Consider the following 57,671-nt stretch of genomic DNA (forward strand, 5'->3'; position numbering starts at 1 on the left):
CGTGGAGCCGGGCCTGCGCGGCGAAGCGGGGCCAGCGGGCGGTCTCCGTGAGCAGGTCGGGGACGGTCACCGGAAGACCCGTGCGGTAGCAGTCCAGGCAGGGGCCTTCATCGTTCTGGAGCTGGAAGAGTTCCAGCAGGCGTACTTGTTCGTCGGAGGCGGCCATCACGCGGAGTTCGCCGTCCCGGTCCGCGAGCAGCACTCCGGCGGCGCTCGCCCCGAGCATCCCCACGCAGCGGTCGGTCAGCAGGCGCAGGAAGTCGATCAGGTCGAAGTCGGCGACCAACGTGTCCGCCAGCTCGACGAAGGTCTTGGCCAGGAGTCGCTCATTCATCGTCAACACCCTTTATAGAAACTAGTCCTGCCGTAACAGGGCGGGAAGTACGGCGCAGTGTGCGTTCATCGGATCGAGCGGGAGAGTCAGACATCCTCGTCGGTCTGGGTTGGCTCTGCGTCGGGGGAGAAGCGGAGCCGGCGGGCCACCACGTCGGCGGCCACAAGGGTGAGCCGGCGCCCGTGGGCGTAGGCGTAGGCGCGCAGACGGACGAAGGCTTCGTCGATACCGACGCCGAGCTGGATGGTGAGTATGCCGGTGGCCTGGGAGATCTCCGCCCGGTACCCGCCCAAGTCCTCCGTGTGCTCTTTAGGCGCCCCGTCATCGGCCGGCCCACCTGTCTCGTCGATCCGTGCGTCGAGCAGGACCAGCGTCGCGAGATCAGCGAAAGCCAGTGCGTCGGCCAGCTCCTCCGCGCCCAATCGAACCGGGACCGGGGCGTACAGGTCCAGAACCCCGGGGCTGATCGCCCCATTCTGCAGGGGGAGCGCGAAGACCGCGCGTGCTCCGGCCTCCAGAGCCGCATCGGCGAACACCGGCCAGCAGTGCTGCAGTTCACCGGTCCGCAGGTCGGGCGTCAGGATGGCCGTGCCGTGCGTGAAGGCGTCCACGCACGGCCCCTCGCCCAGGGCGAGCTGCAGCTCCTCCAGCCGTTCGCTGATGTCGTCGGTACTGCACAGCGGATGGCTCGCCGCAGTCCGGGACATGGCCGAGATCCCGGCCCCGCCGACCGGCAGCGAGGTCACCGCTGCGGTGCACACATCCAGCACGCCGACCCGGGCACCCCGTCGGGCGGCCTGCTCGGCAACCAGTACGCGGATCCGGGACGACCGGCCGTTGGGTGTCACCCGGGCCACCGGGTCCAGGCGTGATGGCCCAGTCCCTCCAGCCGCTCCACGGTTCGCTCTCCGAGGGGAAGCACCAGCACGCGGAACATCGTGGGCAGGCCCGGCCGCCAGATCTCTCCGATGTCCTGCCATCCCCAGGACCGGAAGGCATTCAGGGCCGGGTGATCGGCCGGATCCACCAAGGTGGTGCCGAGCGACGCCTGGTGGTCGGCGAGCAGTCGTTCCTGCAGACGTCGGGCCAGGTCCTGGTCCTGCGGATGCGGGCGGACCAGGACGTTGGTGACCGCGAAAACACCATCGGACTCAGTGAGTTGCTCGATACTGCGCGGCAGCGCACCGTCGAAGCCGTGCCACCAGGAGCCGTCGCCGTGGACCGGGAATCCGAAGGCGCAGCCCACCAAGCCGTCCGTCTCCGCGATCACCATGGCGAACCCCGGCCGGCGGATGTCACCGGTGAGACGGCTCAGGAACTCCTCCCGGCTGCGACTGCGGTGCTCCTCCTCGGGCCCGGTCTCACAGGAAGCCATGTACAGATCCGCCAGATCCTGGCGCATGTCCTCCGCCAGCCAGCGGTTCACCCGCCGCAGCCGCACCCCGGCCATGTCGGACGACTCGTCGCCAACGGGCGCCCGTGACGGCTCCCGCCGGGGCCAGGCCATCACAGCACACCGCCCGAAACAGCGGGGACGGCCGGAGCGAGGCGGTGCAACGTCTCGAAGCCCGCCATGGGAAGCGGGACCGGGACGGTGGTGGGGAGGACGGCAGGGAGGGAAGCCGGCCCGGGAACGGCCGGAAGCCCCATGAGCAGGAAGCCGCAACCGGCGAGCTCGACCATCCAGGCCAGCACAGGAGGCGGGTAATGCAGGCGCAGCGTCCCGCCGGCAGCGGCGGTGCGCAGGAACGCCTGGGTGAAGGCGTTGAGGCCGCTGCAGTCGCAGAAGGTGACAGGGGTGAGGTCGACGTCGATGGTGCGCACGCCATCGTGCAGGCATCGTCCGAGGGTTGTGCGTATGAGCGGCACGGTCTCCAGGTCGATCTCGCCGGCGAGGGTGATCAGAGCCCGGGTCCTTCGGCCGTGCCGGTAGACGTTCAACTGCGGTAGGGACATGACACCTCGTTCCAGAGACCTGCCGGGCAGAGCCATGCGTTGTGGCCGGACTCCCGGCTCCTCTGGGGGTGCTCCCGGCAAGGGCATACATGCGGTGGAGGCAGGCGAACGGACGGTCCGGCACTCTGTCCACCGGGACAAGGAGGCCGTTCCGTTCCTCCAGGGGATGCACCGGGTGATCGGACGAAGAGGGCCCGTTCCCCGCGGTCATCTGTGCTGAGTAACAACAGGTCCGCCGGGGTCCAGGACGTCCGTACCTCAGGGTAGCCCTCATTCCGCCCCAGCAGGCGGCCGGAAGCCGCCCGGTCTCAAGGGCTGGACGGCGGCCAGGTTCAGCGGTACCTGGACTGCATATCCGTTGCGCCACAAGGTACTTGGAGGCTGGTACGACATGCGGCGGCCGATGGTCGTCTGCGTAGGGAAGTCCGTGAACCCCCAGGGAGGTGGCTTCGCGTGACGGAGCCGATCAGCCAGACCCAGCCCAAGTCCCAACCCGGCGAGCCCGACGCTGCCGTCGGTGCGAGGCTGCAGACCGAAGCGAGGGCGCTGGCGGCGACCCGCGGCAAGACGACCATCGCGGACGGAGTGGTGGAGAAGATCGCCGGGATCGCCGCACGTGAGGTGTCCGGAATCTACGCCCTGGGAGGCGGGTTCAGCCGCGCCATGGGTGCGATGCGCGACCGTGTCCCCGGCGCACGCGCCAGCGCGGGACGCGGTGTCAAGGTCGAGGTCGGCGAGAAGCAGACCGCCGTCGACCTGGAAGTGGTTGTGGAGTACGGCGTGAGCATCACCGAGGTCGCCGCGGACGTGCGCGAGAGCGTGATCGTGGCGTTGGAACGGATGACAGGTCTCGAAGTCGTCGAAGTGAACATCGCTGTCAACGACGTGCACCTGCCCGAAGAGGACACAGCAGAGACCAGCGAGGGCCGGGTGCAGTAGCGCCACGCTCAAGCAGGCGCGTGCGGCGGTTCGGATTCAGCGGGCGCTTCGCGCGCGGCATGGCGACAACGGTGTCCGGGTCCTCGGCCACAGGTCTGACAGACCGGTCGGAGCCCGAAGACCTGGCTCAGCGCCGGCGTCCGCGACCTCGAGGGGACCATCCGGCCCCCACGCCGCCAGAGTGCACGGCGAGGAGGGCAAGCCCGACGAGCATGAGACTCGTTGGGCTGAAGACCGCCTCGGTCGACGTCTCGGTTGCGTGGATGACGAAGGCGATGACGAAGAGCACGGCCGCCACGAATGCCAGCATCTGTCTTCTCCTGCCGGTGAACGGCGAGCCACAGGCGACTCCGGTGGCTACGCCGACAGACGAGTTCCCCACTCAACCCTGATCACGCGTGCGCAGCGCCAACTTACGGATGACGCGGGAAGATTACGCGCGGCTCCGGTTTCCCGTGCCGGGACTTCGCCACCAAGAACATCAGGGGTGTCGGAGAAGCGGGCCCGGCCTCGCTGCTGCTGTTCGGCGGAGCCCTTCAGCCAATTCCGATCACCGCCTCTCGGGCGGCGCGTGACCAGATGGCTTGCTGGCGGGCGGTGAACCCCATGCGGTTCCAGTGGCAGGGGATGTGCCGTGCGAGAACCCCGCGTTTTCCGAGGCTGAATTTGCTGCTCTCCGGCGCCTCACCGCCGAATTCCTCAGATTGGGACGGGTCCGCTTCGATGCTGTGTGAGTCCGAAAGCGCGGCACGCGAACAGGGGACGTTGACACAGTGCCCTGCCTACGTGCCCAGGACAGCACGCTTGCCCTCGGTGCCCATCCCGCGTTGCCTCAAACGCTACGCGGCCCGTGAGGTCTTCCACCTGGTCAGACAATTACAGTCAGGACCCCGCTCATAGGGGCTGTGACACGTGATGGTCACTGAGGCTCCTGCCGGGCAAGTGCTCGCAGGGGCTTCGGCGTTCCTCGGCGGGCGAGGTCGGGTCTCCGATCTGGCTGCGGCTCCACGAACGAGTCGAGTGCCCACAACGGGGGGAGCCTGCGCGGGGCCACCCGCAGGGGGTCGGTTCGATCTCCGGCACGTTGGCGCCCTGCCCTCGTGGCGCACGCAGCCGTGAGGTCTCACACCGGTCATGAAGCGACCTGAACGAAGTGCCAGCCAGCGTGCCGCGTATCGATCGGCCGGAGTCACATTCAGGGTGTCCCAGGGGCTGGGACTGAGCATGCTCTGTGTTTCTGGGTGGGGTTGCTGTGGCGGGCGGGAGGATGGATGGGTGCTGTACCGGGCTCGGGGCCTGACTCCTGACATCTCTGATCAATGTGTCCCGTTGTCACAGTGCCGGCCGTGGGCTGGGGATGGTGCGTTGTCGGTGCCGGGCGGGCGGGGCGTGTCCCGACAGGGGCCTGCCGTTCGTTGTGGCGTCCTCACGATTCTGACCGCCCGACGCGGCCCAGTGCCGGCAACGCGACGCGCCGTCGGACCACAGAGGGAATGGGTAATCCAGTTCGACCCTGTCCAGTACGCCCCCTGCTCCGCAGACCCGTCGTCGTCGCCCTGCGGGGGAGGTGGTGCTGGGAGTGGATACGCAATTGGGTCAGGAAGTGGGAAGCCGTGAGGCGGCCCGGGAGGTCTTCCACCTGGTCATACAGTTACAGCCAGGACCCCGCTCGTAGGGGCTGTGATCTGACCCCAGGGTTCATGGTGGGCATGAGTGAGGAGGTTCCGGCGATCCGAGGCCCGGCGTTCGAACGGAAGATCGAGGTCCTGGGCTTGGTAAAGGTCGGCACCCCTCCCAGCAGGAAGAGGTGCCGCCCCTCGGGCTTGCTGCGCAGCAGGTTCAGGTGCCCAGTCCGCCGGTGGTTTCAGTGGTGGGTGTTGTACCAGATTGCCAGGGCGATGAGGCTGCTGCCGAGAGCAGTGGCGGCACCACGAGCGGCAGCGAAGACGATGGTGGTGCCGAGGCGGCGAGTGATACTTCGAGTTCGCGTCATGAGGGCTGGTTCCTCGTCAGATAGGCCCCGGCCGGGTGCCGGTGTTCGAGTCCCATCACAGTTCGCGGCCGCGGCGAATTGAACGGTTTGCGGATCCGGGATGGGTGTGAGCGGTTACGCTCCTGTTCGAACCGGGTTCCGGGATTATCCGGGTCGGATCCGGGAGGGAGACAGTGCGATGGTCGGCACTCCGTTTCGACCGGTGGGTACGCAGTCCAGGGTGCTGGCCGAGCTAGCGCGGTTGTGGGACCAGGCGGCGCATCGGGCCTCGGTGACGAAAGTCAGGGTCACCCAGACTGAGTTGGCCAAGCAGTCCAGGGTGCCGATCCAGACGGTGAACTCCTGGGCGAAGGGCGCGTCCACGCCCCGCGACCTCGACCAGCTCACCGCCGTGGGACGAGTTCTTGCCGGATGGGCTGGGGAATCGGCACCCGTGGCGGCCGCGTGGGACGAGCTGAAACGCGCGGACCAGGCCGCACCCCTGGCTGGCCGTGGAGCGGGGGCGGGTGGCGGCCGTCCGCTGGTCGAGGTGACCGATACCGGTCCCGAGCGAGCCTCGGTCGTTCCAACTGGTCAGTCTTCACCACGAAGTTCGGCCGCACCCACTTTCGGCAAGGCGGGTCAGGAAGTTGCAGCCCAGGTTCCGCTGGTCGAATTTGTCGGGCGCCGCGAGATCTTGGCCACGCTTCTGGCCACCCTGAAAAATCCGCAGATTCCGCTCATCACTATTAAGGGCATGGGGGGTATCGGGAAGACAGCGCTTGCGCAGGAAGCCGTACGCACTCTGGCGGCTGAAAACCTCTTCAGCACCATCTTCTGGCGCAGTACCCAGACCGAGAGGTTCATTGGAGAGGGAGTAGTGCGCACCGAAGTTTCGGACTATTCGTTCGACGCACTCATCGACGATCTGCTTCGGCACTCGCAGTTGGCCTGGAGCGCTGACGAATCCACGGCGACGAAAGAGCAGATTGTCAGGAATTGGCTGGCCGATATCGATAACCAAGTGCTTATCGTGCTCGACAACCTGGAAACCGTGCCAGATCGTGACGCGTTGGTCGCCTCGCTGATCGAAATTCTTGGGCGAGGCAAGATTCTTATCACGAGTCGCTACTCCATCCTTCGCGAGTGCGCGTTCTCCGTGGATATTGGAGGATTGTCGCGGCAGGACGGAATCGCCTTTCTTACGAGGACTGCTGAGCACCAGAACAACGCGAACTTGATGAGCGCCGCCCCTGACACGCTGGCCCGCATCCGAGACGTGGCCGGCGGGGCGCCATTGGCAATGCAGCTGATCAGTGGACAGATGGACTACCAGCCGGTGGAACAAGTCCTTCGAGTGATCGAGGAAGCCGGATTCAATGATCTGAGTTACGCGTTCTACAGCTTCCTGTTCCGGCGGATTTGGGATGAGCTGGATGGCCCGGCCCGCAAGGTGCTGGTCGCCATGCGACATTTCGAAGGAAACCCGACTGCATCCGCGATTCAGCACACGGCAAACGTGATCGATGACGAGTTCTATCCAGCGACCGCGAGACTGGGGCAGCGATCCATGCTCGTCATGACAAGAGGCCGCGAAGCGCGGTACTCGCTGCACCCACTGACGAGGTACTTCATCAACACCGACATCGTCGCGCGGTGGGAGTGAGTGGTGTCCCGCGCGGTCTTAGATGGACCTGATCGCACGTTCGATAGGGAGTGCCGCATGCGGCGTATGCAGTACCTCATGCGGGAGGTGATAGCCAACGCGGGCGATAACGCCACGCTGGAAGCAGACCGAGTCGACATTATGTCGGCGTTGGCAGTTGCGCGGGAATGCTGTCAAGGCGACGACCTCGAGCAATGCTGGCTCTATGTGCGAGCGGTGGGAGCCCTGGCCAGATTTCTGGGCTTCCGTAATGCGCTGAGCGAGCGCGTCGCTTGGGGGAAGTCCGCACTAGAGGTAGCCGAACTCGTCGGGGGCGACTCGGCGATCGCCGAACTTTGCGCGTCAACGATAGCGTGGCCTCTGCTCCAGCTTGGTGATTACCCTGAGGCGGAGCGTTACTGTCTGGAAGGACTCAAGGCGGCCCAGCGATGCGGCGATTCACGTGTTGCGGCCCGCTGGGCTGGCAATGCCTCACGATCGCTCTCCGGCATCGCCCGGGATGCCAATGATGGTCCCAAAGCACAGCATTGGGCTGAGCAGGCAGCGATATACGGCCGCCGATGTGAGGACGAGTCGCTGACACGAGGGGCAAAGCTGGATTTCGGGTACGCGGCCCTACTGTTGGAGAATTTCGAAGAAGCGGAGTGTCTGTTTGCCGCCTTGTTGGAAGAGGAGGAACGCGGCGGCGACGAGGAGCGGATCGGGAATCGTTCGGGCGATGCTGCACTGGCGATCATGAACCGGGCGTTGAGGTCCGATGTTGCCGCTGAGCGAACCCGACTATGCGATTTGGCCAGCGCGAATGTGGAGCGCAGTCTGCGGCTTGGTGAGGAGATCAAGCATGCTGTCCTTGTCGGCGAATGCGAGATCGCTCTGGCGACTCTGGCGCGGATCCGAGGGGATGAGGGCGAGCACCGGCGATTGATGGTCAATGGCCGACGCCGCTTCGAGGAGCTCGGGATCCGCCGCAAGGGCCGCGCCGAGCAATTCGTCATATTTCCTAGGGGTTAGCAGGGTTGATGGGGTCACGGCTCAATGGATCACCGGCCAGCTACGCGGCGGGTACACGGACTGGGTACAGCCCCCGGACCTGAGCGGCCTGGAAACCAACCGCGACCTGCTGCTGGTGGTCGACTACGCCGAAACCCGGCCGCACCTCATCCGCCACGTCATCGAGCACCTGTACTCCGCCCGGCACTGCACCCGGGGCCTGCTGATCGCCCGTGCTGTCGGCCCCCCCCCGGCGCGAACACAGCCCGGGCGCCGGCTGTCCCACCCGCGACATTCTGACCAACGCCCCCTCATCGAACTCGGCCCTCTCCACCCTGGTTGGACCAGCCATGGATTTTGGGTGCTGGGAACATTTGTGCGCGACGGGAAAGGATTGACTGGAACTAGGCGTGCCGAGACGCTGTTGTCGAGGCTCGGCCGATCGATGCTGCAGAGCCGGGCACTTTGGGGGGTGTGTATGGCCGAGAAGGACTACGACGACATCGTGGCCACTGCGGTGATCGCCGCTGCGGCCACCGGCCCATTAGTCGTCGCGCCCGTTGCCGACCTGACAGTACTCAGTGGCGTATGGACCGCCATGCTGGCAGCGATAAACAAGAGGTCCGGGCATGGACTGGAACGGGATTTCTTCCTAAAGGTCCCCGCCGCCGTCCTCGTGGGAGGCGGTCTCTATCGAGTCGGTTCGAAGCTGCTGCAGCGATTTATCATGGCAGCGATAGCCGCCACAGGCGTCGGGGCAGCCCCCGTTATGAGCGTCAACGGGATACTCAACGCGCTTGCCACATGGCGGGCCAGTCAAGCTTATATCGAGCTGTGCGAGACGGAAGACTTCGATCCGCTCGACTGGGACCGGACCGTCAAGATCCTCAAAGAGGCAGTTAAACCGTGGCCGACTCGAGAGGAAATCCGCTTCATCATCAATTTCCTCCGCTGGAAGCGACTGTAGGTGTGCGGCCCGCCCATCATTGGCCCATTCGATGGTGTTGCGGTCGCTCACTGCCGCCGCCGCGAACGCGCACCAATCATCTGAAGGGCGCCAGTACGGGGCAGTCGGGAGTGGGCTCCGCCCTTGGCGGGCTGGCTGTTGATGGCTGCGGTGTACTGGCGTACCAACCTGACGATGCGGCAGCTTGGCCTGTTGCTCGGGGTGTTGAAGTGACCGCGGGCCGCGTCATCGATGACATCGCGCCGTTCCACGCGCTGGCACCTCGCTGGGGCCGTGCTCATCGCGGACAGCACTCTCGTGCCCACCCATGGCCGTATTGCTTCCGCCTGGGAAGCGCTACCGGTGTTCCATCGGCGCCAGTACTCGCCTCAGGCGCTGGGCTCACACAAGGACACAGCATGACAAGAGGGTGGAAATCGATGATTCCCTCGCCGTGAACGTCGCCAACGACCTTTATGCCGCCCTGTGCAACGAGGACGGCATCCTGGATGTCAGCCGATCCGCCCTTTCCCTAACAGGGCCGTACGAGCCGTGCGTGACGCCCTGCTCCGGACCCCATCGTTGTGGGCCGCCTATCTTCACCTCGGCGCATAAACGAACCGACTCGCAGATTACTGATCAAGAGGTGCTCCGCAGGGTTCCGGAACCGGTCCGGCCGCAGCTGTGCGGCGAACTCCCGTCAGGGCAAGACCCGACGCGAAATCGTTCGTTGCCTCAAACGCTACGCTGCCCGGGAGGTCTTCCATCTGGTCAAACAGCTACAGCCAGACCCCCGCTCATGGGGGCTTTCGTGACTGATGAGACGGTCGGACGGGTGAGCGAGACACCGATGAACACCCTGCAATACCGCTCTGACGGGCCAGAAGACGCCCCGGTCCTGGTCCTGGGTCCCTCACTGGGTACCACATGGCACAGGTAGGCGAAGCAGCTCCAGGCACCGGTCGGCAGTCACGAGGAACTGCCGTACGCCGTTGGGGAGATCGAAGGCAGGGTTGATCCCGTCGACGGCCTGTGGTGCCCGGCGCGGCAGGATCTGGGTCCAGGCGTTGGCCACCACGGCCCATCGGGCCGGTGGACTGGGGGGCTCACAGTGTCAGCGTCGCCGCCACCGGAAGGTGGTCGCTGTCGGTGGCGGGCAGGGTCCAGGACGAGCGCGGATCCACGCCGCGTACCAGGATCTGGTCGATCCTCGCCACCGGGAACGAAGCGGGCCAGGTGAAGCCGAACCCGGCGCCCGCCTCGGCCTGGGCCGAGCGCAGCCGTGAGGTGACGGCGGACAGGGCCATGTCCTCGAAGGTGCCGTTGAAGTCACCCATGAGCACCGTGCGGGGGAGTGTCTCGGCACCCAGGGCGGCGCCGAGGCGACGCGCCGCGGCGTCACGGTCGTCGGTGGTGAAACCGGACGAGGCGGTGAAGCGGACCGACATCAAGTGGGCGACGAAGACTGCGACCGGCCCCTTCGGGGTCCGGACAGTGGTGCGCATGGCGCGTACCCAGGGCGATATGTCGACCGGCCGGGCATCGGCAATCGGGTATTTGCTCCACAGGCCGACGGTGCCTTGCACCGAGTGGTACGGGTAGGCGTGGGCGAGTGTCCTGACGTACTCCGGTATCGCCGTGCCGCCCAGCTCTTCGAGGGCCACCACGTCGGCGCCGGAGGCGGCGAGGGCGCGCGCCGTGCGCGCCGGGCGCGGGTTGTGCTCGTTGACGTTGTGCGTCACGACGGTCAGGTCTCCGCCGCCGGCCCGCTTGTCGACGAGCATCCCGCCGAACAGCGAGCACCAGATGACCGCGGGCAACAGGACGGCCACGGCGGCCGTCGCCGATCGGCGGACCAGCGCGCACAGCAGCAGGAGCGGCACGGCCAGGCCCGTCCAGGGCAGGAAGGTCTCGACGAGGCTGCCGAGGTGGCCGACCCGGTTGGGGAGGTGGGCGTGGGCCGTCATCACCAGTGTGGTGGGCACTGCGAGGGCGGCGACGATCCGGCCGCGTCGCCAGACGCCAGTGCCGGTGCCGGTGCCGGTGTCCGTGCCGGTGTCTGTGCCGGGCTCGGGTACGGATTCGGGCCCGGGTTCGGGTTCGGGCGAGTGCGGCGGCGGTACGGGAGGGTTGTCGAGCGTCGTTGCCACCGCGACCTCACCGCGTCCCGGATTCGGTGGTCTTCAGCCACTGCCGTACACCCTTGATCAGCGCGCTGCTGTGGGCGAAGGCGGCCTGGAGGCCCTGCTGGGGGCTGGTGCCCGCCTGTTGACGGAGCACGACTCCGAGGACCAGACGGTCACGTCCGCCGCCGTCGGGCGCGGTGGCCGCCCACATCAGGTTGCCGCCCGCGGGGGTGCTGGAGCCGGTCTTGACGCCGATCACACCGGCCGTGCCGAGGAGCGCGTTGGAATTGGAGATCCGGCCCGGCCGGTCGGGAGCGGTGGTGCTGGGCATCGCGACGATGGACCGGAACACCTCGTCCCGCATGACCTGCTGTGCCAGCTTCAGCTGGTCGGCGGATGTGCTGGTGGTCGTGCGCTCGAGGCCGCTGGCGCCGGTGTAGGTGGTGTGGCGCATGCCCAGGGCGTGGGCGGCCCGGTTCATCTTCTTGGCGAACGCCTTCTGCGAGCCCGCGTCCCAGCGGGCCAGCAGGCGCGCGATGTTGTTCCCGGAGGGGATCAACAGGAGTTCGAGCAACTGCCGTTCGCTCAGCCGTTGCCCCTCCCTGACGGGCACGCTCGACTCCACACGCGACACGGACTCGTCGGCTGCCTGCTGGTCGACGGTGATGTCGGGGCCGCTCTCGCCCGCCCGCAGGGGGTGGGCGCGGAGGATGACGTACGCCGTCATGACCTTCGTGACACTGGCGATGGGCACCGGTGTCTGCGTGCCCTTCGTGCCCAGCTCACCACGGGCGCCGAGGCCCTCGACCAGGACGCTCGTCTGCCCCTCCCGCGGCCAGGGCAGTGACCGGGCGGACGAGTTCACCGACCCCGCGGCGGTCGATCCGGGGCCGGAGTCGTCGGCGCCGGAAGGGGGCAGGAGGGCGGCGCCGAGAACGGCCACGATGATCAGGACCATGGCGCCGGCGGCGAGGAGGGCTGGATTCACCTGGCGGGGACCACGCAGGCCAGGAACACGGACAAGGCGCATGGGGCGGCACTTCCCAAGTGATTGACGTGCGGCGTTCGCACGTCGACCACCGTGGCCGGGGGAGATCTCCGCAAGCTTGTCGCCGTGGATCCGGTACCGCGCGGCCGGTCATCCGTCATGTATCAGCTCGGTAGCGTGTCCTGGCGCATGTTCCTGTCACGCATTCCGGTCACGCGTACCCGTCACGCGTTCCGCCGCATGTCCGCCGCGTCCCCTCGCGTATGCGTCGCGTCGGTCGAAGGCAGCCGGAGCGTGGCGACGGCTCCGCCCTCGGCGGCGTTGGAGAAGCCCAGTGACGCGCCGATCACATGCGCCTGGCCCGTGGCCACGGTCAGCCCCAGACCGTGGCCACGGCCACGTTCCGCCGTGCCGGTGCGGAAGCGCTGCGGCCCTTCCGTCAGAAGGCTGTCGGGGAAGCCGGGGCCGTGGTCGCGGACGACGATCGTCGTCCCCTCGATGGTGACCTCCACCGGCGCACTGCCGTGCCGGTGGGCATTGATGACCAGGTTGGCGAGGATCCGGTCGAGTCGGCGCGGGTCGGTCTCGGCCACGACGGGCGCGTTGTCGACGGTGAGCCGCGCTTCCAGGCCGGTGCGGGCGAGTGATTCCCGGACCGCCTCGGCGAGGTCGACGGGGCGCAGCTCGGCGTGTTCCACGCCCGCGTCCAGCCTGGAGATCTCCAGCAGGTCCTCGACGAGGGTACGAAGGACTCGCACCCGGTCCCTGACCAGGTCGGTGGCCTCGCTCTCCGGGAGCAGTTCGGCGGAGGTGACCAGACCCATGAGCGGGGTACGCAACTCGTGGGCGACATCGGCGGTGAAACGCTGTTCGCTCAGCACCCGGTCCCGCAGGCTGTCGGCCATGGAGTCGACGGTGCCCGAGATCTCGGCGATCTCGTCGCCGGTCCGGCCGCGCATCCTCGTCCTGGCGTCCAGGTCGCCCGTCTCGATCCGCCGGGCGGTCCGTGCCACCTGCCGCAGCCTCCGGTTGGGCAGTTCGGCGGCGAGGGCCGAGAGGGACACGACGACGGCCAGGACGAGCAGGGAGTACTTCCACATGTGCCGGTCCAGCGCGGCGCGGCTGAGCTGGTCGGGAGTCATGTCGACGGAGACCGCCACCAGTTGGCCGTCGGGCAGCCTCCGCGAGGCCCACATCTCCGGCCGGTACTGGTTGCTCTCGTCGAAGACGTGGGCCTGCCCGTGGGCCCGTGCCTCCCGCACCAGCTCCGGCGGCATCTGCGCGGGGTCGTGGACGAGACCGCTCGCGTCGTCGGGGTCGGTCGAGCCGAGAGCGGTGTCCAGGACGGAGTACGCCTTGGCGGCGCCGTCGTTCACGGACCGTTCGTAGGTGCTGCGGTGCACCAGCAGGCCGACGGTCAGTGCGATGGCGCCGCACGCGACGGCCACGAGGAGGGCGATCTTCCAGCGCAGTGAGCGCCAGTGCAGCAGGGATCGTACGTTGCCCATGTCAGCGCCGCAGTTTGTAGCCGAAGCCGCGGACCGTCTCGATCCGCTCGGCTCCGATCTTCTTCCGCAGCCGCTGCACGCACAGGTCGACGACGCGGGTGTCGCCGTCCCAGCCGTAGTCCCACACGTTGCGCAGCAGGGTCTGCCGGTCCAGGACGATGCCGGGGTTCGCGGCGAACTCAAGGAGCAGCCGCAGCTCGGTGGGAGCCAGCGCGACCGGCACTCCGGACAGGGACACCTCCAGACCGCCGGTGTCGATGGCCAGCTCCCCGAAGACGAGCCGGGCATGCTGATGGGCTTGACCGGACTGACCGGACTGACCGGACTGACCGGACTGACCGGACTGACCGGACTGACCTGATTGGTCGAGGCGGCCCGGGGAGCCCGCCTGGTCCGCTCGGCCGCCCGTGGCCGCGGCGGCCGGCGTGAAAGTGGTCCGCCGCAGCAGTGAACGGATCCGGGCCACGAGCACGGCCGTGTCGACCGGCTTGACCACGTAGTCGTCGGCGCCCGCCTCCAGACCGGAGACGACGTCCAGCGCGTCGCCGCGTGCCGACATCATCAGGATCGGGTCCGTGCCGGTCTCCCGGATCCGGCGGCACAGGCCGATGCCGTCGAGCCCCGGCAGCATCACATCGAGGAGCAGCAGGTCGTGCCGCCCCTCCCGGAACAGTTCCAGTCCGGTCAGACCGTCACCGGCCGCGATGACGTGGTAGCCGTAGCGCTCCAGAGCCATCGCGACCGACCTGCGGATCACCTCGTCGTCCTCGACGAGGAGAATCGTGACGGACGCGGGAGCGGGAGCGGAAGCGCCGGCACCGACGGCTGAGGCTGCGTGGGACATCGTCTCCGGCCTGTTCGAGGGGGTGGCGGGGACTCCATGATGCCGTCACGAGTCCTTCGGGGGCTCCGGCGCCACCCAGTCGGGGTGTCCCGGCATGGGCGGGGTCTTCTCGTCGTACAGCCAGCTGGTGATGTACGAGGTGAAGTCGCGACCGCTGACCTCGTTCGCCACGTCGATGTAGTCCTGGGTGTCGGCGGCCTTGCCCCGGTACCGGTCGAAGAAGGTCCGCTCGATCTTCTTGAAGGTGGCGTCGCCGACCTGGTGGCGCAGCCCGGCGAGCATCAGCACGCCGGCGTTGTTGCCGCCGACCAGCGCGTCGATCGCCTCCTTGGGCCGGTTCGGGGGCCCGGACGCGGCGCGTCCCTCGGGGTCGAACTCGTAGCGCAGCTTCAGCACGGTGTCCCAGTCGCGCCAGCCTTTGTGCACGTTGTAGCGCAGCTGGTAGTACTCGGCGTGCCCCTCGCTGATCCAGTTGGTGTCCCAGTTCGCCACGCTGAGCTCGTCGCCGAAGTACTGGTGCACCATCTCGTGGACCATGGTCGGCTCGCGCAGGTCCGGCTCCCCCTGGAGGCCCTCGACGGCGAAGGTGGACAAGGTCGCCGTCTCCAGGGCCACGCCCAGGTAGCCGTCGGCCACTCCCAGCACACCATAGGTCTCCAGCGGGAACTCCCGGCCGAACTCCTCCTCCATCCATGCCATTTGGCCGGGTATGGCGTTCACCAGGGGCTTGGCGGCTTCGTACGCGTCGGCGGTGATGTAGCTGCGCAGCGGCAGCCCGCGCGGGCCGCGGTCCCGGATCTCCTTGTAGTGGCCGACGCCGGCCTGGACGACATGGGTGGGGACCTCGTCGCGGGTGCTGAAGACGGTGGTGGCGTCGTCGCCCTTCGTGGTGCGTGAGCGCTGCGTACCGATGCCCACGGCCTGCAGGTCCTTGGGTGCGGTGATGCGGAAGGTGAACCGGGCCCTGTCGACGGGGTAGTCGTTGGCGGGGAAGAACATGTGTGACCGGTCCGGCTGGCCGAAGAGCACGAAGCCGTCCTTCTTGTTCACCCACGGAGTCAAGCGCGGTGCCGGGCTCGTCGGGTCGCCCGGGCGGGCCCGGTTGTCGCTCCTGTCGACGCGGTAGGCGATGTCCACGTCGAACGGGCGGCCCTTGTCGAGTGCCTGCTGCGGCGTGATGTCCAGCTTCTCGCCCTTCTCGTCGACGGTGAAGCGGGCGGGCCGGCCCTGGACGGTCACCGTCCTGATCTCGTCCACGGCCGCGTCGAGGCTGAACCGGGACAGGGCCTGGGTGGCGGTGGCCTGGATCCGTACGGAGGAGTCCATCTTCGTGGTCCCGGGCCGGTAGGTGTAGCCGACGTCGTACGAGCGCACGTCGTACCCGCCGTTGCCCAGGTACGGCAACAGCCGGTCCCCGGCGCTCCTGGCACCGGCGGAGGGCTGGTCGTTGCGGGGAGTGATGCCGTGGGGAGTGACGTCGTCGGGAGCGCCGCCGTCCTGCGTGCCGGCCCAGCCGAGAGGGCCGGCCGCCATGTTCGCCATGGCCGCGGTCGAGGCCGCGAGCGCGATGAGCACGGTACGGCGGCGCCGCTTTGGGTGTGCGGGGGCAGGGAGCATCGTGACCACCTTCGGTGGGACCGGCGAGAGACCGGTGAGACAGGCGGGACCGGTGCGCCGCGCCGACGCACCGGGGCCACCTTGCGCGATGCCGGTTTCCGCTTCGGCGAAGTGGGGCGTCCGTAGGCGCTCAGCTGTGTATCAGCCGCGTATCGGCCAGGCCCGGGGCGTGTGCCCTGCCGTTGGAGTGTTCCTTCAGATCCGCAGCGTTTGTCGGCGTGGGTGGGCCCGGAAGCCAGGCTCTGGCTTCCGGGCCGCATGGTGTGGGGCGCTCAGTACCAGTACCAGCGCCTGCTGGGCCTGTTCTTGCTGCTGAAGATACGTCGCATCTTTGCGGTCATGAGCAATCACCTCCTTCCGGTGTTGTGTCCGGTCCTCGACGGCATGGGCGTCCGACACAGAGTGAACGGTCGAGGGACGTTGCCCTCGGCCATGGCCGCGCGGGTATCACCGCCGGTGACGCTCAGGCGGGTGTCGCGGGTGAGGGCGGTCAGCGACTCGGTGAGCAGCGTCTGCGCCACCGCTGCGCCGGCGCAGGTGAAGGGGCCCGCGCCGAACGTGATGAAGCATCCGTGGTCGCCGGGCTCCTGCCAGCGTTCGGGCCGGAACGCGTCGGGGTCGCTCCACTGCTGCTCGTCGTGGTGTGTCAGATACGGGCTGACGGAGAGAAGGTCCCCGGCCTGGAAGGCCACCCCGCCGACCTCGACGGGGCACGGGACGCCACGGGCGAGCATCCACGGCATCGGACGGTGTCGCAGCGCCTCACGTACCACCTGGTCAGCAGGCCAGGGCCACGGCGAGTCCGCCGTGTGGTGCAGGCAGGCCAGCAGCACCGACCAGGCCAGCGAGGCACTGAGAGGCACCACGATCGCCCGGTGCATCATCACATGCAGCTCGGCCACCGCCCGGTCGCTCACCTCCGCGGGCGGGCAGGCGCCGAGCACAGCGTCCAGCACATCGCGCGCCTGGCCCACCGGATGTTCCCGGCGTTGGCGCACCTCCTCGGTCAGGGCGGCTACCAACCTGGCGCGCCAGACCTCTGCCCGGACGCGCTGCCACATCCGCGGCGCGTGGAACACCACGCCTCTACGCGCGGCCTGGTCCGCCAGCCGGCGGGTCGCAGCGGGAGTGGAGACGGGGTGCAGCAGCAGGCCCGCCACACACCGATGCACCAGCCTGTTCCCGCTCTCCGGCCACCGGCTGGTCGAGGACATCTCGGTCACGGCTCGCGCCAACTCGGCCTGGTACTGCGGCACGCCCGCCCGCAGAACGTCCCTCACCGCGTGACCGACTGCGACCTGAGCTTCTCGCGTGGGCAGCAGTTCACCAAAGAAGTCCGACTTCCCGGCATGGAATTCCGGGTCGCGCAGCAGCCTGTGCGCCAGGTCCGCGTCGCTGACGCAGTACTCACCCCAGGGCAGTTGGATGATTCCCGTCGTGCTGCGGCGACGGAGGCCGTCGATGTACTCAAGCGGGTCCCGCCGGAACCGGCGCTTGTCTCCCATTCTCATCGGAGCATCTCCTCGGCGAGCATCTCGATGAAGGTGCCGAACAGCGTGTACGGGGTGGGGCTGCCGTTACGGGCGGAGGCAGCGCAACCGGGCTCGTCCAGGGTGATGCCACCCTGTGCACCGTGTACACCCTGATTAGCTCAAAGGTGTAAGCGCACGCCGGAGGTTACAACGGGTATCGGCCAGAGCATGCGGCATGCACGGCGGCCGCCCTCGCGTCGGCGCACGCCCATCACCCCCGTAGGGGCGGCTGAGGTGCCCCGAGCAGGCCCCAGTTGGTGAAGCCCGAACCAGGGAGGCCCCGCACCATGTGATCAGAGTCGGTGCAGTAGAGCTGCGCCATCGACCCAGTGCCAGTTGACCGGCTGCCACTGCTTTTTGAGGGCGGCGCGCTCCTTGGCGTAGGAACGCAGTGCGTCCTCCTCCACCTGGCCGAGGTCGCCGAGCATGGCAGGGCACGGGATGCGGTAGATCCGCTCGCGCGCGGGGTCCGCGGCGATTTCGAAGCAGAAGCCGGTGAAGGGGCTGTCGCGGTGCAGGTGCATGCCGCCGAGCTGGCCGACGAACTCGCCCTCGTCGCTTACCAGGATGAAGGCGAACCGCTGGCCCCGACTGCCGCCCCGGTAAATGTGGCCGAAGACGGGGACGACGAACAGGTCTTCACGGACCACCGCGGGCCGGCCGAGGCGGGCGTCGTGCCAGTCGTACTGCGTCGCGGTCAGTTCGAGTGCGGTGAGGTGCTCGGTCAGCGAGGGCCGCGGCCGGTGGTCCATGCCGACCGGCCTGCCGTGGAACAGGACGCCTGGCCGCAGGTCGGCCTCGGTGTGCTTGACGGGTTCTGCCTCCATGGATGCCAGGGCCCGCAGCGACGGTTTCGTGGAGGGGGCGAGGGGCTGGTCGGCGAGCGACACGATGTTGCCGATCAGGCTGCCGTAGTTGTAGACCCCGTACTCACCGGTCGTGCACAGCAGGCGGCCGCTCGGAGTCGTGCTGATCCAGGTGGCGAACGGGTCGCTCGGGCCGTCCTCGTGCCGACAGCGAGACGCGCCGTAGTGCGTGGTCACCGCCGTGAGGTCGGCGGTGACCAGATGGGTCTGGTCATTCGGTGCGGTGACGGCGAGTGTCCCGTCGGGCAGAACGCAGAGGCCCTTGGCCCACCACAGCTCCTCGCCCAGCCCCGTCGTGGGCCCGCCCAGAGTCGTGTCCTGGCGCATGTACTCGCTCTGCCCGGAGACCGCGGTGGCGAGCACCGCGCCATCCGGGGCGTACCGGGTCAGTAGCGAGTAGCCGAAGTTCACCGTCTTCGCCGCATCGGCTCCGTTGTCGTCCACGCGATGCGCGCGGTAGACGCCGTGCAGGACGTACATCTCTCCGGAGGGTGCGGTGGCGACGTCGTCGACTCTCACACCCCAGCCGTCACTGTAGTTGCGTTCCAGATCGACCGCGTGGTGATCGACGAGCGCGGACGGCAGTGGCACGGGTATGGCGTAGGTCATCGCCCCATTCTCACCGGCACCACTGACAACACCGGTCCGCTCCTCGCCTGCATCCAATTCGGGCCTGCCAAAGCGCCTGGGTGCCTCGTAGCGGTGCGGATGCTGTGCGGGCCCCACGTGCCTGGTGCGGCGCTTCTGAGGTCTTCGCTTCGGGGTGACGGTAGATCGGTCTGTGGGTGTATGTCGGTGGTGTGCGGTATGCCGATGGGGGTGGCCTGACCCCGAAACAGCGAGCTGTGAGAGAGCAAGTTCGGTTTGAGGCTGCTGAGTTGTTCGCGCAGCACGTCCCGCCGCCGAGGGTGGCCCGTCGGCTGCGGGTGTCACGGAAGTCGGCCTATGCCTGGTATGCGTCATGGCGGGAGGGCGGCGTGGAGTCGTTGCGTTCGAAGGGGCCGTCCGGCCAGCGGTCGCGGATGAAACCGTCGTGGCGGGCATAGCTGGGCGAGGCTCTGGAGCAGGGCCCTGCGGCGCACGGGTGGGTGGAGGACCAGAGGTGGACGACGGCCCGGGTGGCGGTCCTGGTCGCGCGGCGTTTCCATGTCCGCTTCAGCGACGCGCAGATCTGGCGGATCCTGCATCAGATGGGGTTCACGGTGCAGGTTCCGGTGCACCGGGCTGCTGAGCGTGACGAGAACGCAGCGGCGACGTGGGTCAAGGAGGTCTGGCCTCGCGTGGAAAGGCGGTGAGGGGCCAGGGAGCGTGGCTGTGCTTCGAGGACGAGTCGGGGCAGAGTCTTCGCCCGCCGAAAGCGCGGACCTGGTCCCGGCGTGGGCACTCCCCGGTGGTGAGAGTCAGCGGGAAGGGATCCGGGCGGGTCTCGCTCGCCGGGATGGTGTGTGCCAGGCCCGGTGGGCGGACCCGGTTGGTCTTCCGGGTACTCGTTCACCACGGCCGCAAGACCGAGAAGAAGGGGTTCAGGGAGTCGGACTTCGCCGCTCTGCTGGACGCAACCCACCAGCAGCTCGGCTCGAAGATCGTCTTGGTGTGGGACAACTCCACCCAGCACAAGGACGCCCGCGATGCGCGAACTTCTGGCAGCGCGCGAGCAGTGGCTGACCGTCTTCCGCCTCCCCGCGTATGCGCCGGACCTCAACCCCGCGGAAGGAGTCTGGGCCCATCTGAAGAAGACGCTGGCCAACCTGGCCGCAGGCACCACCGACCAGCTCGCCGCACACACCCGGACCCGGCTGAAGAAAATGCAGTACCGCCCCGCCCTCCTCGACGGCTTCATCGCCGAAACCGGACCTATCCTCACCCACCATGACAGGTCACCCCGAAGCAAAGACCTCAGTACCGGGAAGAAGCCGAGCTAGGTACAGGCTCCGTGGCCGCACGGGCGGGTGCACGGGCAGGCCGCGTACGACGGGAAGCGCCCGGCTGAGAAATCTCAGTCGGGCGCTTGTCCAGGTCTCGGACTCCACTGGCTGGCCGTCATCACCCATTAGTCACGGGGCGGCGCGATGTCCCGGGGGTGTCGCTTCCTGTCCTGCCGCGGTGACTCGCTCACCGGAGATGTTCAGCAGGGGAGAGTGGTCTTGCCGGCAGCGCCGGTGGCACCGGTGGTGCCGTCCGCGAGCAGCGTGGCGGCGGTGCCGTTGCCGCCGGGCTTGCCCGGGCACACCGGACTGGCCGCGCCGCCGGCGCCGCCCGTGCCGCCTGTGTGGCCGCCGCCGACGATGGCCGCTCCGCCGTTGCCGCCCTTGCCGCCGGGGATTCCGGCACCGGCATCGCCGACGCCGCCCACGCCGCCCTTACCGCCGGTGCCGCCGAGCATGGCCGCTCCGCCGGAGCCGCCGCTGCCGCCGTTGCCGTTGGCGCCGCCGGCCCCGCCCGTCCCTCCGAGCCCGCCGACGCTCGCGATGCCGGTGGCGTTGCCCCCTGCGCCTCCATTGCCTCCGTTGCCGTTGGCACCCGCAGCGCCACCGGTGCCGCCGAGGCCGCCGATACCGCCGAGGGTCCCGACGCCGTTGGCGCCGTTACTGCCGGGGGCCCCGGCGGCGATGTGAGCCTGGGCGCTACCCGTAGCGGGCTGGGCGGAGGCGAGGGCGGGAGCGACGGTGAAACCGGCTGCAGCAATCGTGGCGATCAGGAAGGTCCTGGCAGTGGCCGTTGTGCGCATGGTGCGCATGGGGTACTTCCTTCGATTTGTGCAGGCGGAGAGATTCTCTGCCTGACAGCTCTCAACGTAGGGAAGTGCGACGCACTGCGCACTCTGAAGGATGATCAAATGTCTTTAAATAGACTGAATCATCAAACTTTGGCTGTAAATTCCCAATTCCGGATCCGTCATCAACGCTGTGACCCGTCTCGGTGGATGGTCTCGACTAGCAACACACACCCGTCACAGCGGGTCGTTGCCCACTGGCTCCTCGACGCGACGTGCGGGCGCGCGACTGGGGCCGGAGGCCCTGAAGGGCGCCTCCGGCCTGAGTAGGGCAACGAGCCCAACGGCCCTCCTCCTCGCAGCCCAGAGGTATTCCACCGCTCGCGATCGCTCTGTCGGCGAACCGTTCCCAGGGACGCCCGAGGTTAGACTGAAGCATGGCGTGGGGCCACGATGGAGGGCTCACGTGACCGCGCCGAACCAAGATCCCACCCTGTGGGAGCTGCTGCGCGCTATGCAGCAGATGCGCGACGACCTGCGCGCAGACTTCGCCGAACTCGGCACGCGGCTTGCAGAGATGGTCACAAAGATCCAGTACGACGCCGACCGTCGTACGGACGAAATCCGGATCAAGAGCCTCGAAGGTGACGTCGCAGACCTGGGCCGCGCCGCGGAGGCGGAGCGGGAAGCAGCCCGCGGGGCCCGCCGCCTGGCGCTCATCGCCCTCGTCGCCCCGGTCGTCGTCGCGATCCTCGTCAGCGTGCTCGAACTGTAGGTCCACCCACCAAGGCGTGGGGAAGAAGCAGGACGCGCCATGCCGGAGCTCTGGCTCCCCGGCGCCGAGCGACACCCGCTCGGCGACACCGCACCCACCGACGCTCAGTACGAATCCCGAGTGATCTGGCACATCACCTGGGACAAGAACGGCACCCCCTCCAAGCCGCTGGAGCGCGTGCCGTTCGACAACCTCGTCCGGTACTTCACCGGCGCGGGCAGCAGCGCCGCCCCGCACCTGCTGTGGGACCCCTTCACCGGACGCACCGCCCAGTTCTATCCCGCCAACAGCCGCTCGAAGTCCGTCGTCGACGCCGCCGGCGGCACCCGCACCAACCGAACCGGGCGCGTCTGTCTCCAGGTTGAGACCCTGTTCTTCCCCTACTGCAAGGTGGGAGGCAAGGCCTACCGGACGGTCAAGGACACCCCAGCGAAGGGCCTCGACAAGATCCTGGCCTGGGCGCGGAGCTGGGGTGTGCCAGACACCTGGCCCATGGGCATCCCCACCTGGAGCGCCAACCGCAGCGAGCGCACCTGGCGCAGCAAAGGCGGCCACTACACCCACGCGCACGTTCCCGAGAACAGCCACACCGACCCCGGCCCGATGCCGAAGTGGCCCAAGCCGAAGCCTGGGGCGCCACCGTTCGAACGCAACGACTCCACGCCGCCCTCCCGCCATGACGCATACCAGGCATAGGTCGACTTCCGTGACACCCGCAGCCGACGGGCCACCCTCGGCGGCGGGACGTGCTGCGCGAACAACTCAGCAGCCTCAAACCGAACTTGCTCTCTCACAGCTCGCTGTTTCGGGGTCAGGCCACCCCCATCGGCATACCGCACACCACCGGCATACACCCACAGACCGATCCACCGTCACCCCGAAGCGAAGACCTCAGTTGCGGCCGGATCAGCAGGTGGAGCTGCGGACCTTGGCGAAGGCGTTGTTGGCGACCTTGACGTAGATGGTCTTCTTGTCCTTGCGGTTGTACTTCTTCGAGAAGTCGCGGCCCGGGGTGAGCTGGAAGTCGACCTTGAAGCAGCGTCCCTTCTTCACCTGGAAGACGTCCCAGTCCTGAGTGCCCTTGGTCCGCTCCCCGGGGCGGAGCCAGTTCCTCTTCTGGTTGTTGCAGGTCGGCTTCTTGGTGGTGTAACTGCCGGTGCTCCCAGTGCTCTTGCACCAGTTCTTCAGGGCGTAGAAGCCCTTCCCGCTGTCGTTCCAGGTCTGAGAGCACAGGGGCGGATGGCACGAACCGCCCGCGCTCGCGGTGGGCGCCGGGCCCGCCAGGGTGGCGGCGGTCGCGATCGCCACCACGGTGGCTGCGGTGCTGACGTGCTTGAGTACGGGTTTTGTGGACACGGTCACGTTCTTCTCCCTTGTACGGTGGCCGGCCCTCATGGACCGGCAGAGCCCCGACGCTAGGGCGGTCGCGGGGGCCGTCACCAGGACTTTCGGGCAGGGCCGAAACTCGGTCGGCCGCCAGGCCGAGCTCCCGGTTCGGCCGCAGACCGCAGTTGCTGTTCTTTCGGGTCTCGCCCCTGTGACCGAAATGACGCCTCTCACATGTCATGTGACGCATTGACCCCTCAGCGCCGTCGCGGTTGCATGCTTGGGGCCCTCCGGTAGGGGACCGGGGGCGAGACCTCTTTCTGACTGGGGGAAAAAATGAGGGGAAGCACAAACCGGAGCACCACCAGACGTGTGCGGAATGCCTTAGGTGCGGCGGTCGTGGTGTGTGCGGTCACCACGCTGCTGCCCGGAGCCGCCGCCTCGGCCGAGCCCGCGGGCGTGACGGGCGTCGCGGGTGACCGCGGAGCCGGTGTCGAGAGGATCAGCGTCGCGGCCGACGGCACTCAGTCCGACGGCGATTCCACCGGTGGTGCGATCACGACCGACGGACGCCGCATCGCCTTCTCGTCGTCGGCGACGAACTTCACGCCCGGCAATGCGGCGGGAAGCGAAAGGGTGTACCTGCGTGACGAGCCGTCGGGGCAGCTCAAGCAGGTGGGCAGCCACCCGATCGCCGCTCCGGTGATCAGCGGTGACGGGGAGTATGCTGCCTATTGGGTGCTGTTGTTCAGGGATACCAAGGTCAAGCTGGCTCAGTGGACCGCGGGCAGCTCGATCGGCGTCAACTGCGATGCTCTCAACTGCAGTCAGCCGTCGCTGAGCGGGGACGGCCGCTATGTCGCCAACGTGGCCACCATCGGTCGGCCGTCGTCCAGCCAGCGCATCGACGTATGGGACTGGCAGGCCAACACCAAGCAGGAACTCGCCTGGTTCGACCACACCGCTCCGTCCCGGCCGTCCATCAGTGGTGACGGCCGCTTTGTCGCTTACCAGGACGGCAAGGCCAAGGACGTCTTCGTGTGGGACCGGGACCACGGCTCCACCTCCGACCCGATCGAGGGCCCGTCCAAGGAGGCGACGATCGTCCAGGTCAGCGAGGACGGCAGCAAGGTCGTCTACCTCTCGGGCTCCGACACCTACGTCTACGACGTGAGCTCGGGCACTGCCCAACGAGTGCCGAACGTCAAGGGCCTGGCCATCGATCCCACCGGCGACCATCTGCTGTACGCCCCGAACGACACGACCGGACCGTCGCTCATCCTGCGCGACCTGCGGACGGGCACCGACGAGGTCGTCTCGAACCAGCCCGCCTCGGCCGGGGTCGACGCGGTCAGCGCTGGTGGGCGCGACGTCGTCTTCCAGTCCAGGGCCGACGACATCGTGCCCGGTGACACCAACGGCAAGTCGGACGTGTTCGTCCGTCGCTTCTCCTGATCGCCCCTGCTGCCGCGCTCTGCGGATGCCGCACCGCTCTCGCACCCATGTGGGAGCGGTGCGGCAGTCTCTTGCGCGAGTGGGCGCCGGACCGGACAGCACCGCCAGGCTGCTGATGAGGGTGAGACCCGGTGCGCAACAAGGGGCCCCCGGCAGGACGATGTGGACGACTGTGCCCGCAAAACGGCTCGCCCCCTAGGCAGAGGCAAGAGAGTCTGGCTCGGCGGCATCGCGCTCTTTGCCCTCGGCGGAACCAGCACCGGCGAGGATGCTGCCGTCGGCATGCCCTCGTCCTCGCCCAAGGTCACCGCGACCGCGAAGGTGACCGAGACCGCGTCTCCCGATCCCGGTCCTACGGTCACCAAGACCGTCAAGGCGCAAGCTCCCGCCCCCACGCCGTCCCGGCGGACCACCGCGCCTGCTGCGCCCGCACCGACTGCGAAGGCCCCGGTCGGGAAGTGCTCGATCGTCTCCAACTCCGGTAGCTGCTACCGGGCCGGACAGTGCTGCCGGAACAGCGACCATGGAGCCGCGACGACGACTGCGAGCGGTCAGCGGATCACGTGCAGGCCCCTGTGGCTCTGAGGGCACCCTCCGCGGCCGCTCCCCAAGATCTGGGTCACATCCCGGAACTCGGCGACAGAACCACAGTGGTGCGGGATGAGCATGGAGGCAGACCCGTGGATGTCGACTTACGTCCGTCCTCGGCGCGGGTGCGTCGTGCGTTCAGGCCGCGGCGCGGAAGACGTACGCCGTCATCGGGGCGGTGACCGGCCCCGGGCCCAGTCGGGACGTCATCTCGTCGATGACGGTGGCCCGGACAGCTGGTCCGTCGCCGCGCTCTTCGACGGCCGCGCGCACCGGTGTCCCGGTGAGGTATCCGGTGGCAAGGTCGGCGGTCGAGGCGGCCCGGCCCTGAAGCGTCAGCTCCTGCTCCTCCTCGACGGCGAACCCGGCGGCCGTCAGATCCGCGGTCACGACAGCGGGGTCGGCGTAGCCGTGCGGAACCGTCGGGAAGAACCGGGGTGGGGCGACCGGAAAGGCCCGCTCCAGCCCTGCCTGCAGCGCGACTTCGAAACCGTGCGTGCTGAGCGGGCCCCAGGTGTTGAACAAGAACCGGCCGCCCGGGGCCAGCACCCGCCGGACCTCGGTGAAGGCCGCGACCCGGTCGGGAAAGAACATCACGCCGAACTGGCAGACCACCAGGTCGAAGCCTCTGTCCGGGAACGGCAGCCGCTGCGCAGCCGCCTTCCGCCACACCGCGCCCGGGACCCGGGACGCCCCGAAAGCGACCATGGCCTCGTTGAGGTCGGTAGCCGTCACTGCGGCCGACGGTGCCGCCGCGAGCAGACGTGATGTCAACACACCCGTACCCGCGGCAAGTTCGAGAATCCGCCGAGGTTGCAGTACCGCTGCCCTCGCGGTCAGGTCCTCGGCGAAGGGCCGGAAGACCACCGGCACAAGGTACTGCTCGTAGGCAGCCGACATGGACTCGGACCACCGCTGGTCGGCATTGGTTTCCGTCACCCTCATGACGGTAGCGCCGCCCCCGGGGACCGCAGCCCCGCCGCGCGCCCTGAAGCTAGGCCGTCGGCCTCGCCGGTCAGCGTCCCGCTGGAGGAGAGCGTCCATGTCAGCGGGGGCAGGTCGTACTTGGCGCCCCACTGCAGGAAGACGGCGAGCTGCCGCTGCGCGTTGTTCTGCCACCGGTAGCGACCTTGACGAGGGCCGCGGTGTACGCCTCGGTGAGGGAGCTCTCTCCGCCGGGACGTTAGAAAAGGAGCCTCACCGTACTACCGTGCATCCGCTGCGCGTTGGGGAGTTACTCTTCCGGCCGGCCCCATCTATGCCTGGTAGACGACGCCGGGATGCCGGGGTGCGCCGTCCACCTCCGGGCGTTCGAGCTCGATCGCGTTCATCGCCATGTGGGAGGGGACACCGTAGAAGTACTCCCGGTGTACCCGCCGTACCCGATTCCCTTTGACCAGAGTGTTCAGCCGTTGAAGGACGCGGACCTCCCACTGCCCGGCCGCCTCGTCTGTAGTGCAGGACTGCGAGGCCCAGGCATCGAAAAGGAAGCACTGGTGGATCTCGGCGGCGTGCTCGTGACGGCGGACCCTGTCGCGCAACGCGGCCAGCTTGCGCCCCTCGACCATGCCGACCTCGATGTAGCGGACGAGTCCCTCGAAGGCCAGCAAGTACAGCCGCCCCCCGGGCCTTTCGGGCTGCTCGTCGCCGAGCTCGTCGCAGCGCAGGAGGCGCCAGGAGCCCGAGCGGGCGTCGGCGATGCCGTCAGGGTGGTACTCGGGCAGTGTGTTTTGGGTGCGGGCGGAGATGCGGGCGCGGTCGAGGCGTATCTGGGCTTGTTCGTGGGCGTCAGCCGCGGCCAGCAGGTGCAGGTCGAGGTGGGCGAAGTCCTCGAAGTCGCCGAATAATACGGTCATCAGGCCAGCACGCCCGTTCCCGGGGCAGGACAGGAGCCGCTCCGCTTCTCGCATCGACTTCGAGAAGTTCGCGTTGGATCCGAGGCACATCGGGGCATGCGCCCGGCGATTCGCAGATTCGCCGGACTACGGCCGTTCCCGACCGTCGGCCTACGGCACGTTTCCGATGATTTCCGGCTGCCCTCCTACGGGAGGGCGCCGGCGCGCGCAGCGAGGGCGCGGAGTTCGGGTGTGGCCCGGCCGGACATCAGCAGTCCGGAGATGAGGGACCTCACCGCAGGGCGTGAGTGCGTCTCCTGCGGTGCCTGGTGTTCGGCGGCCAGCAGCGCAGCCACGCATTCGTCCCGACGCCCACGTTGAGCCAGCGCGGCCGCCACGTCGGCGTAATACCGCGCCCGGCGTTCCACGCTGGGCAGGCTCTGCGGCGGCAGCGCACGGGCCGCGTCCAGGGCGGCGGACGGGTCGCCGGTGGAGAACTCGGCGGAGATGCGGTGGAGCTGGACGGTAGCCAGGCTGAAGCCGCCGTGATCACGCAGCGCGGTGGTACCGCCGAGACCGGCGGCGATGGCGGCCGCCTCGTCCGTCAGCTCCCGCATCCCCTCCCGGTCCCCGCCCCTTGCGGCACTGTAGGCAGCTGACTGGATCAGCAGGCCACGTTCGGCGGCGCCGCTGCGGGACGCGCGAAGGGCTGGGGCGTCGGCGGCGTTGAGCGCGATCGACAGCGCTTGCTCCTCCCAGCCGGCGCGGCGGGCGAGCACGGCCAGGTTCCGGGCGGCCTCCGCCACCGCGAGGGGGTGCCCGCCGGCTTCAGCCACCTGGCGTGCGCGGTCAGCTGCCATCCAGCCGAGCTGCTGCTCGTCGAGCTTGACGAGCATGCGGGTCGCGAGGAGGTAGCTCTGCCCGAGTAGATCGAGGCGATCGCCCTCGGCATCGGAGCCGAGCAAGTGTCCCGCACGGATCAGGCGGGGCAGGCGGACGGCGAGGCTGGCGTAGTTACAGGTGTGGAAGTCGACGTGCACGCGGGCGAGTTCGACAGGCAACTGCTCGTGGGCCCGCAGATCGTGGTCCTGGCCGATTCCGAGCATCGCGTCCCGCAGACGGCCAATGAGGAGCTGTCCCACCGGTACTTCCTGGGCCCCTGCTGCTGCCGTTGCCGGGAGCGAGACACCGGCGGTTGCCGCGGCCGAGAGAGCAAGGAACTTCCGTCGCCGCACTGGGTCGTCGCCCTCCTCCCGCCGATTTCGTCCCAGCCTAGAGGCGGGAAGGCGTGGGTACGCGAGACCAGGGGCGACAAGGTATCCGTGTCGGGTCTGCACAGGGGGCGAAATCGCAGTGAGCCCGAACTCCTTGGGCGGAATATCGAGTACATCCGCGAAGCGTCTGAGGACGTCGACGTCGGACAGCGAAGACAGGCCCCGCTCGTACCGGGAGACCTGGGAGGCAGAGTAACCGGTCCGGACACCGAGATCAGCGAGCGTCCAACCCCGGGCCTGGCGCCTGCTGCGAATCAACTCGCCGTGTGTTCTGGGCCGTTCGGATCGGTCTCGCGCCGTGCTGACTGGCATCCACGCCCCCGTCGATAGCCGAGGTGGCCCCCGCCCACCGTAGACCGGGCCGCCGGGCAGCAACAGCAGTTTTGCACCGGATGCAAACGGCCTTGCAGCCCACGGCAGCGGCCCTGCCGCAGCCGGACCGGGCGCGGTGTTCTGGAGCATGCCAAGGCCCGCAGCAGGCGGGCCGACGCGCTTTCACCGAGGGGCGTGAACGCGAATGAGCGTACGCAAGAAAGCAGTCGTCATCGGGCTCGGCCACCAGGCCCTGGAGGACCACCTGCCGGGGCTGGCCGACTCCCAGTTCACCCAACTCGCCGCGGTCTGCGACACCGACCCCAGCAAAGTCGCCGCCCAGGCCCAGCAGCACAACGTGCCCGGCTTCACCGACATCCACACCCTGCTGGAGGACGTGCACCCGGACTTCGCCATCGTCGCGGTCCCTCATCACGCCGGCCGCGAGGTCATCGCGACCTGCGCGGCGGCCGGGGTGCACGTGATGAAGGAGAAGCCGTTCGCCACCTGCCCGGCCGAGGCCGCCGAACTGGTGGCGCTGTGTGACAAGGCCGGCATCGAGCTGATGGTCACCGTCCAGCGCCGCTTCCACCCCGTGTACACCGCGGCGGTGCAGCTGCTGGAGCAGATCGGCCAGCCCTACCTGGTCGAGGGCCGCTACACCTTCCACTGTCCCGACCCGGCCGCCGGCTGGCGCGGCAGGGCCTCCCTGGCCGGCGGCGGTGCCCTGATGGATATGGGCTACCACCTCATCGACCTGCTCATCTGGTACCTCGGCCTGCCCGACCGCATCCTGGCCGACACCTCCACCGCCGCCCATCCCGACGCGGACTACGACGCCGAGGACACCGCACTGGTCCACCTCGCCTACGACTCCGGTCTTTACGGCTCCCTGCTCATCTCCCGCTCCGCCGGCCCGAAGACCGAACAGCTGACGATGACCGGCCCCCGCGGCGCGGTCGTGATCGAGCGAGGCCGGGTGCGGCGCCTCGCCCCGGACGGGCAGCTGATCGAGTCTCTGACCCGCGAACCGGCCTGGCCCTCCGCCGCGACCCCGCAGATCGACTGCTTCTGCCGCGTACTCGACGGCGAGCGGACCAATCCCTGCGGCCCCAGCACCCACATGGCGCACGCCGCGTTCCTGGCAGCCGCCTACACCTCCCAGAACTCCCGCACGCCCGCCGACCCGAAGGAGTACCTGCTGTGAACGCGACCTCGCCCCTCGCCCTCCTCGGCGGCCCGCCCGTCATCGACATCCCCAGCCCCCGCTTCTCCTGGCCACCGATCGAGGACCGCGACGTATCGGCGGTCACCAGTCAGCTGACTGCCGCGGTGTCCATCGCGGACCGCTCCGGCGTCGTCGCCGATCTGGAGGACGCCTTGGCATCCTTCCTCGGGGTCCGGCACGTCGTCACCTCGTGTACGGGGACGGCCGCCCTGCACTCGATGTACGCCGCGGTCGGTATCGGCCCGGGTGATGAGGTGATCGTGCCGGCGCTGACGTTCCACGCCACGGCCACCCCGCTCTTCCACCTCGGCGCCCGTCCCGTGCTCGCCGACGTCAACGAGCACGGGCAGCTCGACCTCGACGACGCCGCCCGCCGCATCACGGCGCGGACGAAGGCCATCGTCGCCGTCCACCTGTGGGGCCTGCCCGAGAAAATGGACGCTCTCGCCGCCTTCAGCACCCGGCACGACCTGATACTGCTGGAGGACGGCTCCCACGCCCACGGCGCCACTTGGCGCGGTCAGCCGGTCGGCTCCTTTGGCCACGGCGCGGCCTTCAGCATGAACGGACCCAAGCCGCTGTCCGCCGGGGAGGGCGGATTCGTCGCCACCGACGACACCGAGCTGTACTACCGCGTGCTGCTGCACGGCCAGTACAACAAGCGGTGCCGCCGCGAGATCCCCGCCGACCACACCCTCGCCCCGTACGCAGTCACCGGCATGGGACTCAAGCTGCGCATCCACCCCCTGGCCGCCGCACTGGCGCACGCCCAACTTCCGCGCCTGAAGGACTACCTGGCCGGACGAGAAGCTATCGCCGCCCGGATGCGGAGGGCTCTGCGAGGCGTGCCAGGCATCGACGTACCGCACCCGCCGTCCCCTGCGGGTCCAGCCTGGTACGCACTACCCCTGCGCTATCACCCGGACCAGCTCGCCGACCTGCCCATCGAACGCTTCCTCGAAGCCGTCCACGCCGAGGGCGCCGACGAGGTCGACCTTCCCGGCTCGACCCGCGCCCTCGGCGATCACCCGCTGTTCCACACCCCCGGAGCACTCCTGCCCGGCTACCCTGACCACCAGGGCCCCGCCACCGACAGCTTCGCCAACGCCCGACGTGTGCACGGCAGCACGGTCAAACTTCCGGTGTGGCACCGCGACCAGGACCTCCAACTCGCCGACGCATACACCGCGGCCGTCATCAAGGTCGTCGAACACCACAAGGAACTCGTGAAGTGAACGCACCCGTCGACGCCGCCCTTTTGTGCGACCTCTCCCACGCCGCCGACGCCGACGGCATCACCAAGCACGTCGTCGGCGCAGTCATCTCCAACGCGGAAGGCAAGGTATTGCTGCTGCACCGCGCCGCCGACGACTACCTCGGCGGCCTGTGGGAGCTCCCTTCCGGCGGCGTCGACGCCAGCGAGACCCTGACCGAGGCCCTGCACCGGGAAGTCGCCGAGGAGACCGGCCTCACAGTCACCGTGATCGGGGCCTACCTCGGACACTTCGACTACCTCTCCAAGAGCGGCAAGAAGACCCGACAGTTCAACTTCACCGCCCTTGTCACCCACGAGAGCGACACGGTCAAGCTCACAGAACACGATGCACATCTATGGGCCGACCGTACGGAACAAGAGCGGGTCTCCAGCGCCGTACGGTCCGTCCTGGCAACCTGGCGAGAGGAAGCCGCGTGATGGATCCAGCCACCCGACACGGCACCCCTTCCCCCCTTCCCGAAGCGAGGGGACTGCCATCGAATATCTGCTGTCCGTACGGGCCCGCGTCGCCGGTCCGGGCAGCGGCATCGACGCCCTCCCCCTGTGACCCCTACAGCTGCAGCAGGGTGTCTTTCGCCGCGGGGATGTGCAGCGCGGCGGCGAGTCGGGCGCCGGGGCGGCCCGCCAGGGCCACCGCGACGGAGGTGAGTGCCGCCCGTAGGAGTGGGGTGTAGCGGGCATGAGGACTGGTCAGCCCCTTGATCTGCTCGACGAACGTCGCTGCGGGGCACCGGAGGTTGAGGCACTTGAACCGCCGCACCACGAGTTCGATGACGACCCCGTCGCCCCCGACCGGGGTATCGACGAGGCGGCGCGCGTAACGACCATGCACTCGCCATGACGGCATCTCGCAGGACGAACATCTCACGGGCAGCACCTCGCACCGGCCGCGAAGCGTGACTGTTCCTGCCACCCGCTTGACCGACTCGACCACCACACCGGCCAAATGTGGCAGCAAACGCCTCAAATCACCTGAACCGCACACCCGTTAGATGCCCAGCTCAACGGCCCGGCATCACGAGATCTCCGACAGAGCCCGCAATTCCCCACCGACAACGCCCGGCTTCCTCGCCCAAGTGTGGGATTGGGGCGAGCTCACGCGCGTTCATCGATCGGCGGAGGCAGCCTCCACGTCGCCTCGCGGGGCCCGTTCCTCTGCTTCCTCTGCGTCGGCCAGCCAGAAGAAGACCGGCGGCAGGCCGAGCTCGATCACCGCCAGCGCGATCTGGAACCACTGCGGCCAGCCGTGCACGGCGAGCGAGAGCACCCGGCCCACGCCACCCAGCAGGAAAATGCCGGCCAGCAACCGCACCGCCTGAGACGGGATCGGGCGCTGCCGTGCGGCCCAGAGCCAGGCCAGGCCGTAGCCGACGAAGATGGCCCCCATGAACCGGCCCCAGCTGTCGACCGTCGCCCCGGCGGAACCGGCCCCGGGGATCGCCGCGTTGCCGAGTGCCACGTGGAACAGGCCGATCGCCACACAGGCCCAGCCCATCAGCTGTGTGAGTGTGCGCAGAGCCCTGGTCATAGTCCCTCCAAGCCGTTCCTGGCGGAGCTTAGTTGACATGCGTCTACTACACTGACGTGCTAGTAGATGCATGTCAACTAAGCTTCATTCATGCCTCCCCGCCAGCGACTCACCCCTGCCGGCCGCCGCGCCCAACTCCTCGCCGTCGGCTCACGGCTCTTCGCCGCACACCCGTACGCCGACGTGCTGATGGAGGAGGTGGCCGAAGAGGCCGGCGTCTCCCGGGCCCTGCTCTACCGCCACTTCCCCAGCAAGCACGCCCTGTTCGCGGCCGTCTACCAGCAGGCGGCGGACCAGCTGCTCGCCGAGACGCGCTTCGACCCCACCGACTCCCTGGTGGAACAGCTCGTCCAGGGCATGGATGTCCATCTCGACTACTTCGTGGCGAACCGCAACGCCGTCCTCGCCGCGAACCGGGTCCTCGCGGGGGACCCGGTGATCCAGACGATCATGACGAACGAGCTGGACGCGCTCCGTGGGCGGCTGCTGACCGTACTCCCACTCGCGGACGAGAGTGCCCGCGAGGCCGTGTCCGGCGTCCTGAAGAGCTGGCTGGTCTTCGTCCGGGTCCTGTGCGTCGACTGGCTCACCCACGAGACCTGTACCCGCACCCAGTTGCGCGACGTCTGTATCGGCGCAGCTCTCGGCGCCCTGCGGCCGCTCCTTGCCGAGGACCCGGCCCCCGACTGGCTGCGGGAAGGGCCCGGCACAGGCGCCTAAGGCCTGCCTTGCCGACACGTGCAGCGAGCCCGACGCGCTGCCAGCGGGTTGGGCTCGAACGGTCTGGATGCGGAAGAGGACGCTGTCGGCGGGGAATTACGTGACGTTCCACAAGCCAGATCATCGAGGCGCGATGGTAGAGGCCGGAGAGGTAGCTCGCGTGTGTCTTGTCGTTCGGCGCCTACGAGAGCGCTCATGCCTGCGCGTATCCACCGTCGGCGAAGAACTCGGCACCGTTGACGTAGCTCGACGCGTCCGAGGCGAGGAACGTCGTCACGGCGGCGATCTCCTCGGGCTCGGCAAGCCGGCCGAGAGGAACAGCGCCTTCGGCCTGCTTGAGCATCTCGGGTGTGACCAGCTCAAGCAGACCAGAGGTGCGCGTACCGCCCGGGGATACGATGTTGACCCGGAAGCCGTGGGTGCGCGCGCTGAGAGCCCAGCCGCGGGCGAGCGTGCGGACTGCGGCCTTCGACGCTGCGTAGACCTCAAGTCCCAGGTTGGGCCGTGTCGCAGCGGTCGAACCCGTCAGGATTACCGAAGCGTTTGTGCTCAGCAGCGGCAGCGCCTGCTGGAGAGTGAAGATCGTTCCCTTGACGTTGGTGGCGAACACCGAGTCGATCAGCTCTTCCGTCACCTCGCCGAACGGCGCCGCGGTGCCGACGCCGGCATTGGCGACCAACACGTCGATGCGTCCGGCCTGGTCGCGCACGGTGCTGTAGAACGCATCGAGCTCTGAGGGCACCGAAGCATCGCAGACCACGCCGGTCACGCCAGGTCCGAGCTCGGCAACCGCGGCGTCGAGCGCGTCTTTGCGGCGACCGGTGATGAACACCGTGGCGCCCTCGTCGCGGAATGCGCGCGCGGTCGCGAACCCGATGCCGGTGCTGGCCCCGGTGACCACGGCGACCTTGTCTTCCAAGACGGCCATGCCGCCTCCTTCAAGTTATGGACTGTCGCGTCCACAACCTTCCCCGATATGGACCAAGCAGTCAAGAATGCTTCGGTATCGGGGCTACCCGGCTGCCGGGGCGCGATTCGAGTCGCCTGACGACTGGCAGCGCGCAGGAGTCCGGCCTGCGGAGCGCGGCCCTCCGATGGGAGCCGCAGCGCACAGCTTCAGGGCGCGCCCCAGGGTTGGGAGCCGGTTGCAGGCCGTGGCGGTACAGGTCGGCCGGTGCGTTGCTGCTACTACGCCGGAGTGGGCAGCAACCGTGCCAGGGTGGACTGGGCTGTCACGGTGAGTGCTCCGATGTCCATGCCGGTGCGCCCGAGAGCGACGAGGCCGAGTTGCGCGACGAGGGCCGCGCGAGCCGTCCCGGAAGGGTCGATGTCGGGGTCGAGGTCGCCTTCGTCCTGGGCGCGCTCCAGCGCCGCGGTGAGGACGGTGGCGATCGCGTCGTAGCTGCGGCGAGCCTCGGCTGCGACGTCCGGAGTGCTGGCGGCAAGCTCGGCGTTGCTGTTGGCCAGCAGGCAACCCCGACGCGCAACTGCCCCCGTCGGATCGCCGGTCAGGCCGAGTACGAACTCGCGCACCACGTCGATCCCCCGCGCCGCGGAAACCAGACGCTCGCGCAGCATCAGCAGGTTCGCGTCGTCGTAGTCGCGCAGCACCCGCAGGAACAGGCTGTACTTATCCCCGAACGCCCCGTAGAGGCTGCCTTTGCCCAGCCCGCTCACGCGCAGCAGGTCGTCCATCGATGTCGCCGCGTAGCCCTTGTCCCAGAACTCGTCACGGATAGCGAGAAGCACACGATTCTCATCGAACTCACGAGGTCTGGGCATACCCGCACAATACAAGTTCTGGACCGCATGGGCCACAATGGACTCCGGGCCGCAATATGCCCGGCTCAGCTCGGGAAAAGTCCAGCAGGAAACCGGTGCTGGAGTGCCAGGGCGCGCATCACGTCGTGGTCAATCTGCGAGATTTGCCTTCGCGGCGGCAGGCCCCGGACCGGTAGACGTTCCTCGATGACGCGAGTACAACTGACGGATTCGGAACGGGAGTTCATCAAGCAGCACCTGCCGGTCGGTGAGTACGGCCCGTACCCCGAGCGGCTGCGGCAACAGTTCGAGGGTGTGATCTGGCGGTTCAGGACGGGCGGGCAGTGGCGGGAGATGCCGGTGCAGTTCGGCGCCTGGTCGACCGTCCACAACCGCTTCCACGGCTGCTACTCCGTCGGCGACGACCAGATGTGGGGTGTCAACCGGCGCTGCAAGGGCATTGACCACACCTGGGCGGCCATACGGGCGATCCGGGCCGCTCGTCCGGACGGCGCTCCGATCTACGTGATCCTCGACAACCTCTCCGCCCATACGAACTGGCGGATGAAGCGGTGGGCGGCCAAGAACAAGGTCGAGCTCTGCTTCACCCCGACCTACGCGTCCTGGGCCAACCCCATTGAGGCTCACAAGGAGCGGCATGCGCAAGGCCGATCGCCTCGCTCGCTCGATGGCGGATGCAGTCAACGCGTCAGACGGAAGTGAACGATGGTGGCGTCATCGGTCGACTTGATGTCGGGGTAGTGGAACCGCAGCCTGTCTTGCAGCTCGGCGAGATCACGAAACCCGTCGGCGACAGCGTCCGCCTCCGTCAACTCGGCAACGCTCTTGGAAGTGATCTGAGTGACCACACCGGACAGCACTACCTCGTCATCCAACTCGAACACCATGTTCACCGGGCCCGTCTCCACTGGGTCGCGGAACCGTACCGTGGTCGTCTTCCGCCCAGTGCGTACAGCATCGAGATAGCTGCGATGGAAATGCAGGGCCTGCATCGCGGCCGAGCACAGCGCTCCGTCGGACGCTGCGGACTGCTCCCCCCAGACATAAGCATGAGGCAGGAGATCGGTGATCGAGACACTGCGAATGCCGTCGGCTGCCGGCACGAGGACGCGGATACCCGGGTGGTAGTCCAGCAGGACCTGCCGGTCCCGGCCACACGGCGCGAGCACGCCGCGCCCCGTGTCACCGACGGCAACGATCGCTGTTAGGTCACGTGCTCCCGCAGCGCGCGCATGCCCGAGCGCCACCAACTCCGCGCAAGGTCCGCCCGTGAAGTGATAAAGGTTGATACCACCGAACATCCGGCCCTGTGCGTCTCGCACGGCTGCCCCGACGGTGTGCACCTCACCGTCACCGTTGGCCTCAACAACGCGCTGGGCGAACTCGACCAGCTCCATATCTTCTTCCGTCGGCAGATGCATCGTGCTGTCCATCCAACAGACACTACTCATACACGTCCCCAAGCCGTGCAACCCGGTGAACGTTCGCATCACAGCACTTGGTAGAGCCGCAGCCGGTCCTGTCCGAGGAAGAGGAAGCCGAGCAGAAGCGCGCTGATCCAGTCGTCCTGGGCGCGCAGGGGGCCCTCATAGGCGGTCAACCGGTCGGGGCTGGAGGTTCCCTGGGCGCCGGTGACGATGCGGATGGCCTCGGCGGGGGTTGGGGTGGGCAGGACGCCGTGGAGCCAGGGCGGTGCGGCCTGTGCGGACATGGTGGGGCCCACAAGAAGGGCCTGTCGGGGGTCTCCTGACGGGTCCTGGCTGTCAGGAATACCTTGACGGCATGTCCCAGAGCGACGACAAGATCTCCGACGCGGAGCGGCGCCTGCCGCTCACCCCGCTCGACGAGGCCCTCCTGGCCCGCGTGCAGAGCCTCGCCGAGATCGCCGAAGCCGTGCTGCGCAACGTCGGCCGGCCCTACCCGGCCACCGACCACGGCGCCGTGCTGCGCGATGCCCTGTACGTGGCCCGCCTCGCCGAGCAACTGGTGGACAGCGCCGCCCTCGCCTCGCTCGCCGACCCCGAAGCCCGCCGCGCCGCCCAGGACCAGCGCGTCACGGCCGACCGGCTCCGCAGGAAGATCCAGGCTCTGAAGAACGCCAACACCGCGGCGCGCAACGCCTGTTACGAGGCCCTCGGCACCGAGGCGGCCGACGAGAAGCGGGCCGCATGGGCTGGAAACCACCTCACCCAGGCCCGCGCCTACGACCGGCTCGCGGACGCCGAGGCCCCACTCGGCACCGAGCACAAGCGCGCCGCCGCCACCCAGCGCTCCCTCGCCCACGACATCCTCGACAACAAGACCACGCCCGCCCCCACCACCGACACGCAGGAGCACCCGGCATGACCGAGCCCACCCGGACAAGCAGCGCGCTGACCGGGACTCCGCCCGTGCGCGCCCGGCAGGTGCGGCTGCTCGGCGCCTCCGACCTGATCTCCGAGCTCGCCCCGCGGTGGCCGGCCAACCGCCAACAGGGCAGGAGCCGTTGAGGAGGCCGCAGATCCGCGTGCCGTCCTCCAGGGCTTCTGCCTGCGCCCGCCCGCTCAGCTCAACGTGAACCGCGTCTGCCATGAACTGGGGCGGCCCGGCCCGCACACGCCCGGAGGGGCGGACGGACCGGGTTCGGTCCGTCCGCCCCTCCGGGTCGTTCGTTCCCTACGGAAGGCCGTGCACCTTCGGGCCGACGGCGTTCGACCACGCGTGGCCCGCCGTCGCGTCCCAGTTCGTCGACCACGTCATGGCGCCGCGCAGCGACGGGTACGTCTTCGACGGTTTGAAGGAGCCGCAGCCGGTGCCGCGGGTCAGGCAGTCGAGGGCGTTGTTCACGACTGACGGGGCCACGTAACCGCTGCCCGCGCCGCGCGTCGACGCCGGGACGCCGATCCCGACCTGGGACGGGTCGAGGCCGCCCTCCAGCTGGATGCAGGCGAGCGCGGTCAGGAAGTCCACGCTGCCCTGGCTGTAGACCTTGCCGTCACAGCCGAGCATCGAACCGCTGTTGTAGTACTGCATGTTGACGACCGTGAGGATGTCCTTCACGTTCAGCGCCGTCTGGAAGTACCCACCGGACGTGGACTGCATGTCGATGGTCTGCGGTGCCATCGTGAGCACCATCTTCGGGCCCGCCTTCGCCGAGAGCTGGCGCAGCGCCTTCGACATGTAGGTGGGGTTGATGCCGTTCTCCAGGTCGATGTCGACGCCGTTGAACCCGTACTCCTGCATCAGCGCGTAGGCGCTGTTGGCGAATGCCGTCGCGGAGGCGTCGCTGTTGACGGAGATGGTGCCCTTCTCGCCGCCGACCGAGAGGATCACGGACTTGCCCGCGGCCTTCTTCGCGGCGATGTCCGCCTTGAAGTCGGCGGTGGAGGCGTAGCCGACGGCCGGGTCCAGGTTGAAGGTGATCTGCCCCTGAGTGGGGGTGGCGTCGGCGAACGACACGGCGATGATGTCGTACTGCGAGGACACGTCCCGCAGCTTCTGCACGGTCGCGCCGTTGTTGAAGTTCTGCCAGTAGCCGGTCACCGCGTGCCGGGGCACGGTGCCGTCGCCGCCACCGTCGCCCTTGGGGGTCCGTACGGACACCGCCGTCGACTTCGCCGACTCGCCCGCCGCGTTCGAGGCGCTCACCTGGAAGCTGTACGTGGTCTCCGGCGTGAGGCCGGTGACGGTCGTGGAGGCGCCACTGGCCGAGGCGACCTTTGTGCCGTCGCGGTAGACGGTGTACCCCGTCGCCGTGGACGACGGCGTCCAGGACAGGTCCACCGACGTGGGCGTCGCCGTGCCCGCCGCGAGGCCGGCCGGGACGGGCGGTATCTCGACCGGGTCGGGGCCGCCGCCCCCGTCGGGTCCGAAGACGCTCACGTCGTCCACGTAGTACGCGCTCTGCCCGTACCAGCCGTGTGTGTACACGGTGACCGAGGTGGTGTTCGCGCCGGTGGTGAAGCTCGTGGAGAGCTGCTGCCAGGACGAGGTGCCCGGCGTCCAGGTCGACACGTCGGTGGTGCCGGTGCCGCGGGCGCCGAGGTAGGCGTAGCTGCCCTGCACCCAACTGCTCAGCTTGTACGTCGAGTTCGGCTTCACCGCGACGATCTGGGAACACTCGGCGGTGTTCTGGCCGGACGGGGTGGCCTTGAGCGCCTTCGCGCCGCCGTGCACGGGGGACGTGACGGCGGCACCGCTGTTCGCGGCGCAGGTCCAGTTGCTCAGGTCCGCCTCGAACCCGGCGTTCTTGGCGACGTTGACGTCCGCCGCCTTGGTGCTCGCAGCCTTGGTGTCGGCCGCGTTGGTGTCCGCCGACTGCGCGGGCGCGGGCGCGGCGAGCGCGGTGACGGCGAGCGCGGCGGCCGCGCCGACGGCCATTGCCGCGCTGATTCTCCGGCGGACGCCGGGTCTGTCCTGGCGCACACGGTCCACGGGGTGCCTCCTGGAGGGAGAGGTGAAGCACGTAAGCGACGACGGTGGCCACCGCTGTTGCGCGCATAGTTGGTCCAGACCAATCGAGTTGTCAAGACCTCCGGAGAGGAGAACCTGCGGCGGACCACTCGGCCACTCGGCGGACCTGGGCGGCGGTGACCTCGGCGACGTCGTCGGCCGGACCGAGGCACTTTGACTCTCCGCTGTCGAGCACGCGGAGCAGGGGGGCGCGGCGTCCGCCTGTATGTGAGGCATGCCTCCGATGGCGGCCCGGTGGCGTTAAGTGATGGTTTGCCGCAGGTAGGATCCAAGGCAGCGCACGCCGGGGGGACGACGTGCCGAGCGCCCGGCGGGAAGACGGGGCCCGGCCCGCCGTACGGCATGTGCGCCTGAAAGCATCAACGGGGTGGGGCGGGAGATGTTCACCGGGGACACCGGGCTGCGGTTCGCGCTGCTCGGTCGGCTGCGTGCGTGGCGCGGCGGCAGGGAGCTGGAGCTCGGCTCCCCGCAGCAGCAGGCGTTCCTCGCGGTGCTGCTGCTGCGTCAGGAGCAGGCCGCCTCGGTGGCCGACTTCGTGGAGGCGCTGTGGGGCGGGAACCCGCCACCCCGCGCGGTGGGGACCCTGCGGACGTACGCCTCGCGGTTGCGCAAGCTCCTTGAGCCGGAGCGGGGCGCGGGCGAGTCCCCCCGGGTCCTGGTGTCCGTCGCCGACGGCTACGCGCTGCACGTGCCGCGGGAGGCCGTGGACCTCGCCCGGTTCGAGGATCACGTCGCCTCGGCGGGCCGGGCCCGGGCGGCCGGACAGCTCGCGGAGGCCCGCGCCCGGCTGCGCCTCGCGCTGGAGCCCTGGCAGGGCGACCCCCTGCCGGGCATCCCCGGCGCGGCCATGGACGCGCACCGCGCCCGGCTCGCCGACCAGCGCCTGACGGCCCTCGAAGCCCGCCTGGAGCTCGATCTGGAACTGGACGGCCCGCAGTTGGTCCTCGCGGAGCTCACCGGCCTGGCCGCACACCATCCCCTGCGCGAACGGCTGTGCGCCCTCCAGATGCAGGCGCTGCACCGTGACGGCCGGTCCGCCGAAGCGCTCGCCGTCTACGACAACGCCCGCCTGCTGCTGAGCGAGGAGCTCGGGCTCGATCCCGGCCGCGACCTCGCCGAGGCGCGGGATCTGCTCACGGTGCCTGACGCCACAGGCAGCACCGGGCTCCCGGACCTGGCCGCGCCGCCGCTGCCCGCCCAACTCCCGGGCGACCTCGCCGACTTCACCGGCCGTGCCGCGCTCGTGGCGGACCTGTGCACGCTGCTGTCGTCCGAACGCCCCGGGGCCGCCGCCGTGGTGGCGGTGTCCGGAGCCGGCGGGGTGGGCAAGAGCGCCCTCGCCGTGCACGTCGCGCACCGGGTGCGGGAGTTCTTCCCGCACGGACAGCTCTACATGGACCTCCAGGGCGTCGGCGGCCACCCGGCCGACCCGGCCACCGTCCTTGGGTCGTTTCTGCGAGCCCTTGGCGTGGACGACGCCGCGATACCCGAGGGCCTGGCGGAACGCTCCGCGCTGTTCCGCGCCCGGCTGACTGGGCGCCGCGTGCTCATCCTCCTCGACAACGCCCACGGCCCCGAGCAGGTGCGGCCCTTCCTGTCCGGGCCGCCCTCGTGCGCCGTCCTGGTCACCAGCCGTGCCAAGCCGGTGGGTCCTGCGTCCGCGCGCCTGGTCGACCTCGACGTCATGACCCCGGGTGAGGCACTCGAACTCCTGGGCAAGGTCATGGGCCGGGCCCGCGTCGCAGCTGAGGCGGACGACGCCGCCCGCCTTGTGTCGGCCTGCGGCCACCTGCCGCTGGCCGTACGGATCGTGGCGGCCCGCCTTGCCACACGCCCCGCGTGGCCGCTCGGCGCGCTGCACGGCCGGCTCGCCGACGAGCGGCACCGCCTGGCGGAACTGCGCGTCGCCGACCTGACCGTCGAGGCCGCCTTCGCGCTCGGCCACGCCCAGCTCCGGCCGGACCAGCGGCGCGCCTTCCGGCTGCTCGCCCTGCCCGATGGCCCGCACGTCTCGTCCGCCGCCGCGGCCGCCGTCCTCGGCCTGCCGGAGCCGGAGGCCGAGGCGCTGTGCGAGTCGCTTGTCGATCTGAGCCTGCTGGAGTCGGTTGCCCCCGGCCGCTACCGCTACCACGACCTGCTGCGTCTCTACGCGCGTGGACGCGCGAGCGCGGAGGAGTCCCCGGAGGGACGGGCTGCCGCCCTGCGCCGCCTGCTGGAGTTCCTGGTGTCCACGGTGCGGACCTCGTACCCCGGCGCCCTCGACAGGGCCGAACGCCTGGGGATGACCGCGACGGTCCCCGGCCTTTCGTTCGCCACGGCCGAGGAAGCCGGCGCCTGGCTGGCCCAGGAGGCGCCATGCCTGGTCGCGGCGGTGCGCCAGGCAGCCAAGGCCCCCGACGGCGCCCTCGCCCCGGCCGCCGACCTGCTGCTCATGACGGAGGGGCTGCTGGAACGCGGGCGCCCCGGGCCGGAGTTCGAGCAGGCGGCCGAGGAAGTGGTCGCCGCGGCGCTCCGCCTGGGCGACCGGCGCAGCGCGGGCCGTGCCTACCTGGCCCTCGGCCACGGCCACTACTACGCGGCCCGCCTCCGCGAACTGGTCGTGGTCTACCGCCAGGCGGTGGCTGAGAGCCGCGCGGCCGGTGACGCGCTCGTCATGGCCGATGCCCTGGTGCTGCTGGCCCGCTGCTTGTATCACCTGCGCCACCACGACGAGACCCGCGCCCTCCTCACCGAGGCCTTGGCGGTCTTCCGGGCACACGCCGACCGGCTCGGCGAGGCGAACGCCCTCGGCGCGCGCTGCCGGGTGCGCCAGACGGCGGGTGAGACGGCCCCGGCGGTCGCGGACGCAGAGGAGGCCCTGGTGCTCCATCAAGGTCTGGGCAACGGTCGTCGGGTGGGGTTCGCACTGTACGAACTGGGCGTCGTGCTCGGCGCCGCCGGGCGGACCGCCGAGTCCGCCGCACGCCTCACCGAGGCGCTGGCCTTCTTCGGCGCTCGTTGCAACCGGCTGTGGGAAGGGCTCACCCTCTCCCGGCTCGCGGAGAACCGGCTCGCCACCGGCCGCGCCGAGGAGGCCGCCCAGCTGGCCCGGACCGCGGTCGCGACGCTGGAGGAGGTCAGGAACGACCGCGGCCGCGCCCACGCCCTGGCCGTGCTCGGCTCCGCCCTCGTCGGACTCGGGGACCATGACGGTGCCCGGGCGCACCGGCGTACCGCGCACGAGATCTGCGCCCGCCTGGGCATGCCGGAGGCCGACGACCTCCTCGCTCTCCTCGGCGCCGGGCCCGGGCGCCAGGACGGGGCCGAACCGGCACTGGGCCCCTGAACGAGAGCGGCCTGCTCCCCTCGCGTGCCGAACACGTCACGGCGGCACGGGTGTCACGGGTGGTCCTCCCTCCCGTGACCGCTCGTCAAAAGGCTCCCTCGTCAAAATGTCCGCACGCCACCTGGCCCTCACGTCACCCGGCCCTCACGCCACCTGGCCCTCACGTCATTCGGAGACATCCCATGCCCCCCACTGCCTCGCCCGGCCACTCCTCCGGCGGCGATTCCGGGCGAACCGCCGCCCACCGCTTCACCGTTCTCGGTCCCCTTCGCATGCACGACGGGTCGGCCGAGGTGTCCGTCGGCGCGCCTCAGCTGCAGGCGGTGCTCGCAGTCCTGCTGCTACGGGCGCGTACTCACGTGTCCACCCGGGAACTGATCGCCGCGGTCTGGGGCGACGACGCCCCGCTCGGCGTGCTGGGGTCGTTGCGCACCCACGTCTTCACCCTGCGTCGACTCCTTGAGCCCGGCCGGGCACCCCGCGCCGCCGCACGCACACTGCTGACGACGGGCGACGGCTACACCCTGCGCGCCGCCCCGGAGGACGTCGACCTGACGGTCTTCGAGCTCCGTACGGCCGAGGCACGGCGGGCCTGGGCCGACGGCCGGCCCGAACGGGCGCGGTCACTGTTCGTCTCCGCCCTTGACCTGTGGCGCGGCATGCCGCTCGCCGGCGTGCCAGGACCGTACGCCGAGGCCCAGCGCGCCCGCCTTGAGGAGCTGCGCCTGTCGGCGGTCGAGGCCCGCTGGGAGGCCGAGATCGCGCTCGGTGGGCACGATGACGCAATCGGTCCGCTGCGCGTGCTGGCCGCCGAACACCCGTGGCGCGAGCGGGTCCACGAGCTGCTGATGACAGCGCTGCACCATGCCGGACGGCAGGCGGACGCGCTCGACGTCCACGCGCACGTCCGCCGCGCGCTCGCCGAGGAGCTGGGCACCCGCCCGGGTCCCGGCCTGGAACGGCTCCAGCAGAAGATCCTCACCGCCGGACGCGGGCGGCAGGCGGGCGACGCGGCCGGGCTGAGGCCGCCGGACCGGCCCTACGGGTCGGCTCAACTGCCCCAGGACACCGCCGACTTCACGGGCCGCGACGACGAGGCCGACCGGCTGTGCACCGCACTGGAGAAAGACCGGATCGTCGCCATCAGTTCCATCAGCGGGATGGGCGGCATCGGCAAGACCGCCCTGGCCGTCCACGTGGCCCAACGGATGCGCCACCGCTTCCCGGACGGGCAGCTCTACGCGGACCTGAGGGGAACCGACACCCGGCCCGCGGAGCCCATGGAGGTCCTTGGCCGCTTCCTGCGCGTCCTCGGCGTCCGCGCCGGTCACCTCCCGACGCTGCCCGGGGAGCGGGCCGCCCTCTACCGCTCCATGCTCGCCACCCGGCAGGTGCTCATCGTCCTTGACAACGCCCGCGACCCGGCCCAGGTGCGCGACCTGCTGCCCGGCACACCCGGCAGCGCGGTGCTGATCACCAGCCGCTCCCGGCTCGCCGGCCTGACCGGGGCCACCCTGGTGGCCCTGCGGCCCATGGCGCGGACAGAGTCCCTGGAGCTGCTGACCCGGATCGCCGGCGAACAGAGCGTGTCCGCCGAGCCGGAAGCCGCCGCCGAGGTGCTCGACGCCTGCGGCCATCTGCCGCTCGCCATCCGCATCGTGGCCTCCCGGCTGCTCGCCCGTCCGGACCACACGCTCGCGGAGACCGCCGCGCTCCTCGCGGACGAGCGGCGCCGCCTCGACGCGTTCACGACGGAGGACACCGCCGTGGAGACGACCTTCCGGCTCGGCATGGAACTCCTTGACGCCGAACACGTCCGAGCCTTCCGACTCCTCGCCCTGCCCGAGACACCCGAACTGAGCGTGCCCGTCGCCGCGGCGCTGCTCGCCCGACCGGAGCGGGAGGCGGAGGAGCTGTGCGAGTCACTGGTCGACCTGAGCCTGCTGGAGTCGGTCGCCCCCGGCCGTTACCGCTACCACGACCTGCTCCGGCTCTTCGCCCGTCAGACCGCATGCGCCGAAGTGCCGGACCACGAGCGAACCGCCGCACTCACCCGCCTGCTTGAGTTCTGCCTCGCCACCGCCCTCGGCGCCCACCGGGCATCGCTGCCCGACGACGCGTTCCCCGGGCACGTGGCTCCGCTGCGCTCCGAGGGCCTGGACTTCACAGGACCGCAGGAGGCCGCCGCCTGGCTGCTCGACGAGCAGACGTCGCTCCTGGGGCTCATCGAGCAGGCGGCGGGCGACGCCTCTCTGTCGCTGGCCGCCTGCGCGGACCTGCTGCTTGCTGCGGACCCGCTCGGCCGCCTCGGCGCGCAGCCCTACGGCATCGAACGCGCCGCCCGGACCCTGGCCGAGGCCGCGCGCGCCGCCGGCCACCGCACCGCGGAAGCACGCGCCCTGTACATGCTGGGCGGCTCCGTGCAGCAGCGTTTCGCCATGCGGCTCGGCGCCCCTTCCCTGGACCGGGCCATCGAGCTGTGCCGGGAGGCCGGGGACCGGACGCTGCTCGCCCGCGTCCTGATATCACGCGGCGGAGGCGCGCTTGCCGTGCGCGACTTCACCGCAGCGCACGCCATGCTGACCGAGGCACTGGCCCACTGCAGGGCCCTGGCCAGCCGCAGCATGGAGGCGAACGCGCTCGGCTTCCTCGGCCTGGCCCTGCTGGCCACCGGCCGGGCCGATGAGGGCCTTGCGCACTGCCGCGAGGCCGTCGCCGTCACCCGGGCGACCGGGGACGTCGCGGGTCAGGCCAACGCGCTGCACAACCTCGGCCAGGTCTGCCTGCGGACGGGGCGGACGCCCGAGGCCTTCGACAGCCTGCACGAGAGCCTGGGCCTGTGGCGTGAGACGGGCTCCCGCTTCCGCGAGGGCCTCCTGCTCGGCGCGATCGCCGAGGCCCACAACCTCTCGGGACGGCCCGTGGAGGCCGCCGAACACGCCGCGCGGGCACGGGACATCGCCGAGGCGCGCGGCGACGCGGGCATCCTCGCCCGCGCCCTCGCACAGCTCGGCCACGCCCACCGGGCCCAGGGCGACGCCGACCGGGCCCAGGAGCACTACCGCCGCGCGGAGAGCGTCTTCCGCGAGCTCGGCCTGCCCGACGCGGACGACATCGCGCGGCGCGGCAGGGGGATCTCGCCGTAGAGGACGTGCGGCTCTGTGCCGGACCGGGCCCTGCCGGCCGCACCTCAGCTGACGAAGTCCTGTGCCCACCAGTGGGTGCCGTTGGAGTCGACCGTGACGCCGACGCCGGTGTACTTGATGTCGTCGTCCAGGATGTTCTGCTCGTGCAGCGGCTCCTTGATCCACGCGTCGACCACCGAAGGGGCGTCCTTCCAGAAGCCCCGGGCACCGGCGGCGTTCTCGCTGATCTTGCCGATCGGGCGGGGGTAGCCGTACTTCTTCAGCGAGTCCCTCATGTTGGCGAAGGTCCAGTGGCCCTGCTGGCCGCGACGGGCCTGCTCGTCGGCCTCGTCCTGCGCGGTACGCGCGACGGCGTCGTCGTACTGGAGCGGCGCCTTGCCGTGCTGCACACGGTAGTTGTTGACCAGGTCGAACACCTGCCGCTCCAGTCCGGCGGGCGGCTTCTGGCCCTGGTCGGAGCCCCACTTCCAGACCTGGGACGCCGTGAAGTTGCAGGTGAAGAGCTGCACCGGGGTGCCGTCTCCCGGGTTCCCGCCGGTGACGTCCAGGCACTTGCTCGACTGCGGGTTGATGAGGACGTCGCCCTGGTAGCGGACCCACTTCTGGGCAGCCGAGCCATTGCAGTCCCACAGCTGTACGGGGGTACGGTCGGCGGTGCCACTGGACGCGACGTCCAGGCACTTGCCGAACGCGGTCATCGTGGCACCGACCTCACCGGGCTTTTCGTTGTACGTCCATCTCTGGGACTCGGTGTTGTTGCAGGTGTGAATCTGTACGGGGGTGCCGTTGCCGGTGCTGCCGCCGCGGACATCGAGACACTTGCCCCCGAGCCCGACGACCTGCCCCTGCAGCTGAGCCGCCTGCGCCGTGGACGGCATGGCGGTGACGCCTATGACGGCAAGGGTCAACGTGCCCCAAACGTGCGGCTTCCTCAGCGACTTCCTCATGGTGGCCCGTCCTCTGCCTCGCATCGCGACCCCGGTGCTGTCACCCGGGTCTCTGTCTCGAGGAGGCTAGGAACAGGCGATCAAGGGCTGATCAACGCCCCATAAATGCCACTCGTGCCGCTCGTGCGCTCGTCCTCGCCCGCAGGTACCGCGACGCGCCGGACCGTGGCGTCCGCGGAGCAAGCGCGGGCGCCACGGTCCGGCCAGGACCTCAGGGAAGCGTCAGCTCACCCGCCCCAACTTCCGCCAAGGGAACACCTCCTTCCCCTGGCTGTCCCGCTCCGAAGTGCCCGGTTCGACGGTCGTGTACCAGGACGCCGCCCAGTACGACCCCTTCCAGGAGACGTAGGCGCCGGTCGCGGGGTCGGCGGTGTTGCCGCTCCACAGGTGGGTGTTGGGAGTCGTGGCGCCGAAGGCGGCCTCGACGTCCTTGCCGCCGGCCGAGCGGAGAGTGAAGAGCTTGCCGTGGGCGGGGGTGGAGGGGGAGCCCTCCGACCCCGTCGCCGGGTCGATGGGGATGAAGTGCCAGCGCTGGGCTTCCGAGGAGGAGCAGCCGGACACCTTGATGTCCTCGCGGGCTCCGTTCGCGGTCAGGCACTTGCCCGCGTTCTGGATGGTGTACCAGCCGTTCCCGGCGCTGCGGGGGGTCCAGAGCTGGTTGGGGTTGCCGTCCTGCGGCTCCACCAGGTGGGCGCGGTTCTCGCCGGGGTGGTGGTCCATCAGGTTGCCCTGGTACTCGAACTGCCAGCCCTTGTCGCCCTTGTCCCAGGCGGCGAAGGTCCGGCCGACCGTCTTGCCGTGCGGGGTGCCCCGCTGCCACTCCGGTGCCTTGCACTCCCCGGCGCCGCCGGTGTCCGGCTCGACCGTCCGTACGCCCTTGCGGTCGTCCTGGACGGAGCCGTACGTGTGGTCGCCGGTCGACACGGTGATGTTCGCGGGGCCGGTCACCGGCAGGTAGTACTTGAGGCCGATCTCGTGGGACTTGCCGGGCGCGATGGCCTCGCAGAAGCCGAGTTTCAGGGTCACGCGGTGGAAGTCGGCCTTCAGGCCGCCCACGTTGGGGCCGGAACGGCCGGGCTTCACCGCGTCCTTCAGCTCCGTGCCCGCTTCATCCTTCAGCAGGGGCGAGGTGGACGTGGGCAGGTCGAAGGAGATCTCGGTGCCGGTGCCGAGGGTCCGCTCCGTGTTGTTGGTGATGCGCAGCTTCGGCTGGATCGGCCACAGGTCGCCCTCGGCCGTCGGGTAGTCGACGAACTCGGCGGAGACGTCCACGACTTCGTCGGGGAGGGGAGTGTCACCGGCACGTTCCGTCTTGTAGCCCCCGGAGCCGTGCAGCGCCCCGTCGAGGCGGCTGGTGACGTCGTACCCCATGCCGTACTCGCCGTTGGCGCGCTTGGTGTAGTCGCCCGCCAGCTCCCACAGCATGACGCCGCCGATGCCGTTGTCCTTGACGTACTGCGCCTTGGCGTCGATCGAGGCGTCGTTCTCCGTGGAGAGGAACACCTTCTTCTCGGCGTTCCACAGCCACGACGCCTTGAGCGTGTCGTCGTACTTCTCCGTGTACGTGCCCTTGAGTTTGCCGGACTCCTTGTCGGTGTCGACGTAGGAGGGGAGGTAGCCGGGGGTGATGCCGTCCTGGAGGTTCCGCGTGTGCCACAGGGGGTTGGAGCCGGAGGCGACCTCCTCGCCCCGGGTGCCGAGGTCGTGCCAGACGTTGTCGATGCCCTCGGCGCCGTGGCCGCAGTCACCCTTCTCACCGGTGCCGGGCTGGCAGGCGCCCTGGTCGGGAAGGGACGAGGTGCCCCACAGACCGTCCCTGCCGCCGCTCACGTTCTGCCAGCCGCGCGTATAGTAGGGGACGCCGAGGTTGATGCGGCCGGGCGGCAGCGCGCCCCGGTAGTAGCGGTACGACCAGTCGACGTTGAAGTAGCCAGTCTTGTCGAACTCCTTCTCGCCGTAGACGTTCGCGGCAGCAAGCTCGGCGTCCTTGCCGTCGTCGTACAGCGGCGCCTGCGGGCCGACGTACTTGTTCCAGGAGCCGTGCAGGTCGTACGACATGACGTTCACGAAGTCCTGGTACTGGAGGGCCTGGCCCGCGTCGTAGCCGCGTACGAGATAGCCGGAGGCGGAGCCCGCCGAGGTGAGGAGGTAGTAGCGGTCCTTGTCGGCGCCCGCGCGGTCCAGCTTCTCGCGCAGGGTCTTCATCAGCGCGTTGTAACCGGCCTGGAGGCCCTTGCGGCGGCTATTGGACAGCTCCCAGTCGGCTGGGTTGCCGCTGTCGGGCAGCGCGGACGGGTACTCGTAGTCGATGTCGACGCCGTCGAATCCGTACCGGTCGAGGAAGCCCGTCACCGAGTCGGCGAAGGTGTCGATGCCCGCCTGATTGACGGAGCCGTCGGCGTTGGTGGCCATGGTGTAGAAGTTCTTCGTCTCGGCCCAGCCGCCGACCGAGATCAACGTCTTCACCTGCGGGTGCTTCTTCTTGTAGCGGTTGAGGAGGTTGAAGTGGCCCTTGTACGGGAGTGAGTCGTCCATCTCGGCCCCGCGCACGCCCGGCCAGGTCATTCCGGTCGCCGGGTTCTTCGGGTCGTCCGTGTCACCAACAGAGATCCGGTCGCCGCCGTCGACGCTCGCGAAGGCGTAGTTGACGTGCGACACCTTCGACCAGGGGATGTTCTTCGCCAGATAGCGCGGATCGCCCTTGGCGCCGGTGCGCCAGCCGGTGAAGTAGCCGACGACCCGCTTGTCGTGCCCGTTGCCGCCGAGCCACTCGCGTCCGTCGTCGCCGTACACCTTGCAGTACGGGGTGCCGACGCCCTTCGTCGCGGCGAGCCCTTCGGGGCGGCACCGGTCGTGCGGGCCGGAGGTGGAGGGCTTGGCGGAGCGGTCGTCGGTGGCGTTGTCGACGGGGTCACCGGCGCTGCCCGTGGACGGCGGGGTCTCTGGCGTGCCGCCCATGCCGGGGGTGTCGCCGTGGTACGTGTACTTGTTCAGAGCGTTGACGGCGGCCATCGGGTCGCCGTCCTTGTATCCGTCGATGGCGAGGAAGTTCGGCTTCTTACGGGCCGCCGGCGCACAGAAGTTCTCGGCGCGGTTCTGGAGCTTCGCGTTGTCCGTCATGTACGTCTGCTTCAGCGGGTCGCTCCGGAAGTGGTTCATCACGTACAGGCGCCGGAAGTTCTTGTCCTCCTGGAGGAGCGGAGCCCCCCACCTGCTGTAGCAGCTCCAGTCGGCGGTGCCGAGGCCCCGCCCCATCGACCAGTGGTTCTGCACGATCCAGGGCTGCTCGTACATGAACCCCAGCTTGTTCTTGCCGTTCCTCTTGTCCTCGGCTTTCCCGTCGCCGGTGAAGAGCAGCAGGCGCTTGCCCGAGTCGACCATGGACTTGACGGTCGGCCAGCCCTTCTCCTTCACGTTCTCGGCGTCGGGCCGGAAGACCATCTTGGCCGCGTCGGTGCCGGGGGCGAGGTCGTCACCGAGTTCCTCCTCCAACTGCTCCGCGGTCGTGTAGTCCTCAAGGAAGACGGTGACGACCGCCTCCTTGTCCTCCTTCATATAGGCGACGATGTCCTCGAAGATCTTGGAGAACGTCACGGTGGAGCTCAACTCGCCGCCCAGGCAGCCGCCGTGACACATCCGCACGCGCCCGTTGGCGTAGTACCCGTCGAGCATCACCGACCGCACGCCGTCCCGGAGTTGGCGCGATACCGAGTGCGGCTGGTTGGGCATCGCGATCGGCGGCGAGTCCTCCGAGTTGAAGAACGCGTTGTGCGTCGTCAGGAACGTCACGTCGTCGAGCTTCGGATCCGACGGCATCGGTGACTTCGGTGGGTTGATCGGCGTGATGTACCAGTCCTGCTTCTGCTCGTGCTTCTGCTCCTCGGGGTTCGGATCGCTGGAGTCCACCCAGAGCGGAGAGTCGTGGTCCTCCCCGCCCCACAATCTGCGCTCCGAACCCGGCTCGTGGATGCGGTACTGGTCACCCTTCTGGTGCCGGAATTCCCAGTCCGTCTGCGTGTTGTCGCAGGGTTCGACTCCGAGCCGGTCGCCGCTCTGCTGGGCGAGGCACTGCCCGTCCCGGTCCGGGTTCTTGATCTTGTACGTGCCGTCGGCGTTCCGGGCGAACTCCCACTGCTGTTCGTCCTCGTTGCCCTTGGGGTGATGGGTGGCGACCGGGTTGTTGGTCGCCGACATGTGATAACCGCTGCGGGCGTTCTGGATGTAGAACTTCCCGTCCGTCGGCGGCCCCTCGTCCTCGCTCGCAGCGGCCTCCGTGCCCGCCGTCGCCGAGGCGGCCCCCGCCCCGCCGGTCGCCTTCGCCGCCGCCGGTGGCCGCGGCTTCTCGGGGCGGTCGGGTCTGGTGGGCCCCTCCGGGCCGTCCGCCGCGACCGCGGGGGTCGCGAGCAGGGCTAAGGCCAGTGCGGCGCACCAGGCAGCCGCCGTGCGTCTCTTACGCACAGGGACGCTCCCTTCTTCTTGCCGGTCTTCTTGCCGATTCCGGGCGCGGACGCGCCCGCGGTGAAGACTGCTGGAGAGCGATCCTTGATAGATCAACGTCTTATGAACGTCGCGGGCCAACGCCCGTCGGGGGGACGCCGGCTTCGACGGCCAGGGCCACGATGGTCAGCGCGCCGTTGGAGCGTTCGGGGCGGCCCGCCAGGATGCGGTCCCTGGCCGCTCGGATCCGGGCATGGTTCGTCTGCTGCTCGAGTATCGCCTTTGAGGAGCGCAGCACTAGGAGGACTCCGTTAGGTCTTCCCGTAAGTGCTGATCAAGAGCATGTTGGTGGTGTGGACGCGCATGAAGTGAGCCGTATGCGGGCGGCGTTGGGGTTCTTTGTGGCCGATGTGTTCGCCTCGGTGCCGCTCAGGCGATGGCTTCTCGGCTGGCGGATGGCAACGAGCAGAACCTGCAGCGGTTTGTGAACCAGTCAACGTGGGATCCGGTGCCGGTGCGGCGGCGTGTTGCCGAGCGCCTGACACCGCTGGTCAACCCGGACGCCCTCGTGATCGATGATGTGTCCTTTCCCAAGGACGGCCGCATGTCGCCAGGGGTCGCTCCGCAGTACTGCGGAGCGCTGGGCAAGCAAGCGAACTGCCAGGTCGCCGTGAGTGTGCACGCCGTCAGCGACACCGCCTCGGTTCCGTTGCAGTGGCGGCTGTTCCTGCCTAAGGAGTGGGACCAGGATGTCCGGCGGCGCCGAGCCGCCGGGGTGCCGGACGAAGCAAGGCACCGGGAGAAGTGGCGGCTGGCGCTGGACATTCTGGACGAGCTGGCTGAGTGGGGCCTGGCGGACCGGCCCGTGGTAGCGGATGCCGGTTACGGCCAGAACCACATGCTGCGGGCCGAGTTACGCGCCCGTGGCCTTCACTACGTGACTGCCGTGCGCGGGGACATCAGCGCGCACGGCGCCGCGGCCGTGCCCCACACACCGCAGCGGGCCGGGCTCAGGGGAGCGCCGGGCCTGCCCCGCTACCGCGAACCGGCCCGCTCCGTGAAAGAGCTGGTCATGGCCGCGGGACGGCGCTCGCTGCGGCGGTGCACCTGGCGCCAGGGCAGCCGTGGCGACATGACCAGACGTTTCATCGTCATGCGCGTCCGGCCGGCCGGCGTCGCCGCTCGTAGAGCGGCCCGTGAACGGGCCGGCGGGCGCACCGCCTGGGACGGAACAGTGCCGGCCGAAACCCTCCTCGCCGAATGGCCGCCCCACCAGCCACAACCCACCAACTACTGGTTCACCAACCTGCCCGCTGACACGGGCCTGCGCCGCCTGGTGAGCCTTGCCAAGATCCGCTGGCGCATCGAGCACGACTACCGCGAACTCAAACACGGCCTGGGCCTGGACCACTTCGAAGGCCGTTCCTGGAACGGCTGGCACCACCACGTCACCCTGGTGAGCGCCGCCCACGCCTTCCTCACCGAACAGCGCCTGTCCCCAAAAGCCCCGGGCCCAGCCTCACCCTCTACCAGATCCTCGACGCCCTCCAGGACACCCTGAGGTGCTGGACCGGCACCTGCACCACCTGCCAACAGCCACTACCCAGAACACTCAGATCAAGACCGGCCTAACGGAGTCCTACTAGGGCCCCAAGCCCGGCTCAAGAACCCTGCCCCAGGGGCCACTCGCCGGGCGGTCCGCGGTGTGTTGTTCACGGGTTTGGCCGGATGCTCAGGTGCGTGAAAGCGATGGTCCGCCGGATGCCGCCGGCGAGCACACAGTCGGTCGGGAGGCTCGCGGGCACCGTCTGGATGACCTTCTCGGCAACCGATCCCTTGCCGCGTCCGCTGACCACCACACCCTGGAGTTTGGCGGTATTGAGACCCAAGATCCGTAGAGAGGTGCCGGATTCGTAGGCGATGACCGCCTTGCTGCCGTCCGCGTAATGCAGGGTTTCCCTTGCTTTGTTTGACGCAAAGAGCAGGCATGTGGCCTGGGTGGTGCCCTTGGTGCGGTACTTGGCCGTGATGCTGCGGCCTGAAGCATCTGTGCAGCGGTAGACGCCGTCGACGGTGACGGTCGTGGTCTCGGAGGAGAGACCGAGCCCTGATCCGTAGGTAATGTCCTCCTGCCCGGTGCAGTTCTGAGCGGTGTGGGCCTGTGCTGTCGGCGCCCATCCGACACTCGCCGTGGTCAGGGCGAGGGAGAACAGAGCGATCCCGATGCCACGCTTACCGATCATTGGTTCTCCTTGGCTGCCCGTGCGTGCGCCGGCCATCGGCGCGGTTGCCCGGCGACTTGGCTACCCCCGGCATCTGCGGTTCTACCTTCTTCCCCAGGCGGACCGAAGCACCGCCGCGCCTTCGCGCCGCACCATGCGCCCTCTTACGCCCGCCTGCACGCCCTGCCGGACCGCGACGTGCCCATGTCACCGTGGGCTGCCCGGTGCCGAGCGGACACGCCCGCGAGGAGGGGCCGGCAGAGGGAGGGACCGTGAGCGACACGAGCCCGGCAGTTCCCCGCGTGGCCTCCGTCGCGGTGTCCGCACCGCCGTACCGGCACCGTCAGCGAGACATCGCCGCCGTGTTCGCCGGGGCGTTCCTCGCCGCCGATGCGGTCTCACGCCGCCGTTTCACCGCCATCGCCGCGCATACGGGCATCGAGTACCGCAACCTTTCCCTGCCCCTGACCGAGTACCCTCAGCCGCGCACCTTCACCGAGTACAACGAGATCTGGGTCCGTACCGCACGTCAGGTCGGGCGGGAGGCGCTCACCCGGGCCCTCGAAGCGGCGAACGTACGGCCAGACGAAGTCGGGGCCATCGTCACGACGACCACCACTGGAGTCTCCGTCCCGTCGTTCGACGCCGAACTCATCCAGGGGGTCGGCCTGCCACGTCATGTGGCCCGCATGCCGATGCTCGGCCTGGGCTGCGCGGGAGGCGCCGCCGGCCTGTCGAGGGTGTACGACTATTTGAGGGGCCGTCCGGACCAGGTCGCCGTCCTGGTCTCCGTCGAACTGTGCTCGCTGAATTTCCAGTGCGCGGACACATCAGTCGCCAACCTCGTCGCGACCAGCCTGTTCGGCGATGCCGGGGCCGCCGCCGTGGTCCTCGGCGCCCACCGGGCCCAGGAGGCCTCCGGCCCCGCGCTGGTGGCCACCCGTAGTCGCCTGCACCCGGAGACCGAGCACCTCATGGGCATGCGCGTGGGTACCAACGGTTTCGTCGTGTTCCTCTCCCCGGACGTCCCCGACTTCGTCGGGAAGCACCTGACCGGCGAGATCGACGGTTTCCTCGCCGGCCATGGCCTGACCACGAAGGACATCACCGCCTGGATCTGCCACCCCGGCGGCCCGAAGGTCATCCAGGTCCTCGACCGCTGCCTCGGTCTGCCACCCGGCGCACTCGCCCATACCCGGGCCTCCCTGGCCGAGCACGGCAACATCTCCTCCGCATCCGTGCTCGACGTCCTCCACAAGACCATGGCGGCCCCACCGGCCCCGGGGTCCCACGGCCTGCTCCTCGCCCTCGGCCCAGGCTTCACCAGTGAACTGATACTTCTCAACTGGTGAACGCGGCCTCTGCGGTACTGCACACCCAGAGCATGCAACAAGCCCCTGCCATCATGATGTGGTGGGCGCCAACTGGCGCATGACCTCGCTGTAACCATCGGCCGGGTGCAGCACCCATCAATGCCCGCTCGCCAACCGCGAACGGCAGGGGTGAACCGCTCCGAGCCCGCTTCGTGTCGCTGTGACCTTTGCCAACGAAGTTTGTCGCCCCAGGTCAGCCACACCTCAACGACTCTCTTCGTTGTGTGCCGAGCCACGATAGTTGGCACCTGGCCACGCTGGTTGGCACCGCCCTCGCTCATCTGTGCCAAGATTCGAGGGTGGAGATGACCGACGTCAGGCGTGCGATCGCGGCTGCGACTTCGGTCGCCGCATCGCTCGACCTGCCGGCCGTACACGCGCGATGGCTTCGCAGTGACGCTGTGGACCTACTACGAGCCCGTGGTACCTCACACCTCGCCAGTCGACTACGCCAAGGCGCTGGAGCAGTTGCATACGGGCATGCGCAAGGTCGATGTGCCGAGCCCGAGGTTCACGGACCGGATCACGGAGGCGGAAGAAGTTGTCGCCGACCCGGATCGCTCGCCGGAGCTCGCCGACGCAGACCGCGTTTTCCTCAGCAGCAGGCTGGCAAGCCTGCGACGGGCGATCGACGACCGCGGCGCCGTGGAGCAGCTGCTCCACGGCGAGCCGCATCCAGGCAATGTGCTCAGCACGAAGAACGGCCTGTTGTTCATCGACCTTGAGACGTGCTGTCGCGGCCCCGTCGAGTTCGATCTCGCCCATGTTCCCGAGGCGGTCTGCGAGCACTACCCGAACGTCGACCAAGGGCTGCTGGACGAGTGCCGACAGCTCGTCCTCGCGATGGTCGCCGCGTGGCGTTGGGGGCTTGGCGACCAGTTTCCGAACGCGAGGCGATTCGGGGAAGAATTCCTGCGCGCACTGCACGACGGTCCGCCTTGGCCGACACTCGACACGATGAACAAGCGACTGGGCGGCCTGTAGAAATCGCCGAAGGTCACGTGAAAGCGGCAGGAACCAAGCGACGAGACTGTCGCCGTTGCAACCCCATGCGCGCCGGCCTCGCTGCCGCGCTGAACCAGGGCGCCGGTGCCAACAATCGTGGCCCGGCACACGTTGTCAAACAACAGGGCCTGACAACTCGGCGAATCCGGCGGGCTGCGCCAGACGTGGGCGTGCTCCATGCGCAGCCCAGCGACGCAGCCACGCGCAGGTACTGCCAATACATGGGATCGTCATGCTGCCGCAGCGAATACGGCACCCCAGCCCCGCGCGCCTCCCTGAGAGGTAACAGTCCACCAGGACATCAGGCTCCAGGAGCCTTGAGGGATAAACGTCGCACCACCTCCTCACCTGCGGGGACAACGTGAGCCCCTCCGAAGGGGTTCGACAGCAACGGTCGCTGTTCCGTGGAATCCAGTCACGCGACCCATCGGACAGCACTTACGGGAAGACCTAACGGAGTCCTACTAGTCGAGCTCGCTGACGCTGGAGGCGGTGGCGGTTAGTGCACCGGGCGGTTTCTGGCCTGCTGTGTTGCGGATTTGTTGAGAGGTCGGGGGAGCGGTTCCAGCGGGGAGGTTGGAGTGTGTGAGCTGGGGTCATGTGTTGCGTGCTGAGCGTGGCCGGGGGCGGTGCAGGCAGTTCCAGCGAGTGAAGGCCCACGGGAGTCCGGCGCCCCGGCCGGCGGTCAGAACTCCACGGTGACAAAGCCGTCCTCGTCGGCCGGTGCGGGGGCCAGCACGCGGTAGTCGAACTCCTGCTTCAGGTCGGCGAGGTCCCAGTTCGCCGCCCGATCCCGGTAGTTGAAGACGAGGTCCTTGCTCGCCCCGCCGTTCTTGAGGATCCGGGCGATGGCGATGTCGTCCGGATGGCCGTGGATCTTTCCGTTGGTGGAGATCAGGTAGCGCCCGCAGTCGAGGAGGCCGAGGAGCTCGTTCGAGACGTTCTTGGAGCTGCCGTGGTGGGCGACCTTCAGGGCGTCGATCCGCAGGCGCCCGCCCTCGTCCTCGGCGCGCGGCCGGATCGAGGCCACCAGGCGCGGGTCGTCCGCGTCGCCGGTGAAGACGATCCGGGTGCCCTCGAACTCGAACAGCAGGGCGATGCTGGTCGGGTTCGTCGGGGACCTGTCCCGCTTGAACGGTGCGGCGGCCAGCTCGTCGACGTCGATCGCGCCGAAGTGCTCGATGCCGGGCGCCGCCTCCCTCTCCACGGGGTCCACGCCCGGGATCAGCCCTGCCTCCTGACACTTCGTCTTCCACGTGGGAATCAGCGACTCAAGGAGTCGGCGGTCCGGGGCGAGCACTTCCATCGTGGATCCGTCGTCGAACCAGGTCAGGGGATGGCCGACTTCGATGCTGCGGCCCTCGAAGGCCTTGTTCCAGGGGAGCTGCTGGGCGATGAGTTCGGTGGTGACCTTCTCTCCGTCCACCGCGCCGAAGATCTCGCGGTCGTGGAGGTGGTCGAAGCCGTTGAACCACACGTCGCCGAACTCGACCGTCCGGTCGGGGTCTTCGAGCAGCGCCAGTACGCCGAGGATGTGGTCCTGGTCGACGTGGGTCACCACGAGCACGTCGATCAGGCCGTCCAGCTCGGCGAGCAGGGGCTTGATCCGTCCGTACGTCCCGTGCCGTCCACCGTCGAAGAGGATCCTTCGGACGAAATCGTCGTCGC

General features: G+C 69.0%; 45 protein-coding genes and 6 pseudogenes (1 of these 51 running past the window's edge). 20 read left to right on the top strand and 31 right to left on the bottom strand.

From position 1 onward, the window contains the following. From IEY91_RS39845 to IEY91_RS39855, 4 genes are all read right to left on the bottom strand, one after another. The coding region (locus IEY91_RS39845; RefSeq protein ID WP_189177682.1) for a GAF domain-containing protein at nt 1-334 on the bottom strand (334 nt) is incomplete at its 3' end. Nucleotides 335-420: 86 nt separating this feature from the next. Further along, nucleotides 421-1,182 (bottom strand): ANTAR domain-containing protein, encoded by a 762-nt coding sequence (locus tag IEY91_RS39850; protein WP_229697695.1) that lies wholly within the window; start codon nt 1,180-1,182, stop codon nt 421-423. Then, nucleotides 1,179-1,784, bottom strand: a complete 606-nt coding sequence (locus IEY91_RS42220; protein ID WP_229697697.1) for a hypothetical protein — start codon at nt 1,782-1,784, stop codon at nt 1,179-1,181. The genes IEY91_RS39850 and IEY91_RS42220 overlap by 4 nt, the downstream gene beginning before the upstream one ends. A gap of 56 nt (nt 1,785-1,840) precedes the next feature. Then, the gene (locus IEY91_RS39855; RefSeq protein WP_189177684.1) at nt 1,841-2,290 is read right to left on the bottom strand and encodes an STAS domain-containing protein; all 450 of its coding nucleotides are present in this window, start codon (nt 2,288-2,290) and stop codon (nt 1,841-1,843) included. A 453-nt stretch (nt 2,291-2,743) separates the two neighbouring features. Between IEY91_RS39855 and IEY91_RS39860 the strand changes: the two genes are divergently transcribed. After that, a complete protein-coding gene (locus IEY91_RS39860) occupies nt 2,744-3,229 on the top strand; it encodes an Asp23/Gls24 family envelope stress response protein (RefSeq protein WP_373288125.1) in 486 nt (161 codons plus the stop codon). Nucleotides 3,230-3,356: 127 nt separating this feature from the next. Here the strand turns inward: IEY91_RS39860 and IEY91_RS39865 are convergent, their stop codons facing one another. Both IEY91_RS39865 and IEY91_RS42455 read right to left on the bottom strand, forming a co-directional pair. Further along, nucleotides 3,357-3,539, bottom strand: coding sequence for a hypothetical protein (locus tag IEY91_RS39865; RefSeq protein WP_055548241.1), 183 nt, complete (start codon nt 3,537-3,539; stop codon nt 3,357-3,359). A gap of 1,554 nt (nt 3,540-5,093) precedes the next feature. Continuing rightward, the gene (locus tag IEY91_RS42455; protein ID WP_268240952.1) at nt 5,094-5,222 is read right to left on the bottom strand and encodes a hypothetical protein; all 129 of its coding nucleotides are present in this window, start codon (nt 5,220-5,222) and stop codon (nt 5,094-5,096) included. Nucleotides 5,223-5,400: 178 nt separating this feature from the next. Here IEY91_RS42455 and IEY91_RS39870 point away from each other — a divergent pair, with 178 nt between their 5' ends. The 3 genes from IEY91_RS39870 to IEY91_RS39880 all read left to right on the top strand — a co-directional run bounded on the left by IEY91_RS39870 (nt 5,401) and on the right by IEY91_RS39880 (nt 8,824). After that, nucleotides 5,401-6,867, top strand: coding sequence for an ATP-binding protein (locus IEY91_RS39870; protein ID WP_189177685.1), 1,467 nt, complete (start codon nt 5,401-5,403; stop codon nt 6,865-6,867). Between the two features lie 57 nt (nt 6,868-6,924). Beyond that, complete coding sequence (locus IEY91_RS39875) at nt 6,925-7,878, top strand: hypothetical protein (RefSeq protein WP_189177686.1); 954 nt, start codon at nt 6,925-6,927, stop codon at nt 7,876-7,878. A 457-nt stretch (nt 7,879-8,335) separates the two neighbouring features. Further along, a complete protein-coding gene (locus tag IEY91_RS39880; RefSeq protein ID WP_189177687.1) occupies nt 8,336-8,824 on the top strand; it encodes a hypothetical protein in 489 nt (162 codons plus the stop codon). 1,085 nt (nt 8,825-9,909) lie between these two features. Here the strand turns inward: IEY91_RS39880 and IEY91_RS39885 are convergent. From IEY91_RS39885 to IEY91_RS39915, 7 genes are all read right to left on the bottom strand, one after another. Beyond that, nucleotides 9,910-10,770: an endonuclease/exonuclease/phosphatase family protein gene (locus IEY91_RS39885; protein WP_229697712.1), complete on the bottom strand. Its 861-nt coding sequence runs from the start codon at nt 10,768-10,770 to the stop codon at nt 9,910-9,912. A gap of 190 nt (nt 10,771-10,960) precedes the next feature. Further along, on the bottom strand, nt 10,961-11,917 hold the full coding sequence (locus tag IEY91_RS39890; protein ID WP_189177689.1) for a D-alanyl-D-alanine carboxypeptidase family protein: 957 nt from the start codon (nt 11,915-11,917) through the stop codon (nt 10,961-10,963). A 224-nt stretch (nt 11,918-12,141) separates the two neighbouring features. Beyond that, nucleotides 12,142-13,425, bottom strand: a complete 1,284-nt coding sequence (locus IEY91_RS39895) for an ATP-binding protein (protein ID WP_164327309.1) — start codon at nt 13,423-13,425, stop codon at nt 12,142-12,144. A gap of 1 nt (nt 13,426) precedes the next feature. Further along, nucleotides 13,427-14,269 (bottom strand): response regulator transcription factor, encoded by an 843-nt coding sequence (locus IEY91_RS39900; RefSeq protein WP_268240954.1) that lies wholly within the window; start codon nt 14,267-14,269, stop codon nt 13,427-13,429. Nucleotides 14,270-14,314: 45 nt separating this feature from the next. Beyond that, a complete protein-coding gene (locus IEY91_RS39905) occupies nt 14,315-15,886 on the bottom strand; it encodes a M1 family metallopeptidase (RefSeq protein WP_189177690.1) in 1,572 nt (523 codons plus the stop codon). A gap of 347 nt (nt 15,887-16,233) precedes the next feature. Further along, nucleotides 16,234-17,397: a cytochrome P450 gene (locus tag IEY91_RS39910; RefSeq protein ID WP_229697699.1), complete on the bottom strand. Its 1,164-nt coding sequence runs from the start codon at nt 17,395-17,397 to the stop codon at nt 16,234-16,236. A gap of 314 nt (nt 17,398-17,711) precedes the next feature. Then, entirely contained in the window at nt 17,712-18,893 is a 1,182-nt protein-coding gene (locus tag IEY91_RS39915) for a hypothetical protein (RefSeq protein ID WP_189177691.1), read from the bottom strand. 191 nt (nt 18,894-19,084) lie between these two features. Between IEY91_RS39915 and IEY91_RS42795 the strand changes: the two are divergent. After that, a pseudogene (locus IEY91_RS42795) lies at nt 19,085-20,206 on the top strand (IS630 family transposase). A gap of 203 nt (nt 20,207-20,409) precedes the next feature. Here IEY91_RS42795 and IEY91_RS39930 read toward each other — a convergent pair. Further along, nucleotides 20,410-21,021 (bottom strand): hypothetical protein, encoded by a 612-nt coding sequence (locus IEY91_RS39930; RefSeq protein WP_189177692.1) that lies wholly within the window; start codon nt 21,019-21,021, stop codon nt 20,410-20,412. 442 nt (nt 21,022-21,463) lie between these two features. On the opposite strand from IEY91_RS39930, the gene IEY91_RS39935 reads away from it, so the two are divergent. After that, the gene (locus tag IEY91_RS39935) at nt 21,464-21,772 is read left to right on the top strand and encodes a hypothetical protein (protein ID WP_189177693.1); all 309 of its coding nucleotides are present in this window, start codon (nt 21,464-21,466) and stop codon (nt 21,770-21,772) included. 39 nt (nt 21,773-21,811) lie between these two features. Further along, nucleotides 21,812-22,468, top strand: coding sequence for a peptidoglycan-binding protein (locus tag IEY91_RS42740; RefSeq protein WP_373288126.1), 657 nt, complete (start codon nt 21,812-21,814; stop codon nt 22,466-22,468). Here IEY91_RS42740 and IEY91_RS42800 read toward each other — a convergent pair. Both IEY91_RS42800 and IEY91_RS39945 read right to left on the bottom strand, forming a co-directional pair. Further along, nucleotides 22,411-22,611: pseudogene (locus IEY91_RS42800) on the bottom strand (helix-turn-helix domain-containing protein); the annotation flags it as partial. The gene IEY91_RS42740 and the pseudogene IEY91_RS42800 overlap by 58 nt on opposite strands. A 67-nt stretch (nt 22,612-22,678) precedes the next feature. After that, the gene (locus IEY91_RS39945) at nt 22,679-23,134 is read right to left on the bottom strand and encodes a hypothetical protein (RefSeq protein WP_164327314.1); all 456 of its coding nucleotides are present in this window, start codon (nt 23,132-23,134) and stop codon (nt 22,679-22,681) included. A 336-nt stretch (nt 23,135-23,470) separates the two neighbouring features. On the opposite strand from IEY91_RS39945, the gene IEY91_RS39950 reads away from it, so the two are divergent. Beyond that, complete coding sequence (locus IEY91_RS39950) at nt 23,471-24,553, top strand: TolB-like translocation protein (RefSeq protein ID WP_229697701.1); 1,083 nt, start codon at nt 23,471-23,473, stop codon at nt 24,551-24,553. Nucleotides 24,554-25,279: 726 nt separating this feature from the next. On the opposite strand, the gene IEY91_RS39955 is transcribed toward IEY91_RS39950, so the two are convergent. The 4 genes and pseudogenes from IEY91_RS39955 to IEY91_RS42550 form a co-directional block, all read right to left on the bottom strand. Further along, the gene (locus tag IEY91_RS39955) at nt 25,280-26,041 is read right to left on the bottom strand and encodes a class I SAM-dependent methyltransferase (protein WP_189177730.1); all 762 of its coding nucleotides are present in this window, start codon (nt 26,039-26,041) and stop codon (nt 25,280-25,282) included. 356 nt (nt 26,042-26,397) lie between these two features. Further along, entirely contained in the window at nt 26,398-26,997 is a 600-nt protein-coding gene (locus IEY91_RS39960; RefSeq protein WP_189177696.1) for a hypothetical protein, read from the bottom strand. 185 nt (nt 26,998-27,182) lie between these two features. Next, nucleotides 27,183-28,118: an XRE family transcriptional regulator gene (locus tag IEY91_RS39965; RefSeq protein WP_229697718.1), complete on the bottom strand. Its 936-nt coding sequence runs from the start codon at nt 28,116-28,118 to the stop codon at nt 27,183-27,185. Between the two features lie 231 nt (nt 28,119-28,349). Further along, nucleotides 28,350-28,712 (bottom strand): annotated as a pseudogene (locus tag IEY91_RS42550) (helix-turn-helix domain-containing protein); the annotation flags it as partial. A gap of 55 nt (nt 28,713-28,767) precedes the next feature. On the opposite strand from IEY91_RS42550, the gene IEY91_RS39970 reads away from it, so the two are divergent. Genes IEY91_RS39970 through IEY91_RS39980 form a run of 3 tightly spaced genes read left to right on the top strand, consistent with a single transcriptional unit; the run spans nt 28,768 to nt 31,483 of the window. Next, nucleotides 28,768-29,769 carry a Gfo/Idh/MocA family protein gene (locus IEY91_RS39970; RefSeq protein ID WP_189177698.1) on the top strand — a complete coding sequence of 334 codons (1,002 nt, stop codon included), beginning with the start codon at nt 28,768-28,770 and terminating at the stop codon, nt 29,767-29,769. After that, entirely contained in the window at nt 29,766-31,025 is a 1,260-nt protein-coding gene (locus IEY91_RS39975; protein ID WP_189177699.1) for a DegT/DnrJ/EryC1/StrS family aminotransferase, read from the top strand. Before IEY91_RS39970 ends, IEY91_RS39975 begins: the two co-directional genes overlap by 4 nt. Next, on the top strand, nt 31,022-31,483 hold the full coding sequence (locus tag IEY91_RS39980) for an NUDIX domain-containing protein (RefSeq protein WP_189177700.1): 462 nt from the start codon (nt 31,022-31,024) through the stop codon (nt 31,481-31,483). The genes IEY91_RS39975 and IEY91_RS39980 overlap by 4 nt, the downstream gene beginning before the upstream one ends. Before the next feature lie 133 nt (nt 31,484-31,616). Here IEY91_RS39980 and IEY91_RS39985 read toward each other — a convergent pair whose 3' ends face one another. Both IEY91_RS39985 and IEY91_RS39990 read right to left on the bottom strand, forming a co-directional pair. Beyond that, on the bottom strand, nt 31,617-32,051 hold the full coding sequence (locus IEY91_RS39985) for a transposase family protein (protein ID WP_306309959.1): 435 nt from the start codon (nt 32,049-32,051) through the stop codon (nt 31,617-31,619). 120 nt (nt 32,052-32,171) lie between these two features. Then, nucleotides 32,172-32,594 (bottom strand): DUF4345 domain-containing protein, encoded by a 423-nt coding sequence (locus IEY91_RS39990; protein ID WP_189177702.1) that lies wholly within the window; start codon nt 32,592-32,594, stop codon nt 32,172-32,174. A 90-nt stretch (nt 32,595-32,684) separates the two neighbouring features. Between IEY91_RS39990 and IEY91_RS39995 the strand changes: the two genes are divergently transcribed. Next, nucleotides 32,685-33,314, top strand: a complete 630-nt coding sequence (locus tag IEY91_RS39995; RefSeq protein WP_189177703.1) for a TetR/AcrR family transcriptional regulator — start codon at nt 32,685-32,687, stop codon at nt 33,312-33,314. Between the two features lie 193 nt (nt 33,315-33,507). On the opposite strand, the gene IEY91_RS40000 is transcribed toward IEY91_RS39995, so the two are convergent. Together IEY91_RS40000 and IEY91_RS40005 are read right to left on the bottom strand one after the other, a co-directional pair. Continuing rightward, complete coding sequence (locus IEY91_RS40000; protein WP_189177704.1) at nt 33,508-34,242, bottom strand: SDR family NAD(P)-dependent oxidoreductase; 735 nt, start codon at nt 34,240-34,242, stop codon at nt 33,508-33,510. A 260-nt stretch (nt 34,243-34,502) separates the two neighbouring features. Further along, the gene (locus IEY91_RS40005) at nt 34,503-35,096 is read right to left on the bottom strand and encodes a TetR/AcrR family transcriptional regulator (protein WP_189177705.1); all 594 of its coding nucleotides are present in this window, start codon (nt 35,094-35,096) and stop codon (nt 34,503-34,505) included. A 186-nt stretch (nt 35,097-35,282) separates the two neighbouring features. On the opposite strand from IEY91_RS40005, the pseudogene IEY91_RS40010 reads away from it, so the two are divergent. After that, nucleotides 35,283-35,720: pseudogene (locus IEY91_RS40010) on the top strand (transposase); the annotation flags it as partial. 56 nt (nt 35,721-35,776) lie between these two features. Here the strand turns inward: IEY91_RS40010 and IEY91_RS40015 are convergent. Further along, nucleotides 35,777-36,529 carry an ASCH domain-containing protein gene (locus IEY91_RS40015; RefSeq protein WP_229697706.1) on the bottom strand — a complete coding sequence of 251 codons (753 nt, stop codon included), beginning with the start codon at nt 36,527-36,529 and terminating at the stop codon, nt 35,777-35,779. Between the two features lie 56 nt (nt 36,530-36,585). Continuing rightward, a complete protein-coding gene (locus tag IEY91_RS40020; protein WP_189177707.1) occupies nt 36,586-36,807 on the bottom strand; it encodes a hypothetical protein in 222 nt (73 codons plus the stop codon). Nucleotides 36,808-36,878: 71 nt separating this feature from the next. Here IEY91_RS40020 and IEY91_RS40025 point away from each other — a divergent pair, with 71 nt between their 5' ends. Together IEY91_RS40025 and IEY91_RS40030 are read left to right on the top strand one after the other, a co-directional pair. Beyond that, the gene (locus tag IEY91_RS40025; protein ID WP_189177708.1) at nt 36,879-37,442 is read left to right on the top strand and encodes a hypothetical protein; all 564 of its coding nucleotides are present in this window, start codon (nt 36,879-36,881) and stop codon (nt 37,440-37,442) included. Then, nucleotides 37,439-37,585 carry a hypothetical protein gene (locus IEY91_RS40030; protein ID WP_189177709.1) on the top strand — a complete coding sequence of 49 codons (147 nt, stop codon included), beginning with the start codon at nt 37,439-37,441 and terminating at the stop codon, nt 37,583-37,585. Before IEY91_RS40025 ends, IEY91_RS40030 begins: the two co-directional genes overlap by 4 nt. A 166-nt stretch (nt 37,586-37,751) precedes the next feature. Here IEY91_RS40030 and IEY91_RS40035 read toward each other — a convergent pair whose 3' ends face one another. Next, complete coding sequence (locus tag IEY91_RS40035; protein WP_373288127.1) at nt 37,752-39,509, bottom strand: chitinase; 1,758 nt, start codon at nt 39,507-39,509, stop codon at nt 37,752-37,754. A gap of 406 nt (nt 39,510-39,915) precedes the next feature. Here IEY91_RS40035 and IEY91_RS40040 point away from each other — a divergent pair, with 406 nt between their 5' ends. Further along, on the top strand, nt 39,916-42,873 hold the full coding sequence (locus tag IEY91_RS40040) for an AfsR/SARP family transcriptional regulator (protein WP_189177710.1): 2,958 nt from the start codon (nt 39,916-39,918) through the stop codon (nt 42,871-42,873). Between the two features lie 182 nt (nt 42,874-43,055). Then, nucleotides 43,056-46,019, top strand: coding sequence for an AfsR/SARP family transcriptional regulator (locus IEY91_RS40045; protein WP_189177711.1), 2,964 nt, complete (start codon nt 43,056-43,058; stop codon nt 46,017-46,019). Nucleotides 46,020-46,063: 44 nt separating this feature from the next. Here IEY91_RS40045 and IEY91_RS40050 read toward each other — a convergent pair whose 3' ends face one another. Together IEY91_RS40050 and IEY91_RS40055 are read right to left on the bottom strand one after the other, a co-directional pair. Beyond that, a complete protein-coding gene (locus IEY91_RS40050) occupies nt 46,064-46,966 on the bottom strand; it encodes a CAP domain-containing protein (RefSeq protein ID WP_189177712.1) in 903 nt (300 codons plus the stop codon). 222 nt (nt 46,967-47,188) lie between these two features. Then, nucleotides 47,189-51,424 carry a glycosyl hydrolase family 18 protein gene (locus tag IEY91_RS40055; RefSeq protein WP_189177713.1) on the bottom strand — a complete coding sequence of 1,412 codons (4,236 nt, stop codon included), beginning with the start codon at nt 51,422-51,424 and terminating at the stop codon, nt 47,189-47,191. Nucleotides 51,425-51,756: 332 nt separating this feature from the next. Between IEY91_RS40055 and IEY91_RS40060 the strand changes: the two are divergent. Continuing rightward, nucleotides 51,757-52,964: pseudogene (locus tag IEY91_RS40060) on the top strand (IS701 family transposase). A gap of 151 nt (nt 52,965-53,115) precedes the next feature. On the opposite strand, the gene IEY91_RS40065 reads toward IEY91_RS40060, so the two are convergent. Further along, a complete protein-coding gene (locus tag IEY91_RS40065; protein WP_164327323.1) occupies nt 53,116-53,646 on the bottom strand; it encodes a hypothetical protein in 531 nt (176 codons plus the stop codon). Nucleotides 53,647-53,897: 251 nt separating this feature from the next. Here IEY91_RS40065 and IEY91_RS40070 point away from each other — a divergent pair, with 251 nt between their 5' ends. Together IEY91_RS40070 and IEY91_RS40075 are read left to right on the top strand one after the other, a co-directional pair. Continuing rightward, nucleotides 53,898-54,977 carry a type III polyketide synthase gene (locus IEY91_RS40070; protein ID WP_229697707.1) on the top strand — a complete coding sequence of 360 codons (1,080 nt, stop codon included), beginning with the start codon at nt 53,898-53,900 and terminating at the stop codon, nt 54,975-54,977. 387 nt (nt 54,978-55,364) lie between these two features. Then, a pseudogene (locus IEY91_RS40075) lies at nt 55,365-55,982 on the top strand (phosphotransferase family protein); the annotation flags it as partial. Between the two features lie 706 nt (nt 55,983-56,688). On the opposite strand, the gene IEY91_RS40080 reads toward IEY91_RS40075, so the two are convergent. Continuing rightward, nucleotides 56,689-57,671, bottom strand: partial view of a ComEC/Rec2 family competence protein gene (locus IEY91_RS40080; protein WP_189177715.1) — the 3' portion only. It continues 58 nt past the right edge of the window; 983 of the gene's 1,041 nt are visible here — the last part of the coding sequence; the start codon falls outside the window, past its right edge; the stop codon is at nt 56,689-56,691.

Origin of the sequence: Streptomyces lasiicapitis, from assembly GCF_014646335.1 — a bacterium.
Lineage (GTDB): Bacteria > Actinomycetota > Actinomycetes > Streptomycetales > Streptomycetaceae > Streptomyces > Streptomyces lasiicapitis.

What these genes read in the sequence shown, in the direction of transcription:
- IEY91_RS42220 (WP_229697697.1), bottom strand. Translation starts at nt 1,784, where the DNA reads ATGGCCGGGGTGCGGCTGCGGCGGGTGAACCGCTGGCTGGCGGAGGAC.
- IEY91_RS39855 (WP_189177684.1), bottom strand. Translation starts at nt 2,290, where the DNA reads ATGTCCCTACCGCAGTTGAACGTCTACCGGCACGGCCGAAGGACCCGG.
- IEY91_RS39865 (WP_055548241.1), bottom strand. Translation starts at nt 3,539, where the DNA reads ATGCTGGCATTCGTGGCGGCCGTGCTCTTCGTCATCGCCTTCGTCATC.
- IEY91_RS42455 (WP_268240952.1), bottom strand. Translation starts at nt 5,222, where the DNA reads ATGACGCGAACTCGAAGTATCACTCGCCGCCTCGGCACCACCATCGTC.
- IEY91_RS39870 (WP_189177685.1), top strand. Translation starts at nt 5,401, where the DNA reads ATGGTCGGCACTCCGTTTCGACCGGTGGGTACGCAGTCCAGGGTGCTG.
- IEY91_RS39875 (WP_189177686.1), top strand. Translation starts at nt 6,925, where the DNA reads ATGCGGCGTATGCAGTACCTCATGCGGGAGGTGATAGCCAACGCGGGC.
- IEY91_RS39880 (WP_189177687.1), top strand. Translation starts at nt 8,336, where the DNA reads ATGGCCGAGAAGGACTACGACGACATCGTGGCCACTGCGGTGATCGCC.
- IEY91_RS39885 (WP_229697712.1), bottom strand. Translation starts at nt 10,770, where the DNA reads ATGACGGCCCACGCCCACCTCCCCAACCGGGTCGGCCACCTCGGCAGC.
- IEY91_RS39895 (WP_164327309.1), bottom strand. Translation starts at nt 13,425, where the DNA reads ATGGGCAACGTACGATCCCTGCTGCACTGGCGCTCACTGCGCTGGAAG.
- IEY91_RS39900 (WP_268240954.1), bottom strand. Translation starts at nt 14,269, where the DNA reads ATGTCCCACGCAGCCTCAGCCGTCGGTGCCGGCGCTTCCGCTCCCGCT.
- IEY91_RS39905 (WP_189177690.1), bottom strand. Translation starts at nt 15,886, where the DNA reads ATGCTCCCTGCCCCCGCACACCCAAAGCGGCGCCGCCGTACCGTGCTC.
- IEY91_RS39910 (WP_229697699.1), bottom strand. Translation starts at nt 17,397, where the DNA reads ATGAGAATGGGAGACAAGCGCCGGTTCCGGCGGGACCCGCTTGAGTAC.
- IEY91_RS39915 (WP_189177691.1), bottom strand. Translation starts at nt 18,893, where the DNA reads ATGACCTACGCCATACCCGTGCCACTGCCGTCCGCGCTCGTCGATCAC.
- IEY91_RS39930 (WP_189177692.1), bottom strand. Translation starts at nt 21,021, where the DNA reads ATGCGCACCATGCGCACAACGGCCACTGCCAGGACCTTCCTGATCGCC.
- IEY91_RS42740 (WP_373288126.1), top strand. Translation starts at nt 21,812, where the DNA reads ATGCCGGAGCTCTGGCTCCCCGGCGCCGAGCGACACCCGCTCGGCGAC.
- IEY91_RS39955 (WP_189177730.1), bottom strand. Translation starts at nt 26,041, where the DNA reads ATGTCGGCTGCCTACGAGCAGTACCTTGTGCCGGTGGTCTTCCGGCCC.
- IEY91_RS39960 (WP_189177696.1), bottom strand. Translation starts at nt 26,997, where the DNA reads ATGACCGTATTATTCGGCGACTTCGAGGACTTCGCCCACCTCGACCTG.
- IEY91_RS39970 (WP_189177698.1), top strand. Translation starts at nt 28,768, where the DNA reads ATGAGCGTACGCAAGAAAGCAGTCGTCATCGGGCTCGGCCACCAGGCC.
- IEY91_RS39990 (WP_189177702.1), bottom strand. Translation starts at nt 32,594, where the DNA reads ATGACCAGGGCTCTGCGCACACTCACACAGCTGATGGGCTGGGCCTGT.
- IEY91_RS39995 (WP_189177703.1), top strand. Translation starts at nt 32,685, where the DNA reads ATGCCTCCCCGCCAGCGACTCACCCCTGCCGGCCGCCGCGCCCAACTC.
- IEY91_RS40000 (WP_189177704.1), bottom strand. Translation starts at nt 34,242, where the DNA reads ATGGCCGTCTTGGAAGACAAGGTCGCCGTGGTCACCGGGGCCAGCACC.
- IEY91_RS40005 (WP_189177705.1), bottom strand. Translation starts at nt 35,096, where the DNA reads ATGCCCAGACCTCGTGAGTTCGATGAGAATCGTGTGCTTCTCGCTATC.
- IEY91_RS40015 (WP_229697706.1), bottom strand. Translation starts at nt 36,529, where the DNA reads ATGGACAGCACGATGCATCTGCCGACGGAAGAAGATATGGAGCTGGTC.
- IEY91_RS40020 (WP_189177707.1), bottom strand. Translation starts at nt 36,807, where the DNA reads ATGTCCGCACAGGCCGCACCGCCCTGGCTCCACGGCGTCCTGCCCACC.
- IEY91_RS40025 (WP_189177708.1), top strand. Translation starts at nt 36,879, where the DNA reads ATGTCCCAGAGCGACGACAAGATCTCCGACGCGGAGCGGCGCCTGCCG.
- IEY91_RS40030 (WP_189177709.1), top strand. Translation starts at nt 37,439, where the DNA reads ATGACCGAGCCCACCCGGACAAGCAGCGCGCTGACCGGGACTCCGCCC.
- IEY91_RS40045 (WP_189177711.1), top strand. Translation starts at nt 43,056, where the DNA reads ATGCCCCCCACTGCCTCGCCCGGCCACTCCTCCGGCGGCGATTCCGGG.
- IEY91_RS40050 (WP_189177712.1), bottom strand. Translation starts at nt 46,966, where the DNA reads ATGAGGAAGTCGCTGAGGAAGCCGCACGTTTGGGGCACGTTGACCCTT.
- IEY91_RS40065 (WP_164327323.1), bottom strand. Translation starts at nt 53,646, where the DNA reads ATGATCGGTAAGCGTGGCATCGGGATCGCTCTGTTCTCCCTCGCCCTG.